We start from the raw sequence: 55,657 nt of genomic DNA on the forward strand, positions 1-55,657 counted from the left end.
TGATGTTCGAGCTTGCCCGCCGCTTCAACCAGCCGGGCGCCGGCCTCGGTGAGCCGCGTGCCTTCCGCGCCTCTTTCCACCAGAACCGTGCCGAGCGCGCGCTCCATCTGCGTGATGCGGCGGGAGACGGTGGAGGTGGAAAGCCCCGCCGCCCGGCCGGCGGCAAGGAAGCTGCCGGAACGGGCCACGGCAAGGAGAAGCGGTAAATCCGCCCAGGGAAGATTTTCACTCATAGAAAGCAGATTTGCATTTCCTTACCTTCCACGCAAAGCCAATTCTCCCAATATCGGCTGCACCGCCTGTGAAGCGGGCGATTGTTGGAAAGAGGAGCAGCACGATGGACGTGAAAAACTATGCAAAAGCGGCGCAGACGGCTTTTAACGCGCGGGACCTCGATGCGCTGGCGGCGCTCTGGGCCGAAGACATGACGTATCTTGGCCCGGATGGGGAAATGGTGACCGGCAAAGACCATTCCGTCGAGCGGGAAAAGGCGCTCTGGGCAGGCGTGCCGGATATTCAGGTGGAGCTGACCTGTTTTGCTGCCGATGGCGAGAACGGCGTGTTGCAGGGCCGCATGACGGGCACACATACGGGCACGCTTTCCACAGCCGATGGCACCTTCCCGCCGTCGGGCCGCCCGCTCTCTATCGAGTTTGTCGCACTCTTCACTTTCAAGGACGGGCTCGCCGCGAGCGAGCGTGTTTATTACGACCGCGTGCAGCTTGCCGCCCAGCTCGGAGCGGCGTGATATGAGCGGGCAGGAAGTGGACAAAGAAGTGCCCGCGCGCCGGACCGCCTTTGTGACGGGGGGAACGGGGCTGCTGGGTAATAACCTCGTCCGGGAGTTGCTGGGACGGGGCTATGAGGTGCGGGCGCTGGTGCGCTCTCCCGAAAAAGCCGCGCGCCTTCTGCCCGCTGCGGAAGCGTTGAGTACGGTGAAAGGGGATATGGACGATGTCGCGGGCTTTGCGGCGGCGCTTGAAGGCGCAGATATCGTTTTTCATACCGCCGCTTACTTTCGCGACAGCCTGACGGGCGGCAAACATTGGCCGGCGCTGAAACGCATCAACGTGGAAGGCACGAAAGCGCTTCTGGAAGCAGCTCATGCGGCGGGGGTGCCACGCTTTCTTCATGTCAGCAGCATCGGCACGCTTGAAGACTTTGCGCCGGGCGGGTGCGCCGTCACCGAGACCATGCAGCGCGATCCGGCGGTCACGAAGAACGACTATTACCGCAGCAAGGTGCTGGCGGACCGTGAGGTGGAAAAGGCACTCGCCAAATGGCCGGATTTTTGGGCAGCCTTTATTCTACCGGGTTTCATGCATGGGCCGGGTGACGCGGGCCCGACGGCGGCGGCGCAAACGATCCTCGATTTTGCAAACGGGGATCTACCCGGCGCGGTGGATGCGCATTTTTCTTATGTCGATGCGAGAGATGTCGCCTTTGCCTGTGTGCAGGCGGGGGAAGGCGCGGCGCGGGGCGACCGCTTTCTGGTGGCGGGCAAGCGCGCGCATTTACGCGAATAACTTCAGCTCCTTGAAAAGATCACCGGCAAAAAAGCGCCCGCGCGGCGCATTCCCACCCGCCTTGTCGCGGTGCTTGCTGGGGTGAACGAAATCTGGTCACGCCTATCCGGCAAGCCCGCACTGATTTCCTGGTCGATCTACCGCACCATTCGCGATGAAGGTCCTCATGCCCGCTTCGACAGCGCCCGCGCCCAGCACTATCTCGGCGTCACCTTCCGCCCGCTCGAAGAGACGCTGGCTGATACGGTGACCTGGCTGAAGCAGGCCGGAATGATGAGTTAGGTAAGAGCTAAAAAACACGAGCCCCGGCCATGCCGGGGCTCGCTTTGCTTCGGGGCGCTCTTAAAGGTCTTCGACGCGGGCGGCGCGGATGCCGGGCCATTTGGCGTAGGCGCCGACGATGACTTCTTCCTTGTTTTCGAGATATTTCTCAAAAATCGCCTTGTTGACGAAGAGATAGAGCTTGCCGTCCACGATGTCGGCATAGCGCACATCACCGTCGAGTTTCTTGCCGACATAAATGCCGAAGGCGCAAAACCCGCCGAACTGGGGAAGATACGCTTCAGGGGCCGCATTGAAGCGCTGCTGCGCCTCGCTGGAGGCCAAGTAATAATCGACGCCGTCATGCTGTGAGGTATAGGCGGCATCACCGGTCTGTGGTTCGCTGCCGCCGAACATGGAGACGGGATCGACGCCGTGCATGCCGAGCGGCTGGCCGGCGAGAGTGACGCCGTTGACGACATTATATTCGTCCGCTGCAAAAGCCGGGGAAGAAAGGGCGACGGTGACGGCGGAAACGAGGAGGGAGAGGAAGAGCTTCTTTTTCATAAGAATTATCCTTTGAAGAGGGGAGAGGGGACGCAACAAATGGAAGGGGGTCAGGCGGAGCGGGCGATCCGTTCGACGGCGTCATCCGTCCACCAGAGCCCGTTCGCGACCATGCGGAAATTGATGATGGCGGCGAGGTAACCGTCGCCTTCGGGCACCTTCGCGCCTGCCGTCGCATCGCGCACGACGGCGACTTCAAAGCCGAGCTCGAGCAGCTCATAAAGATGCGCCTGCGTGCACAGGTTCGCCGACATGCCCGCGAGAATGACCTTGTCGATGCCGCGTTTGCGCAGCTGCAGGTTCAAATCGTTCTGCGCGGGGCTATAGACTTTGTGAGGCGAGCAGATAATCGTCTCGCCGTCCTCGATATATTTCTTGTATTGCGGCATCCAGTCGGCGCCGGACCCGTCGAAGCCTTCGAGCGACAAAGGACCCGGCCGGTCGAACATGCCGATCGAATGCATGGTTTTTTCCAGCGTGCCTTCGAACTGCCACTTGTGATCATGCGGATAGTAATAGTGGGGGGAAATGAAGACCGGCATCTTGGCCGCTTTGGCCGCGATGAAAAGCCGCTCGATATTGTCCACCGTGCCTTGCTCGGTGACGCTTTCGCCGACAACGCCCCAGGTCACGCCTTTTTCGGAAAGAAAATCCACCTGCGGGTCGGTGACGACAAGGGCCGTGCGGCCTTTTTCGATCTCCATATCGACTTGCGGCAGGCCGGGCTTTTCGGGATCGGCATATTTCGCGCGCGCTTCATCGGAGGCGGCAAGGGCAGCGCCGCCAGCAAGGCCCGCGGTCCCGGCCGCCACTACGCCGGCCGCGCCGGCAAGGAGCCGCCGGCGGGCCTTGTCCACTTGCTCGTGGCTCGTGCCACAGGTGCAATCATCTTCATCGTCGTAAAAATGTTCCATGGGTCCAATCCTTTGTTTGGGGTGTCGCGCGGCTCCCCGCGCGGGCGAAGGCGGCGATATGTGCGCCGCTCATCTCGTTGGTTTAGGCGTGGAAAGGGTGCGGTCTTGCAGGCGCTTTGGGCGTGCCAAGGGTTGGCAGCCAGATGGTGAGCACCGCGCCTTTGCCGTCCGCGCGGTTATGCGCGTTGAGGCGCCCGCCATGACGCTCGATGATGAGCCGGGTGATCCAGAGGCCGAGGCCATGGGAGGGCATGCCCGTCCCGGCGCACGGCGCAAGAGAGGTGAAAGGCCGGAAGGCGCGGGCGAGATCGGTGGCCGTAAAGCCCGATCCTTCATCGGCGATGCGGATATAAAGACCGCCATCTTCCGCAGGTTCCATCTCGCAGCGCACCGTGCCGCCGTCGCGCGTGTGCTTGACGGCATTCGAGAGCAGATTGTCGAAAGCTTCGAAGAGCAGTTCCTGATCGCCGGAAACCGGCAAGGCCTCACTTGCATGGCAGTCAAAGCCTATGGCGCGGCGACGGGCGAGCGGCTGATTGACGGCGACGGCAAGTTCCAGCACGGGTAGAAGCTGGAATGTGCTGCGATTGCAGGAAAGCGGATCGCGCCCGTGCCGTGCCCGCTGTAAAAGCGCGCCAAGCAGCTTGTTGAGCTGTTGAAGGGTTGCGTCCGCGCGCCGGGCATCGCGGGCAATGCGGGGCTGTGCCTCACCCGCCGCGCTTTCGGCAATATCTTCGATCAGGACCGCAAGATTGGCGAGCGGTCCGCGCAGATCGTGCGCGACGATGGAAAGAGCATGGGTGTAAGCGTCCGGGCCGTTCTCGCCTTCAAGCCCTGCTGCCCCCGCGGGCGCTGCATGAGCGGCCGAATAGGCGCCGCCCGGATTTTCCATATAAAGTAAGTCGATCATCATCTATCCCCAATCTTGTCATTCAGGAGGAGGGGCTAAGTGCCATTCCTCCGTAAGCCGATGATCAAGTAATAAGGGAGAGAGGATTTTTGGTATCGGCCCGCTCTGCCAAAGCTTTGGCAGAACCTGCCATCGCTATGAGGGTAGCGGTTCAGACGTGCACTGCCTGCTCGCGGAACTGCGCCGGCGGCTGGCCGACCCAGCGTTTGAAGGCGCGTGTGAAGGTGCTCTGTTCGGAAAAGCCGGTCAGGAAAGCGATTTCCGCGATGGTACAATCGCTTTGGGAAAGAAGCTCCTGGGCAAGCGCTGTCTGCGCTTCCCGCAAAACATCGCGGTAGGTCAGCCCTTCGTCGGCAAGGCGGCGGTAGAACGTGCGCTCGCTCATCCCCATAGCGCGGGCGATGCTGCCTGCTTGAGGCAGGCCATTGCTGAAAGCGCGGGACAGGCGCAGCAGCAGTGCTTCCTTGAAAGACGCTTCCGTGCAGAGCTTGGCCATTTCCGTGTCGAGATGAGCGGTCAGAAAATCGCAAACCGCGCTGTCGCCAAGCTGGTTCGGTAAATCCAGAACGTGCCGCTGCAGCAGGATCGCATCGCGCGCCTGGCCGAAATGAACGGGGCAGTCGAAAAGCGCGGCATAACGGCCTGGCTCCCCGCGGCAGGCATGGCGGAAGGAAACGGAGGCAAGGCGCAGCGCCGGGCCGGTGAAGCGGCGCATATTGGCGGCGAAGCCTGCCAGCGCGCATTCCGTGCGCAGCTGCAATGCAGGATGCGGTGCTGCCCGGTTTTCGATGGAAAAGACGGCAAGGGCGCCGCTTTCATCCAGCCGGTAAAGCGCCGTGTCGGTGATGAGCTTGTAATAACGGGCGATGCGCCGGAGAGATTCGCGCAGGCTCGGCGCGGTTTTTATCGCAAGGCCGAGCACGCCGAGATCCTCCGGCACGACCGTTTGCGCATAGGCGGCAATGAGCGCGGCCTCATCGGGATGGGTTTTCCGGATCCAGTCAATGAGGCCGAGATGGTCCTCTTCGCTCAGCCGCTCGCCCTCCAGGAGGGGCAGGCGGCGGACGATTTCGCCCGCTGAAAGAAGATCGCCCTCCGCCGTCATTTCGTAGCCTGCCGCGCGGGCCATGGCGCGGGCAAAGGCTGCCGTCACGCTCGTCATGAGAGGGGGCTCCGGATTTTGTTCCGGGGGAAAGCAGGTGGCATGGCATCGCTCCTCTTGGGGAGGGGGCGCCCCGGCCGGTCTTGGGGGAGAGAGGCGGGGTTTGGCCGGGGCGCCGGGGGGTACGTGTCAGGCGGGCCTGAAATCTGTCTTGCTTGGTCTCGTCATTGCCAGCGTTGATCTTATGTAAAGACAGGTCTGTCTATATGTCAAGCGGGAAAATAGCGAAATGCGGAGAAATTAATTTTCGATCCGCTTGAAACAGGCAGTTCATGCCTATAATAACATACAGAACTGTCTGATTAGGAGTGCCCCATGCAATCGCGCCGCGACCACCTTATCGATACTGCCTTGCGGCTTTTTTATACGGGCGGCTTCACCGCGACGGGCATCGATAAAATCCTGGCCGAGGCGGGCGTCGCCAAGATGACGCTTTATAAGCATTTCCGCTCGAAGGACGATCTCATCCTGGCGGTGCTGCAGCGGCGCGACGAACAGTTCCGCGGCTGGCTGACAGGGGAGATGGAAAAAGCTTCCAAGGATCCGGAAGAACGCCTCCTTGCCATGTTCGATGCGCTTGGAGCCTGGTTCGCAGGGCGCGCCTTCAAAGGGCTCGGCTTTTCCGGCTGCGCTTTCATCAATGCCTCGAGTGAGTTTGCCGAGCAGAGCCATCCCGCGCACCGCGCCGCCGCCGAACATAAATTGCGCATCGTGGAATATCTGGAGCGCCTGTGCGCGCAGGCCGGAGCGAAAGAGCCCGGTGCGCTCGCCGAGCAGCTTGCGCTGCTCAAAGAAGGGGCGATCGCAACTGCTCATGTGCGCGGCATGCCGGAGGCGGCGAGCCTCGCAAAAGACATGGCAAGGAACCTCATCGCCGCGGCGACCGCGCGCTGATCTTTTCGTTTCACCTGCTTGTCCGGCTTCGCGTTCTTCGCCATGCTTGAAGGGAATTTCAATGCGCAAGGCGGAACCTTATGAAAGCCATGATGCTGGAAGAAGCGGGCGGGCCCCTTATCCTCCGCGAGCGGGAAGACCCGCTGCCTGGGCCCGGCGAGCTGCGCCTTCAAGTGGAAGCCTGCGCCGTTTGCCGCACCGATCTTCATGTGGTGGACGGTGATCTGAAAGAGCCGAAACTGCCGCTCATTCCCGGCCATGAAATTGTCGGGCGCATCGACAAGGTGGGAGAAGGCGTCAGCGCCGAGCGGCTGGGCAGGCGCGCCGGCGTGCCCTGGCTCGGGCATACATGCGGCAGCTGCTTTTACTGCCGGGGCGAGAGAGAAAATCTCTGCGACCGCCCGCTTTTTACCGGCTATACGCGCGATGGCGGCTTTGCCACCCATGTCATTGCCGATGCGGACTTCACCTTCGATCTCGATGAGGGCGGGGATGCCGCTTCCCTTGCGCCGCTTTTATGCGCGGGGCTCATCGGCTGGCGCTCGCTGAAAAAAGCGGGCGAGGGAAACCGGCTCGGGCTTTACGGCTTCGGTGCCGCCGCGCATATCATCGCGCAAGTCTGCCTCTGGCAGGGGCGGGAGGTTTATGCCTTCACCCGGCCGGGCGATGAAGAGGCCCAGCGCTTCGCCCGCTCCCTCGGCGCGCAGTGGGCGGGCGGTTCGGACGAGCCGCCGCCCGTGCCGCTCGATGCGGCGATCATCTTCGCCCCCGTCGGCGCGCTCGTGCCGGCCGCGCTTAAAGCCGTGCGCAAAGGCGGGCGCGTTGTCTGCGGCGGTATTCATATGAGTGACATCCCCGCCATGCCTTACGCGCTTTTATGGGAGGAGCGCGAACTTCTCTCCGTCGCCAATCTCACCCGCATGGATGCGCAAGAATTCTTCCCCGCAGCGCGCAAAGCCCGCGTCGTCACTCACACAAAACGCTACGCCCTTGAAGATGCCAACACCGCACTCGCCGACCTCAGGGAAGGCCACCTCAGCGGCGCTGCGGTGCTTGTGCCCGGGGAGGCGCCGAAAGAACGCAAGGAATAAGCCTTGCCCCGTTATCCGGCCGCGATGCGCGTGACGGCCTCCACCACATCCTTGTCGAGCTGACGGGCGGGCATGTCGAGCCGGCCTTCCACGCCGCGGAAAAGCGAGAGGCCTTCCATCAGGCTCATGATCAAGACGGCGCGCCGCCGCCGCGCGCCGGGGGCAAGGCCGGGCACGGCTTTTGAGAGCACATATTCGATCTGCTTTTGGTATTGCGCGTAATAGCGCGCCATGACCGCGTTGATCTCTTCGTCCCGCGCGGCGAGCGCCCAGAGCTCCCAGAACATCAGGCAGTACTCCTGCGGCTGCTGCTCATCCAGGATGAAGCGGATCAGGTCTTCCAGGCTGCCCTGTGCCGGGCGGCTTTTGAAAGCGGTGATGGAGCGTTCCAGCGCCCGGTCGAAAAGCGCGCTGAGCAGTTCCCCCGGCCCGCCGAAATAATATTGAACATTGCTGAGCCGCATGGAGAGCGCCTCCGCCACCCGGCGCATGGAAAAGCCGCCATAGCCCTCCTCCACCAGAATCTGCGTTGCGGCGTCGAGAATTTCCTCCGCCCGTTTCTTGCCCTTGGCGCTTTTCATGGTCCCTTCCGTTTCGTGTCCGCGCGTCCCTCCATCTTCTAGGCCAAAAAGGGTCTCTTGACCAATTTCTTGAAAATATGGTCATATGACCTAAATAAAGGTCAGTTGACCGAATCTGGCGGAGGATGCAGTGACACGACAGGCAACCGGCCCCTCGCGGCGGGGCTTTTTGATGCTGGGCGGCGCGGCGGCGGCAAGCGCCGCCGTCATGGGGCTCGCGGGCATTGCCGTGCCGGGGGGCGAGCATTACGGCGCGCTTTTGAACGGGGAGGTGCCGCAGGTTCTCAGCGAAAAGGAACTGGCGGTTTTGAGCGTGGCGGCGGAAACCCTGGTCGGCGTCATTCCGGGCCTGCCCTCCATTTATGAAACGCGCACACCTGCGCGTATCGACCGGGAACTTTCCTTAAGCCGCGGCACGCTACTTTCGGACATGAAAGCCTCGCTGCTTTATCTCGAATATAGCCCGCTCATGAGCATTTCTCTTTCCCGCTTCTCTTCCATGGGCGCGCAAGAGCGCGAGGCGCATCTTCGCGCGCTTTCCCGCTCCGAGGATCCCCTGGAGCGGGCGATCTATAACGGCGTGCGCTTCCTCGTTTTCTTTTTCTATTACACGGACCCGCGCACCTGGGCGCATCTCGGCTATGAGGGTCCGCAAGTGCCTGCGAAATTCTTTCCCGCCGGCAACCGCATTGAAAATCTGGAGGCGCTGTCATGATCCTCGAAGGCCATGAAATAAAGCGCGACCTTCGCGAAGAGGTGGATGTCGTGATCGTCGGCTCGGGCTGCGGCGGCGCGACCGCCGCCAAGCATCTGGCGGAAGGCGGTCTTTCCGTCCTCATTCTGGAGCAGGGCGGCTATTACACTGCCGCGCGCGGCGATTTCGACCAATTGTCGGACAATATGCTCGCCCGCATCGATGGCGGACGCGGCCTTAACACCAGCACCAATGGCGAGCTTGCGCTGATGTATGGCAATTGCGTCGGCGGGGCGAGCGTTCATTATTGGGCCGATAGCTGGCGCCTGCCCGAAGACCGCGCCCGCATCTACGAGGAAAAAGGCGTCAGCGGCCACGAGCATGAGGTGCTCGCGCCGGTCTTCGATGAGATCGAAAAAGACCACAACGTCCACCCCGCCGACCCCATTTACCGCAACCGCATGAACGAGCTTTTCATTGAGGCGGGCGGGCGCCTTGGCTGGCATATCGAAGACGTGCCGCAAGCAAGGCGGGGCTGCGTGGCAAGCGGGCATTGCTATCAGGGCTGTTCTTACGATGCCAAGCAAAGCCAGCTGGTGACATACGTGCCCGCCGCGCTAAAGGCCGGCGCGCGGCTTTATGCCGACTGCGAGGTGACGGCAATTGCCCGCGAGCCCGGCACGGGCCGGGCAAGCGGTGTCTCGGCCCGATTTCTCGACCGCGCCACGGGCCGCCCCGCCGGGCCGAAGCTCGAGGTAAAGGCGCGCGCCGTCGTGCTTGCCGCCGGCGGTTATGCCTCGCCGGTTATTTGGATGCGCTCGGGCTTGCCGAACGGCTCGGGCGAAGTGGGGCGCAATCTCTTCGCCAATCCCAATCCTTATCTTTATGCGCTTTACGATGAGGAGATTTATCTTTGGCATAACATTCCCGCCGCCGTCGGCACCTCGGACTTCCGCCTGCCGCGCTATGAGAACGGGCGCTATGTGGAAGGCGGCTATTTGCTGCATCCGAACCAGATCCAGCCGGAATTTCTGGCCGTCACGCTGCCGGGCTTTGGCGGGGCCCATGCCGAGCTTGTTGCGCAGCTGCCGCGCCTTGGCAGCGCGGTCGCCTGGATCGACGATGAGCATGGTGGCGAAGTAACGCTGCGCGAAGACGGCACGCCCTCTTATCATTACGCGCTGCAGGGCGATGATGTCCTCAAAGCCCGCGACGCGCTGAAAAAACAGGCCCTGCTTCTTTTTGAAAGCGGCGCGCGGGAAATCTTCGTGCCGGACAGTATCGGCACCAGGCTCCAAGGACCGGAGGAGATCGCGCAGCTCGAGACGCTGGAGATTCAAAACGGCGCCATGCTCTTTGCCGCGCCCCATCCGGCCGGCACGTTGCGCATGGGCGATGACCCGTCCCGCGCCGTTGTGGCAAGCACCCATGAAGCGCACGAAGTGCCGGGGCTTTATGTCGCCGATCCGAGCGTCTTTCCCCTGCCGCCCAGCGTCGATCCGTCGCTGACCATCATGGCGTTTTCCGTCATCGCCGCCCGCAACATTCTCTCCCGTCTTGCCTAGGAGGCTCGCGATGAAAAACTGGCCCTTCTTTCTCTGGTGCGCCTTCTTTCTGATCCTGGCGCTCAATTTTGCGAGCACGGTGCTGGCGATCCTGGGCGGGGATTTCGATGGCACGGGCTTGCCGCAGGAAATGACGGTCATGGAAGCGGTGACCAACGGTTTTGCCGCGCTCGGTTGGGCGACGGTGCTGATCAGCGCGTTTTTCAAACGCTATCTTACCGCGGCGCGGCTCGCCGTTTTTCTCGCCGGGTTTTTCTTCTTCGATGTGATCACGACATTCGTGCTGCCCATGCCGCTGCCGCCCTATTTTCTGATATGGGGCAGCGTCGTCGCGGGCCTCATGCTGCTGGGCGCGCGTCATTTGCAAAAGGAGGCGCGCCATGCGTGAGGGAGAAGAAAAACATTACGGCCTTGCCGCGCTCTTTGCCGGGATCGGCCTTATCTTCTGGGCCAATGTGCCCGCGCTTTTTGCCGGTCACTTTGCCGCCACCGGCCTGCCGCCCGCCACCATCCCGCTCCACGCCTTTGCCAACGGGCTGGAAGGCACGGGCTGGTTCGCCGCCGCCTTCCTCACCCTCAAAGGGCGCTATGAGGCGGCCAGCTGGCTCGGCTATTTCTGCGCCGGGCTCTGGGCCTGGGACATGGTGACGACCGCCTATCTCCCCGCCATGCCCGTCCCGCCCCACCAATGGCTCTGGGGCCCCATAAGCGTGCTCCTCATGTGCCTCGCACTGCGGCGATTGCATCTCTTGTCTACCCGACACGCACATGGATGAAAGTCGAAGCGTTCCCTTAAATGGTTGGAATAGCGCCGGTTTTTCGATATGATGGACATCATAAAGAGGAGCCGGCCATGCCCTATACAGCCGAACATAAAGCCCAGACCCGTCAGCGGATTATCGAAAGCGCGGCGCATCAGCTTTGCCAAAAAGGTATAGGCGGGGTCAGCGTTGCCGAGCTGATGAAAGAAGCCGGGCTCACCCATGGCGGGTTTTATGCGCATTTCGGCTCCAAGGCCGCGCTCGTGGCGGAGGCGGCGGCCTATGCGCTGGGCGCTACGACGCAGATGCTGGATGAGGCCGCCGAAGGCGCCCCGCCGAGCCGCCGCTTAAAGGCGCTGGTCGATACCTATGTGAGCCGCCACCATGTCGCCCACCCGGGCGAAGGCTGCGCCATTGCCGCCCTCGGCCCCGAGCTTTCCCGCGAAACGCCGAAGACGCGCAAGGCGTTTGGCCGCGTGCTGGGTAGAATGATTTCCATGGTTGCCTCCCATACCGGCGCGCGCAGCGAAAAGGCGGCGCGGGAACAGGCCATCGCCACGATCGCGACCATGGTCGGCACCATTGTCATGGCGCGGGCGGTGGACGACAAAGACTTTGCCAATGAAATTCTGAAAACGGGCCGGGAGGCGGCGCTGCGCCACTAGGCGCTGCGTCACGAGGCATTGCGCGGCCTCCCGTATTTGCCTGGCCGTTAAATGGCCGGGGCGACTTTGCCCGCGAGCGTGCCGAAGGAAAGACGCGCGCCGTCCGCGCCTTTGGCCGTAGCGCCAATGATCACCTCATCGCCGTCCTGAAGCCAGCCGCGCGCCGTCCCGTCGGGCAGGGCGATTACGTCTTTCCCGCCCTTTGTGGCTTCCAGAAGACAGCCGCAGCCATCTTCATTCGGCCCCGAGACGGTGCCCGAACCGTAAAGATCCCCGGGCCGTGTGGAAGCGCCGTTCGCGGTCAAATGGGCAAGCTGCTGCGCGCCGTCCCAATACATCTCTGCAAAATCCATCCGCGCGATGGTCTGCGCGCCCACCCCGCTTTCCCGCATGGCAGCGGAGCGCAGCGCCACTTCCATATCGAGCTCGTAGGAGAAGGCGCCGTCATGGCGCAGATAATCCAGTGCTTCTTCTTGCGAACGGTTGCGCCGGCGGGAAAGATCGAGCGCTGCCAGCGGCACGACCCAGGCGCCCACCTGCGTGGCGAAAGACTTGGCAAGGAAGGGGCCGAGCGGCGTGCTTTCCCAGCCCTGAAAATCCCGCGCGCTCCAATCGTTCAGCAGCACGAGGCCGAAGACGTGGGTGGCAAAGTCGCTGGCGGCGATGCGCGTACCCTGGTGCGTGTTTCCGCACATAACGAAACCGATTTCCGCTTCGAAATCGAGCGCGCGGGAGGGGGCAAAGCGCGGCGCGCCTTTGGCAAATGATTGCCCATGGGGGCGGATGATCTCCTGCCCGCTCGCGCAGATCGTGCCGGTGCGGCTGTGATAGCCGACGGGCATCTGCGTCCAGTTGGGATGCAGCTCCGCGTCCGGGCGGATCGCTTTCATCGAGCGGGCGGCATGATGATAAGAGGAATAAAAGTCGACAAAGTCGCCGGGCGCGAGCGGGCAAAGCAGATCAAGACCTTCCCGCTCGAGGAGCGCCGCTTCGACAGGTGCGCGCGCCTCTTCATTTTCGCGCGAAAGCAGAAATTGCAGCCGCGCCCGCAAAGCCGCGTGGTCTTTGGGGCCGTAACGCAAAAGCCCGTTGAGCGAGCTGTCTTCCCATATCGCGGAGTCGAACTTTAAATCGTCCAAGAGCCCGGTGCCCGCAAGCGCATGAAGATCGAGCGCCTGGGGGCCGATGGCCACCACGAGATGCGTGCCGCCGCTTTTCGCCGCGGCGACACCGTATGGCAAATTGGCAAGGGAAAAGCCGGAGCCATCCGCGCCGGGCACGAAGGACCCGGCGCGAAGGCATGTTTCCGGCGCTGCGCTGCCTCGAGGCCCCGCCATCAGGAACCGGCCTTGGCTTGAGCGGGGGCTTTGCCGTCCCCGGCTTTCGGCGCAGCGGCTTTTTCCGCTTCCGCCTTAGGAGCGGGTTTCTTCGCCGCGCCGGGGAGCGGCGGGGCATCGACCAGAGCGCCTGCCTTGTAAAAGGCTTCGATCTCCGTGTCCTTGTAGCCGAGCGAGGCGAAGATCGAGCGGTTATGCTCGCCTTGCAGCGCAGGGGCGCCCGTCTCCGGCAGCTCTTCATCGGAGAAGTGCCAGGGATGGCCCGGAATGCGGTAGGTGCCGCCATGCCGGTCGGGCACTTCGCGCACCGCGCCCCAATACTCCGCCCATTCACTGTCCGCCAGCTCGCGCATGCTGCGCACCTCGCCCATGGCGATCTTGGCTTCGTCGAGCTGCGCGTCGAGGCTTTCCATATCCGGGAAGGTGAGGATCCAGGTCTGGATAATCTCATGCAGCGCGGCGTAGTTCTGCTGGCGGGCTTCGGCCGTGGCAAAGCGCGGGTCCTTGGCAAGGTCCGGGCGGCGCATGGCCGAGAGGTAGAAGCGGAACGTCAAGGAGCCGATCATGCTGGTGGCGACGGTGAAGGTTTCCCCGTTCGGCCCTTCGAAGAAGGGACAGTCCGTTGCGCCCAGCACCGCAGGTTCGGGCCCGAGGTCGATATCCGTCAGGTCCACATGCGCCCGCTCGTTGATGGCGAGCAAGGTGGCGGCCATGGCGACATCGATATATTGCCCGCGTCCCGTTTCTTTGCGCTTGTGAAGCGCGGCGAGAATGGCAACCGTCGCTTGCAGGCCGGAATAAACGTCGGCATGGGAAAGGCTGTCCGTCTTCAGCCCGCTCAGCGCCTCGCCGTAATGGGCAAGGCTGTTGGCGGTAAAGCCGGCCTCCGCCTGCACGGTCGGGGCATAGGCCATGCGCCCGCGCCAGGGCCCGTGCTGGCCGTAGCCCGTGATGGAGGCGTAGATGATGCGCGGGTTGCGCGCGGCGACGGTCTCATAATCGAGCCCGAAAAAGCCAAGCGTACCGGCGCGGAAATTTTCCACGATGATATCGGCATCGTCGCAAAGCCGCAGCGCGAGCTGGCGGCCTTCATCGACGTTCAGGTCGATGCTGACATTGCGTTTGCCCGCATTCTGCTGGGCGTAATAGCCGGACATATCGCCATGGGTCGGCATGGCAAAGCGCGTCACATCCGGGCGGGGCGGTTCGACCTTGATTACTTCCGCGCCGAGGTCCATCAGGGTGCGCGCGCAAAACGGCCCTGCCAGAACGCGGGAGAAATCGACGACTTTCAATCCTGCAAGCGGTCCACTCATTGATCAACGCCCCTCGAAACGTGCGGCGCCCGGCCCGTTTTTACGGAATGCCTTGAGCCCGATTTTCAGATCTTCCGATTTCCAGATCGGTTTCTGGATGTCCGTCATCGCCTCGTCCGCGGCCCGCACGCCTTCATTGGCGGCGATATAGGCAAGCTTCTTCGTGGCGGCATGGGCAACCGTCGGCCCATGGGCGAATTCTTCGGCGATGGTCCAGGTCACCGATTCCAGCTTGTCGTCCGGCACGGAAAGGTTGATGAGGCCCCAGCGCTCCAGCGTTGCGGCATCGTAGCGCCGGCCCAGCATCGACATTTCCTTGGCGCGGGCAACGCCGATGCGCTGCACCTGGCGCTGAATGGCGCCCATCAAGGGGTGAAGGCCGAGCGTCACTTCCACCGAGCCGATCTTGGTTGAGGAAGCGGCGATGATGTAATCGCAGGCAAGCGCCAGCTCCAGCCCGCCGCCGAGGCAGACCCCGTGCAGGCTGGCGATGATCGGGATGGGCAGCGTTTCAAGGCGCTGCAAAAAGTCGATCGTATAAGTATTGGCACGGTTGGCCTGCTTGGCATCTTTGTCGCCATCGGCAGGGGGTGTGCCCACGCGGGTTTCGAAATATTCCAGATCTGCGCCGGCGGAGAAATGCCGCAGCCCGCTGCGCAGGATGATGGCGCGCGCACCGGCTTCTTCCGCCACTTTCAGCTCGTCCAGCAGCGCATCCATCAGCTTCGTGCCGATCAGATTGTAAGGCCGGTAGAGCATGGTCAAAATCGTGATCGACCCGCGCACTTCCCGCGCGATAAGGGGTTCGGAACTCATAAGCGTTTCTCCGTTTATTATGGGCTTCAAGCGGCAAGCAGCTCTTGAAGCGTTCTGGATAGAAGGATGCCGAGGCGCGTGCGCCGGTAGTCGGCTGAGGCATAGTGATCACCCCGGAAGGTGAGCCCCTGAAGCGCCTCCTCGATGGCGGCGCGAAGGCGTTCCGCGTCATAAGGTCCGGCGGTGAGAGCGGTTTCGAGTGCGGGCAGGCGCTGCGGATGGGACGGCGCGCCGCTCACCGCGATGCGCGCTTTCCGGCAGGTGCCGCCTCCACCGGGTTCCAGGTTGATCGCGGCGCTGGCAATGCTCCAGCCCACGGCATTGTGTTTCACCTTGCGGTAAGTGCTGCGGCTGTCTTCTTTTTGATAAGGCAGATGTACAGCCGTCACGATCTCGCCTTGCAGGCTGCCTGCCGGTTTGATGCCGGTCACGAAGTCGGCTGCGGGCATACGCCGGGTGCCGTCCTTACCGTAAATCTCCACCTCTGCCTCAAGGGCAAGGGCTGCCGCTACCCAGTCGCCGCCGGGCTCGGCCTCGCAAAGCGCCCCGGCCAGCGTGCCGAGACGGCGGATCATCGGATCTCCCGCCGCTGCGCCCGTCTCGCACAATAGAGGCAAGCGCTTTTGCACGGTCGCATCGCGCAGGAGCTCGGCCTGGCGCACCATGGCGCCGATGCGCACCCCGTCCGGCCCGTGCTCGATGGCCGACAGCTCGGTAATGGCGTTGAGGTCGATCACAGCGCGCGGGCTCGCCCGGCGCTGTTTGAGTTCCGTGATGAGGCTCTGCCCGCCGGCCAGAAGCGCCGCGCCGCCTTCTTGGGACAGAAGGGACGCTGCTTCTTCAAGGGTTGCCGGGCGGGCGTAATCGAAAGCTGCCGGGATCATGCCTCTGTCTCCTTATTGGCCGCGTTGCGGATGGACGTCAAAACCCGTTCGGGCGTTAGCGGCATGTCGAGCGCGCGCACGCCAAGCCCCCAAAGCGCATCGATGGCGGCATTGACGATGGCAGGCGGCGCGCCGATGGCGCCGGCCTCGCCAAGGCCTTTGGCGCCCAGCGGATTGGTCGGGGTGGGAGTGACGGTATGGTCCGTTTCGAAACGCGGCAGCATGTCGAAGCGGGGAATGGATGGTTCGAGCGCCGGGCGGCCTTGCGCATCGAAGCCCGCATCCTCGTAAAGCGCCTGGCCGATGCCTTGCGCAAGCCCGCCATGCACCTGGCCGCGGGCAAGCAGCGGGTTGATGATGACGCCGCAATCATCGACCGCGATATAGCGCTTCAGTTCCACCTCGCCCGTTTCAGGATCGACTTCCACAAGCGCGATATGCGCGCCGTAAGGCGAGGACATGGATTGCGGGTGGAAGAATTCGGTTTCTTCAAGCCCGATGCCAAGCTCATAAGGAATGTCGTGGCCGGTCCAGGCCGCATGGGCGACCCGTTCGATCGTCACCGTGCCATTGCCCTCTGCGGCTTTGAAAATACCGTCCTCGACCAACACGTTGTCGGGTTCGCATTGCAGAAGGTGAGCTGCAATGCGCCGCATCTTTGCGGCAACGCGGCCTGCGGCGACTTTGACCGCGCTCCCGCCCACGGGCACGGAGCGGGAATTGAACGTGCCGATACCGAAGGGGATCATGTCCGTGTCCCCCTGCAGCACTTCGATCTGTTCCGGCGCAATGCCAAGCTCGTCCGCCGCGATCTGGGCGAAGGTCGTCACATGACCCTGGCCGTGGCTGTGCGAGCCGGAAAGAACGGTGGCCCGCCCGTCCGGGTGCACGCGCACGACGGCGCTTTCATAGCCGCCGCGATCGAAGCCCACGAACTGCAGAATGAAGCCATTCCCCATGCCGCAGGTTTCGGTGTAGTTGGAAAAGCCGATGCCGAGATAGCGGCCCTTTTCGCGCGCCTCTTCCTGCTCTTTGCGCAGGCCCTCATAGCCCGCGTTCTTCAGCGCAAGATCGAGCGTCATCGCATATTCGCCGGTGTCGAGCGTCGTGCCCGTCGGCTGCGCATAAGGCATCTGGTCGGGCTGAACGAAATTGCGTTTGCGCGTTTCGGCTGGGTCAAGCCCCAACTCCAGCGCCACGCGGTCCATCACCCGCTCGATCATGTAAGCCGCTTCCGGGCGGCCCGCGCCGCGGTACGCATCGACCGGCGTCGTGTTGGTATAAGCGCAGGTGATCGTCACGTCGGAATGGGGAATGGCGTAAACCCCGAGCGCGAAGAGGGCCACATTGATTGTCGGCACGCCTGTGCCCATGGAAGAAAGATAGGCACCGACATTGGCCTTGGAGTCGAGTTTGAGGCCCAGCACCTTGCCGTCCTTCTGCACGGCAACGCGCACCTCCATCTCATGGTCGCGCCCATGGGTGGTTGCCGCCACGTTTTCGCTGCGCCGTTCGGTCCATTTCACGGGCCGCTTCAGCAGGCAGGAAAGCCGCGCCAGCGTCAGCTCTTCGGGATAGAAGTGCATTTTGGGACCGAAACCGCCGCCGACATCCGGCGAGATGACACGCAGCTTGTGTTCGGGAAAGCCGAGCGCCCCGGCCAGCATCCGCCGCAGCATATGCGGGATCTGATGGGCGGTATAAAAAGTCAGCCGCTCCGTTGCCGGGTCGAAATCCGCATTCACCGCCCGCCCTTCGATGGGAAAGGGAACGAGGCGCTGATTGCGCAGGTTGAAAGCGATTTCCCGGTCGGCTTTTTCAAGCGCTTCGTCATACCCGCCATTGCCGGTCTTGAACGTGGTGGCGAGGTTGTCCGGCAGATCGCCATGCACTTTATGGGCGCCTTCTTGCAAGGCGTCGGAGGCGCTGAAGACAGTAGGGAGCGGGTCGTAGGCGACATCGACAAGGACGCCCGCATCGGCCGCCGCTTCCGGGCTTTCAGCCAGCACCACGGCAACACATTCGCCGACATGGCGCACAATCTCCCGGGCGAGCGCCGGGCGGCCTTTGACCTGTGAACCGGGTAACACCCAGTTGGGCGGCACATCGCGCGTGCCTTGCAGATCGTTGGCGCAGTAAACCCCTTTGACGCCGGAAACGGCAAGGGCGGCTTCTGTATTCACTTTCAAAATGCGCGCATGGGCATGGGGCGAGCGGACGAAATGCGCATAAAGCTGGCGGGGCAGCGTGATGTCGCCGACATAGCGCCCGCGTCCGGTCAAAAAGCGCGTGTCTTCCATCCGGCGCATGGCTTTGCCGGTATGTTTACCCGTCTCGGCGTGCTGTTGGGTATTCAGATCGGGAGCATTCATTCCGCAGCTCCTTTCACGGCGCTAGCGCCGCTGCCAAGGGTTTCGGCGGCGCTCAAAACCGCATCGACAATGTGCTGATAGCCCGTGCAGCGGCACAGATTGCCGCGCAGCGCCTGGCGAACGTCGTTTTCATCGGGATTAGGATTGGTTTTAAGCAGGTCCATGGCGGCGCAGAGCATGCCGGGCGTGCAATAGCCGCATTGCAGCGCGTGATGCTCGTGAAACGCCTGCTGCAGGGGGTGAAGCGTGCCGTCTTCTGCGGCAAGGCCGGCGGCAGTGGTGATCTCTGCGCCATCTGCTTGAGCTGCCAGCATCATGCAGGATTTCACCGCCTCGCCGTTTACCAGCACCGTGCAGGCACCGCAGCGCCCGCTTTCACAGCCGATATGCGGGCCCGTGACACCCAGTTTCTCTCGCAATACCTGGATGAGCAGGCCGCGCGGCTCGACCGTGGCGCGCTCTTTCGCGCCGTCCACCGTCAGCATGATATCGAGTTCGCTTTTCAAGATGGCATCCCCTGACTGTTACGTGTTGACCGTTAAGTGTTGCTGCCGCGGATTGCCCCGCGTGGGGCGGCGGCAATTCTAAATATGATAATCATAATATATAAACTGGGGATGGAAGCCCTCCCTGTCAACTCGCATTTGCGTAAGGAAGATTTGATGGTTGGAAACGGCCGGGAGAGCTGACGGGAGAGCAGGCAGGGTAAACTGGAGATTTACCTTTTCCGTCTCCCGGTTCGGGAAGCGGATGAACCAAAGCAAGGCGGAAGGAACGGATACAGATGGCAGTCGTTTAAAAGACAGTGGTGCGCATTGTACGTTTCAATCACTGACCTGCAGCTGAGTTTTCTATGGAACGCATTGCAAATTTTCTTTCCGATCCTTTTACGCTGATTGCCTGGGCGGCGCTCATGCTGCCCTGTCTGATCTGGGTGATTTACGATTTGCGCACGCGCAATGCCCATCTCATGCCGCTGATGAAAGTGGTTTGGGCACTGACGATTGTCTATTCCGGGCCGCTCGGCCTTGCGGTTTATTATCTAACGGGACGTAAGGAAATTGCCCGTGACACGCTGTGGCGCCGCTCTTTCCGCTCCGTCGCCCATTGTTATTCAGGCTGCGGCATGGGCGAGATAGCCGGTATTACGATTGCGGCGGGCGTGCTCGCACTGTCCAATTACTGGGTTGCGGGGATTACTTTCTGCCTGGCTTACATGGCTGGCTATGCGTTAACGGTCGGGCCCCTTATGCAGGAGGGCGTCTCTTTCAAGACCGCGCTTTGGGACGCTTTTCTTGCCGAAACGCCGAGCATTGCGGTGATGGAAATCGTGGCCATCGGCGCCGATCTCTATTTGGCCGGCTCGGCCACCATGGCGGAGCCGCTTTTCTGGTCCTCGCTCATTACGTCTTTGACGCTCGGGCTGCTCGCCGCTTATCCGGTCAATGTGCTGCTCATTCATTACGGGGTGAAAGAAGGCATGATGGACCCGCGCAATACGGAGCATGATCACGGCTAGAAACCGCCTTTTTCGGGTTTCCTTTTCGGGGCCTCAGAGGGCGCGCCAATTTGCGCCATTGGCTCTCCTGTGTGGCGGCTCTATATAAAGATATCAGATACATCTTTGGGCCAAAGCCATGCACCTCACCCGCCACACCGATTATGCGCTGCGTCTTCTCATGCTGCTTGCCGTGGAGCCGGAGGCGCTTCACACGATCGAGGAAGTGTCCCGCCGCTATGAGATTTCACGCAACCACATGATGAAGGTGGCGCAGACCCTGGCGCAGAACGGTTTCGTGGAAAGCTTGCGCGGGCGGGGCGGCGGCTTGCGGCTGGGGCAGGCGCCGGAGGAGATTTCTCTCGGCGCGGTGGTGCGGGCCTGCGAGGACAATTTTGCGCTGGTGGAATGTTTCGATCCGGCCAGGAACACCTGCCGTATCGCCCCCGCTTGCGGTCTTAAAGGCCCGCTCGAGGAGGCTTTGGGCGCCTTCCTGGCGGTGCTCGATGAGTACACGCTGGCCGACCTCGTCAAGAAACCGGGAAGTTTCGGGCGTATCCGGCGGCTTATCCCCGCCTGAAGTGGCATCTTCTCAGTTGCCGATTTCGCTGAGGAATTTTTCGACATTCGCCGACAGCGTTTCCGCCTCGCTGGCAAGCGCGCTGCATTCGCCTGACATCTCGCCCGCCGCTTCCGCAGAACGCTCCACACTTTCATTGATGCTGTGAAGATTGCCTGTCACCTGCGTTACAGAAAGCGCCGTCTGCTGCATGGTTGCGGCGATCTCATTCGTCGTGGAGGTCTGTTCTTCCAGTGCCGCATCGATGGTTTGAGAGGCCGCCGAGATTTCTTCGATGGAGCGCGTCGTCTCGCCCATGGCGGCCAGCATTTCCCGTGTCGCACCGTTCATTTCCCGCACGATGAGTGAAATCGCCTCGACCGAGGCTTCCGTCTGACCGGAAAGCTCCTTGACCTCATTGGCAACGACGCTGAAACCCTGCCCGTGAACACCGGCCCGCGCCGCCTCGATCCGGGCATTCATGGAAAGAAGTTTTACTTTGCCGGAAATGGCGGTGATTTCCTCAAGCGCCCCTTCCACCTTTGCCGTGGCACTGTTCAAGGTCTGCGCCCTGTTCGAGGCTTCGAGCACCTTGTCCGCACAGTGCAGGATCAGCGAGGTGCTGCGCTGCACCTGACCGGCAATCTCGTTGATGCTGGCGGACATTTCCTCGACGGCGCTTGCCACGGTCTGCACGCTTTGCGCGGTTTCCTCCGAGCCTGCAGCTGCCTCACGGGCATTTTCCTGCGACGTGCCGAGGCTGTTGCAGAGCATACGGGCGTTTTCCTCAAGCGCCTTGATATAATGCTCCGTCTTTTCGACGGCGCCTTTCACGCTTCCCTCGAAGGAGCGGGCAATCTCCCCCAGCCGGTCCTGATGCGCCATCCGGGTCAGGATCGTGCTTAGCTGATTGCCGACAAACCGCATGATCTCGAGCGTGGTGCTGTCCAGCGTTGCAGGATCGCGGCTGAAAAATTCCAGAACGATGCGCGGGCGGTTCTGGAAAAGAACGGGAAAAGCGAAACATCCTTTCACGCCGTTCTGGCGCGCCGGCGCGGCGCGCATGAAACTGTCAAGAACCGTGACGTCTTCGATGGTGACGGCTTCTTTCGTCGCCATCACCTTTCCGATCAGTCCCTTGCCGGGCTGAAACACCGTCCCCTCGGAAATCGACACGAACTCGGCGATGCGGGTTTTGTCGATGCTGCGGTCGAGCGACCAGAGCTGCGAGGAACGGGCTTCCGCCTCGCCGCCAAGAGTGGTGACATGATAGGCATGGCCGATGGGCCAGCCGGTATAAAGGCACACTTCTTTCAGCGTGAGGGAAATAGCCTCGTCGATGTCTTCGGCGCTTTGGGCGATATGAGAGACGGTATTAAGCAGCGCAAAAAGCGAGGTGATGTTTTCCCCGCTTTCCTTCGCCGGCGCGCGGCGTGCGGAGATGCCGGCAGCTTCTGCATTGCCTCGTGCCCACATGTCAAAACCTCGTCTGGTTGAAATGTTTCCAGGCCTGATGTGCCAGAACGATCATGAGCATGCCCGTTGCCGTCGGCGCGATAAGCGCAGTCCAGTCATAAGTGCCGCTGGCGGCGATGGCCGCCGCCGCGCCCGCCGGCGGGTTTTGCACGCGCAGCAGCGTCATCAACAAAATCGCGCTGGAACAGGCAAGAACGATGGCGGCAGGCTGGCCGGGCATGAAATACGCGGCGGCCAGCCCGCAGCAAAAGGAAACGAGTACGCCGCCAAGGAGCGCGCGCGGCTCTGCAAACCGGCTTTCGGGTTCCGCGATGACAAGCGTGATGGCGGCACCGAAAAACCCCAGAAGCCAAAGGTCGGGTGTCAGAAAGACGGAATGGACAAGCGCCACGGCGGAAAAAACCAGGAAGCCGAAGCCCGCCTTTTTTGCCGCTTCCATAAATACACCGCCGGTTGACATGCGCCCCTCACTCGCCCCTCAATGCCGAATTCCTGTTTCCGGTTTAAAGGGCGGGGTGATTAAAAACCGTTAGGTCTCTTCATCACATTCAAGTGAGAGACTCAGCACGCAGTTTCTAAGGCAATTTCCGTCTTAAGGCTGGATGAGACCGAGCACCACGGCTTTATAAACGGCATGGCTTTTATTGGCGGCTTTCAGCTTGCGCTGCGCCCGGAAGAGGCAGTTCTCGACGGTGCGGTGCGAGAGGCTGAGTTTGAAGGCGATGCGTTTGGAGGAAAGACCCGCTGCCGACCATAAAAGGCATTCTTCCTCGCGCGGCGTCAGGCCCACAAGCGGGGCATAGCGTTCTTCATCCGCCTCGATGGCATGATGGATGAGTTTGAAGCACTCGGTCACTTCCCGTGCATGGGTTCTCAGAAGAAGGTCGAATTCCCGGTCGCTCACATTCGGGGCGTGAAGGCCGATCATGGATTTTTTGTTGCGCCCTTCCACCGGCACGGCAAAACCATTGTGAAGACCGAGGTCGTGATTGACCGCCAGAAGCGCGCGGCCATATTCATGCTCCAGCGTCTTGGACTGCAAGTCGCGCCAGGAAACGGGCTCTCCCGTCGTCAGGCAGTGAGGCAGGATAGGGTCCGCTTCCCAGAGCGGTTTCTCGTGCTGCACATAGGTCAGGTAATCGTCCGGAAAGTCGCAGTAATTATGCATCTGCGGCAAAAACCGGCTTTCCTCATGGTTCGGCAGAACCAGCACACCGTAATAGCCGGTGCCGAAGCCGAAATAGGCTTCCATATGCTCGCGGAAGGTTTGCCAGAGCGCTTGGAACCCGCTTTGGGAATGCAGCTTTTCAAGCAGGGCAAAAGTACCGGTGTCTTGAAACATCAAGCCCTCGCGCCTCAGGCAGCAAACAGACATGCGCATTGCTCGCTCGTGCGTGAAAGTTTAGCGGGAAAAGGCAGGAAAAGCCACGTTGTTCCCGGTTCTTCAGGGATGAAGAACCGGGAACCTGGGCCTGCCTTTTGGGCGGAGTGCCGGTTAACGGGTGCTCCGGGCCGGGGCAGGCTCGGCGGCGCGCGGCGCGATCTGGAGCATGGGGGCAGGCTCCGTCTGCCGCGCGGGGGCTGCGCGGGTGGGCGCGCGTTCCGCAGGGGCGGTTTCCATCCGGGCGGGTGCCGCGCGAGCCGGTTTTTCCTCGCCGCGCTGCGCGGCGGAAGGGGCAACCTTTTTCAGGCTGGGCGCTACAGGCTGTGCCTGAATGGTCAAGCCGCCGGCATTGTTGCCGCCTTGGCCGCCCTGACCATTGTCGAAGCTCACGCCGCCCGGCTGACCGCCGATGCCGACACTGACCTGCGGGGTGCAGCGGCGCTTCCAGTCCTTGGTGGCGAAGGTCTGGTAGTGGGTTTCGTATGTATCGGCCTTCTCATCCTTCCACGTGATGGCGAGGCGGAATTGGTGGTTGATGGTTTTGTTGAGCACGTCCTGGCCGGAGAAGGGAACTTCATAGAAGAAATTCGTATCCGTGCCGCCCTCGGGCGCATTGAAGATGCGCGGGCCCGATTCGTAGATTTGCGTCAGGTTCTCGGTCAGCCAGCTTTCATCCGACTTGCCGTGCACGCGGAATTTGACGTGCCCCTTGCCCTGACCTTTGATCTGCACTCGGAACTTGAGGTTGGCCGGGCATTTGCCGACGTAAGAGGGGGCGTAAGGCGTGATCGCCGCATAGGTGATCTTCAACGGCTGGTAGCCGGCATTGACCTGATTGTTCCCGCCCGGAGTGACGGCAACGATGGCAGGCTCGAGAAGATTTGGATTACCCTTGTATTTGATCTTCATGGTGATGGGCTCGACATCGGTACCGTAGCCGAGCTTCGTTACCTCAAGCTGTCCGTTCAGCTTTCTGCAGCCCGTATAAATACTGAGGAAACGTTCGACTTCGATCACGCGGTCCTGCTTGAGGAAATCCAGCTTCGTGCCGCCATTGTCGATGAACTTCTGCATCTCGGCATTGAAGATTTTGAGCGCATCGAACTCATAGTCGGGTTTTCCCGCATTTTTCAGGCTGTTCAGCGGCACTTCCCAATTTTGCACAGCCGCCGGATCGTTGACCCATTCGTTCTGCGAATTGTTGTAATATTTCACCCCGATATCGAACTCCGCCTTATGAACCACGCCGGCATCGCCGAAAGTGGGGTTAAAGGCGCCAAAACCGATATCCGCGCCCAAGGGGGCGTTCGGGCGAATGCCCGTAATCTTCTCACATACCAGCATGCCGCTGGCACGGAAGGTGACTTTGTCGGTCAGAACCTGAACGTTTGCGGCATTGAGGTTGCTGCCGCCCGACATTTCTTTCAGCTCGACCGTGTAAACCGATTGGGCCGGCGTCAGGTCTGCCGATTGGACCCCGTCCTGCACGATCATGTTGCCCGCGGCGGCAGGCGAGACGCCGGCCGTGAAGGCGATGGAAGCAGCGAGTACTGCATGCGTGAACTTAGACATTCTCTGTCTCCCTAATGCGCCCGGAGGCGGGCGTTGATCCGTGTTCAGGGGCTAAGTCGCGCCGCCGGACCCAGGGGTTCAAAATTTTCTTCGCTTAGGGATACTCCCTCCGGCCCCGCGCGCCGATAGAGTAGTTTTGCTCCATTCACCTTTCGGCCCTTGTGAACGACAAACGAACCGAGCGCGTAGCAGGGGGTGAGCGGACTTGTGAGTGAGGTAACTGATCGCAAGGGACGAAAAGGGCTGAAATCCCGGAAAAACCGTGCCAAGGCGGTGCTGGTAGGCGCGTCCCTTCTCTTCTTTTCGGGTGCGGCCATGGCGGGCGGAGCAGAGCTTGCCCCGCCGCAAACAGGCGCGGTCTATGCGCCGGACGAGCCGCTGCGCTTTGCGCTCTCCGCCGAAATTATTTCCAATTTCCAAGGCCGCTTCGCGCTGGAGATCGACCGGGTGGATGTTTCCGACCTTCTCTCGATCTCCGGCAGCGGTCTTGTTTACGCGCCCGTCTCACCGCTTCTTTCCGGCACCCATAAATTACGGCTCTATGAGCTGCGCGCGGATGAGCCGCCGCTGCTTCTGGGGGAGTGGGATGTGGATGTCGGCGGATCGGGCGAGAGTGAGGGCTCTCCCCTCGATCTCACCCTTGTCGGGCAACTGGACCTGGAAGCGCGCCGCCGCCTTGCCAGCAACAATCTGGCCCGTTCCTCCGATCCGAATGCGCTCTCAGGCGCCGCGCAACTGGCGCTTGAAGCGCAGCAGGGCCGGGTTTCGGTCAGCTTTGCGGGCAATGCCTTTCTGGAATCGGAAAGAGCGCTCTCGCTGACAGGCAATGTGCTCGATGCGGGCGAGTATCTTGCCGATATCGTCGTCGGCGATGAGGACGAGGCGGGCGGTCTGAAGGCGGGCCTGCGCCTCGGTCATCATGGCCCCGCCACGGGCTCGCTCATCATGTCGAACTATTTCCGCCGCGGTGTTTCGGCCTGGGTCTCGGGGTTCGATGGCGGGCTTGAAGCCTCCGCTTTTTCCGTGGCAGATGAAGCGCTGGTCGGCGGGAGCGATCCCTTGGGCCAGCAATCGCGCTCGGGCTATTTACGCGGCTTTACGCTCGGCACCGGCGCGCTCGATTTCGGCCCCGGCACGGTGAAGCTTTCCGGCATCTATTATACGGGCGAGGAAGCGCAGGATTTTTCCGTCACCCCGCTTGGCGAAGGGGAAGAGGCTTTGAGTACGGCCGGTGAAGGGGACGGCTGGTCTGGCCGTCTTGAAACCCGCTGGCTGGACGGGCGCTTGATGCTGGCGGGCGAACATGCCCGCTCCAATCTCGATGAGGACGGCCAGGGCGCGCTGGCCGAAGAAAGCGCCTCGGCGACGCTACTAAGCGCTTCTTATGATGTGCTGCGCGATACCACCTGGGGCGATGATCCCGTCTCGCTCATCATCGGCGCGGACTGGTACGAGATCGACACGTTTTTCGGCAGCCTCGGCAATCCGGGTGTGGCGGCGGACAAAGAAGGGGCGAGCACCTTTGCTCAGCTTCAATCGGGCGGCATGTCGCTCAACTTTTCCGCCCGCGATGAAACCAACAATGTGGACGGGCTGGCGGGCCTGCCGACCGAGCGGCTGCGTTTTCTCTCTTTAAGCGGCACCTATTATCCGCAGATCGAGCAAGAGAACGCGGAGGAGCTTGCCTGGCTCGGCCAGCCTTATCTGACATTCGGCGCCTCGGGCGGGCGCATCGACCGCGACAAGACCCCGATCGGCTATCAAGGCCCCGACACGGATAACGACACCTGGACCGTTTATGGCGGGATCGGCTCTTACTACGGGCCTTGGAGCTGGGGGCTGACCCAGACCCGCAGCGTTTATGAAGACCGCACCGATGCGCTTTCCGACACGCGCAACGATCTGACCGATATTTCCGCTTCCTGGGCAGTGAGTGACCGGTTGAACCTGACAAGCGGGCTGCAATTCGGCATCTATGAAGAACGGCAGATTGCCCGCACCAGCCGCCAGGTGAACTGGCTGGCGAATATCGATGCGGAAATTATTCCGGGCACGCTTAACGGCGCGCTGAACTATAATTTGAACCTTCTGACCGGCGGCGGCGACACACCTGACAGAAACGTTCTGTCCGGCGAGCTGGAATGGATCCTGGAAGAGGCGAGCGAGACGCGGCCTCGTCTGTCCCTTGCTCTGCGCGGCGCGGTGGAGACGAATAATGGCTATGCAGCACCAACTGACAATGAATCGCGGTATGAAACCTATGCGGTCTTCCGCATCCAGGCCCCTGTCCGTTACCGCTAAGGTGGGCGGCTTTGTGCTGCGCGCGCTTTTGGGCGCGCTCTTCGTATTGGCGCTGCTCGGCACGCGCGCTGAAGCGGAAGTGACAAGCGTGAGCGCCGCGGCGCTTCCTGCCGCCGTGCCCGCAACGGGCGGCGGCGCGGTGAGCGTCAACTGGACGGTGCAGCGCCTTGGCCCTCGCACCGGCGGCCAGCCGAGCACGGTGCGTTCCGCCCAGGCGGAGATTTGGGCGAACGGTAATCGCATCGCGACACTGCCCGGCATTCTTCAGCAAGTCTCCAATCCGCCCGTCGGCACGCCGGAAACCTTGAGCTTCAGCGAAACATTGATGATCACCCCGGCAATCGCCCGGCAGATTGCGCGGGCAAGCGGGCCGGCCTTGATCGTGCGGGAATTTACCGATGTAGGCACGGCGCCGGGTACCGGCGTTTTCGGCTCGGCGGCAAGCGGCAATGCCGCGCTTAGCGTCAGCGGCAATGCGCAGGGCGCGCTTTCGCTCCGGCGCATAGAGCTTTCCTTCGAAGATGGCAGCCGCACGGGTATTTTCAACACGGGCGCAGGTCCGCGCGTCGTGGCTGAGATCGCCTATACCTCGTCCGGCATTCTGGAAGCGGAGTGGCGCGCGGCGCGGGTCGAAGGCAGCGGTAATTTCGAGCGCAGCCTTGGCATCGTGCGCCAGCAGCTTTCAAGCGCAGGGCGCGGCCAGGTGCGCCTTGTCAGCCCGAAACTTCCCGATGAAATGGCCGGTCTTTATGAAGTGCGCCTTGTGGTGCGCCGCCCGGTGCTGAATTTCGATCTGCCGCGCCTGCGCTATTACATCTCGCCGGAAGAAGGCGGACGGACGCTGGATGAGATTTCACTGATCGGGCCGGATGAAGGCACGCGCGTGACGCCCGCCACGATCTTCGCCTGGGAAACTGCGGCAGGAGCCGAAGCTTATCAGGTGGAAATCTTCCCCATCGCTGCGGATGGCGCAAGCGCGGGCACTCGGGCACCGGCTTCTGCAGAGCTCCTGCTCGGCGCCTTCGATCTCGACACGCCGCTTGTCGCCGGCAAGCTCGTGCCGGGCGCAGCCAGCCGCACGAAGCTTTCCGATATCAGCTTTGCCCGCCTTGAGCCCGGTGAAACCTACCGCTGGCGCGTGCGGGCCATCGACGGCGGGGGCCGCGTCATCGCCCGCTCGCCGCTGCGCTTTTTCAAGGCGCCTTGATCGGCGCTGCCGAGGCGTCTGCGCCGGGGAGGGCATATGTCCCAAAGCGAGGAAGATCGCCAGCGTTTTCTCATCGCCCGGATTGCCGCGGGCGATGAGAAGGCGTTTGCCGCCCTTTACGAGACGTTCGAGAAACGTCTTTTCGCTTTTATCCGCTCCAAATTGAACGATCCGCACGAAGCAGCCGACATACTCCACGAGATCTTCATGGATGTATGGCGCAAGGCCGGTAAATTCGAAGGACGATCGAAAGTGAGCACCTGGTTGATGAGCATCGCGTTTCACAAAACCGTGGACCGGCTTCGCAAGAAGAAGGGCACGCATGTGGCACTTGATGACGAAGCTTTCGAGATTGCCGATGAGGGGCCGGGCGCAGCGGATATTCTCCAAAGCGCGCAGGAAGCGGCCCATGTGAAAACCTGTCTCGACAAATTGCCGGATGTGCAGCGCCTCGTGCTGCATATGGCGTTTTTCGAGGAGCTTTCCTACGCCCGGATCGGCGAGGTGATGGACCGCCCGGAAGGCACCATCAAGACCCGCGTCTATCATGCCAAGCAGGCCATGAAGAAATGCCTTGGCTTGCTATTGGGAGAAGCGGCATGACACGGGACCTGACACGCGAAGAAGAAGAATGGCTCACTGCCGCCGTAATCGGCACGGCGAGCGAGGAAGAGAAGGCGGCGGCAGCGGCGCTACTGGCGGATGAAGAAACGCGTGAAGCCGCTAGGGCCGAAGAAGCGTTTCTCACAGCCCTCAAAAGCGGGGTGAGAGAGGGCGCGGAAGATTTCGCGAGCCCCGGCGCCATGGGCCTGCAGCGGCTTCTGCGCGATATCCGCGCTGAGCAGAATACCGGCGGCGGTTTTTCCCTTGCCGCTTTGCCCAAAGCCGGGCGCGCCTTTGCGGTGGCCGCTTCTTTGGCGCTTGCCGTTATCACCGGCTTTACCGCCGCGCGGATAACGGGAGAGGAAGGAAGTTACCGGACGGCGGGCCTCAGCGAAGCGGGCACGCTGCAAGTCATCTTTGAGCCGGGTGCCACGGAAGGCGAGATCCGCGCGCTGCTTCTCTCTCACAGTCTTGAAATCGTGGAAGGCCCCTCGGCGCTCGGTGTTTACCGGCTGGTAAAACGCGGCGCGGACGCCCATGCGCTTGAAGATCTGCGCGCCGTTCTTGCCGCAGAGAGTGCGCTCGTGCAGTCGGTGGAAATCGAATGAGACGGTCTTTTTCCATAGCGGCTTTGGCGCTGATCACGCTGCTTTCAGGGGCAGGGTTCCTTGGCGCGCAGGAACCGCTTCGCCCAGGCACGCCCGCGCCGGGACGTGAGGGAGCAGCATCTTCTTTGCCCGGCACGCCTGCACCGCAGCGGGGCGGGCTCAGCCCCGCCGCCCCGCCGCCCGTCTCTCAATCACCGGGATCCCAGCCCTCTTCTCCTTCGATGCCTGCCCCTCAGCCCGGCCGGCCTTCCGTGAGCGGCTGCGCGGCGCCGGGACAAATCCTTACCCTCACAGGCGCACCCTTACAGGGCGCATCGACGCGGGACCGGGCGCTTATGATGTGGGATGGCAGCGCGCTTTTGCCGCTCGATGAGCTCAGCCGTCAGGACGGGCAGGCCCTGGTGCGCATTCCTGCCGATGCGGCGCTTACGCCCGGTGCGAATTATGAAATTCTGCTGCTCAAAGCCCGCAGCGGTCTTTTGAGCGCGCCTTCCCAAGCATCTGCGCATGTTCAGGGCGCGCAATCTGTCGCCCGGATAACCGCTTGCGCGCGGGCGGCATCCATAAGCGGGCAAGAAGGTGCAGCCCGCGATCTCATTTTGATGGCGGGAGAAGAGGAAAGCGCGCGCATAGAAGCCCGGCTTATCGCCGAGGGCTTTGAGGTGCGCGAGCGTATCCTGCTGCCGTCTCTTGGCCGCGTGCTGTTCGTCATCCTGCCGAAGGAAGGCGCCTCGCTCGCAGAAGCGCGGGAAGAATTGCGCCGCACCTTCCCGGAAGCTCAAACCGACTTCAATCATCTCTATGGTCTTTCCGCGGGCCCCAAACTTTTTGCCCCCGGCCTGATCGGCTGGGAAAGCCCGGCCTGTCCGAAATCCGCGGGTGCTCAAGGGGATGCTGCTTTCGGCATAATCGATGACGGCGTGAACGGTGCTCATCCGGCGTTGAGCGGGGCGGCGGGCCTCACCCTTGGCGACTTTTCCGGCGAAGGCGACGGACGGGGCAGCGATCATGGCACCGGCATCGCCGCGCTTCTCATCGGTGAAGGAAAATCGGAGACGGGATTTCAGGGGCTTCTGCCGGGCGCGCGGCTTTATGCGGCGGATATTTTCAGCGGCCCGCCGGAGGCGGCAGAGGCAAGCGCGGCAAGGTTTCTGACCGCGCTCGACTGGCTGATGGCGCGCCAGGTGCGTTATGTGAATCTTTCCCTTGCCGGGCCGCCCAACAGGCTGCTTGAAGAAGGGCTTTCTTATAGCGCGCGCCAAGGCGTGCTTTTTGTTGCAGCGGCGGGCAATGAAGGGCCGGGAGCGCCAGTTGCTTATCCGGCCGCCTATGACAGCGTCATCGCGGTGACGGCCATCGATGCGGCGCGGCGGATTTATGTGAAAGCCAATCAGGGCGCTTATGTCGATTTTGCCGCGCCCGGCGTCGATATCTGGCTGGCAAAAGCGCAAGGGGGAGGCAGCTATCGCTCGGGCACGTCTTATGCCGCGCCTTTCGTGCTCGCCCTTAGCGCGGCGCTTATGACCGCTGCCCCGGCGGAGGCTAGAGCCGATCCGCTTACCCATGTCCGCGCTCAGCTAAAAGCCCATGCGGAAGATCTGGGCGCGCCGGGATATGACCCGGTCTTCGGCTTTGGGTTGGTGCGGGCGTCAGAGGCCTGTTTTTAAAAGTTCAGCCGAAAACGGCAACTGACTGCCAGCCTGCGGCGGCAATCTTTCCTTCACTGTTCCAGAAACGGCTTTCCTGCGTGACATAGCCATTGGCCGCATGGAGCACGCGGGCATGGGTTAGCCACCATTGATCGTCGGTTTCAAAGGAAGGATCGAGAATATTGAGCTGCCAGGTCAGCGTGGAAAGCGGAGCGGGCTTGCTCAGCATGGAAATGGCCGAAGGCGGCAAGGCATCCGCCATGGCGATGAAGGCGCTTTCCTTCACGTCAGACACATCGTCCTTGTGGCGGACCCAAACGAGGTTGTCGCCTTTCTCCGCGCCCTGCACCGGAAAAGCGCCATGCGACCAATGCATATCGAAATGCCGCGCGAAGGAAGGTGACATGCCTTCGAAAAAGGGAAGCGGGTCGCTTTCTTCCGGCGGGCGCGGGGCGGGCATCGGCATTTCATTGCCGCTGAGCGCGGAAGGAAAGTCCTTGGCAAAGCAGAAATTGGCGGCGGTGGCGATCGCGCCGTTCTGGCGCAGTTCCGCGCTTGCCTGCGTCACGTTGCGCCCTTCGCGCAATACGCGCGGGGTAATCTCGAACGGCGCGTCCGGGGAGACGGGCGCGATATAGGAAACCGTCATGGAGCGTAGCGGGCGCTCCTCACCCGTCAGCTTGCGTGCCGTGTGCAGGCAAAGCGCCGCGCCCATGCCGCCGAAAAGCGTGCGCCCCTGCAGCCAGTCGGGCGTGATCGTGCCTTCAAAGGCCTCTTGAGCGGGGTTAAGGCTGCTGAGAACGCTGGCAAAAGGCTGCATGAAAGGTGCTTTCCGGTGGAATGAGGATGGCGCGTTTATAAGCGCCGGACATTTTCCCGGCAAGCAGGCGCGCCGTCACCTTTGAGACGAAAGCCCCATGAAAAAAGCGGCCCCCCGATCGAGAGGCCGCTTTCCCCGGCGTTAAGAAACTGAATTTGAAAAACAGTTTGCAGAAATTTATGCCGCTTTGACGCCCTGCAGGAAATCCTCAACGGCTTTGCTGAGAAGGCGCGACTGTTCGGACAGGCTGCGGGCGGAGCTGTTGACCTGATTGGCCGCAGATCCCGTTTCCCCGGCTGCCTGGGTCACGCCGACAATATTGACGGAAACTTCCTGCGTGCCTTTGGCGGCTTCCTGCACGTTACGGGAAATTTCCCGTGTCGCCGCTTCCTGTTCTTCCACGGCAGCGGCGATCGTCGAGGAGATCGAATTGATCTCGCCGATGGTCGTGCCGATCTTCTGGATCGCGCTTACCGCTTCACCCGTTGCACCCTGCACATTGCCGATCTGCTGGGCGATTTCCTCGGTGGCTTTGGCCGTTTGCGTTGCCAGGGTTTTGACCTCTGAGGCAACCACGGCAAAGCCTTTTCCGGCTTCCCCGGCACGGGCTGCCTCGATCGTTGCGTTGAGAGCAAGAAGGTTGGTCTGTGCGGCAATGTCCTGGATGAGGCTGATGACATCGCCGATCTTCTGGGCCGCGGTCATGAGGCCGCTCACCTGGGTGTTGGTGCGGTCCGCTTCCTCGCTTGCAGACATGGCGACCTTCGCGGATTGGCTGACCTGGCGGCTGATCTCCTCGATGGATGTCGAGAGTTCTTCGGAAGCCGAAGCAACCGTTTGCACGTTCGCGGACGCCTGCTCGCTGGCTGCTGCCACGGTGGTGGCCTGCTGGTTGGTTTCTTCTGCAGTCGCCGACATGGCGGTGGCGGTAGACTGCATTTGTGCCGTTGCCGCGCCGACCTGCGTCAGAACGCCGGTGACGGTTTCATCGAAATCCTTCGTGAGTTTTTCGATGAGAGCGGCGCGTTTTTCCCGGCCCTCCCGCTCTTTCTTCTGCTCGGCGGCGAGCTGATCCGCCTTTATCATATTGGCTTTGAAGACGTGAACGGCCTGGGCCATGGCGCCGATTTCGTCCTTTCGGCTGCGCGAAGGAATGTCGGCGGATTTATCGCCTTCGGCAAGCTGGTTCATCGCTTCGGTCATATGAGAGATGGGCGCGGAAATGCTGCGGCCGATGAAGAAGGCGGCCAGGGCTCCGAAAATGAGCGCGGCAAGCGAGGCGCTTGCACCGATCAGAAGCGCATTGCTTGCCGTTGCGCTTGCTTCGGCGCCAAGGGCACGCTGCTCTACCTCATTTTCATCTTTCAGCTTTTCCAGCTCTGCGGTGATTTTGGGGCCAATGACGTCCAGGGCACCCGTCACAACAGTATTGCGCTGAGAAAAAAGCGCGGCTGCGCTGCTGAAATGTTTTTCATAGTTGCGGGCGAGTTCGCTGATTTCCCGGATCTCCGCCCGCGCGGAGGTGTCGTTCATCATTTTCTCAAGAGTGTTCAAATGGGCTTCGAGCTTGGCAAGGCTTTGGCGTGATCGCTCTTCGAAGCTCTTGTTGTCTTGAGCAAAGAAAAGATTGGCATTGAGATTGGCGGTTAGAAAACTGCGCAGCGCCATGCCCGCTTCATGGACGGCGCCGGGAAGGCCCGCATTGCGCGCCTGCCCCATCTCGGCGATCAATTTTTGCTCTATCGCTTCGCTATCTGCGGCCATTTGCGCTACATCTTTTTCCCGTTCCTCTTGCAGGGATACGACCTTGCGAAGGTTTGTCTGGTATTGGCCGGTCAGCGCTGCATTGTCTTCCATGCGGGCCAGCACGCTGGCGTCTTCATACAAAGGAAGAGAATCATTTAGCGCCTTTACCGTCGCTTCAATGCGCGCGTTGGCATCGTCTGCGCTGGCATTGTTTCCGCTTAGCAGATAGTCCTTCATATGAAGACGGGCTGAAAGCAGCTGACTCTGCGCGGTGGAGGCGGCATTTGTCTGCTGGGCGAATAACCGGTAGTCGGAAAGGCTCCCGCGCAGCGCATTCAGCCCGATCAAGGAAACGGCACTTGCGATGATCAGAAGGGCAAGGATCGAACCGGAGTTTATGGCGATTTTGAAAGGTATTTTCAGGTTGTCGAGATAGGTCATTGGATCATTCCCAATAGGCATGGACCCTCCTCCAGAGCCGGTCCAGGCAGATTGACGGTGCCGGTCCATACGCAATATGGCCGGCTGAGAGTGTGGCGCTTGGGAACGATGGAAGTTGGCTCTGTTGGGGAGCGCTTACCTTCTTGATGCGGCAAAATCATCCCGCCGCTGGGGTCGTTCTGAGGCGGTGCTCCGTCTGCGGAGCACAACCTCAACTACTAGGACTAAATTCTAAACACTTCCTTAGAAATGGCACAGCACGTGTCTATTCCCCTGCTGCGTGTGCGGGTACCGGCTGACTTTCTCTTTCGCGCGCCAGGATGCTGATAACGGAGGTGAGTACCGAGGCGAGATAAGGCAGCGACTGGACGGCCAGCACCGCGATCCAGAGACGCGAGAGCGAGTCCTGGAACATCGGGTGGAAAAGGAAAGCGATGCCGAGGCCCCAAAGCACGGCGAGCATGATCGCTTCATCGCGCACCTGAATGAAGATGGCGGAGAAGGCGGCGCGGTCTTCGCATTTGGGCGTGCGCACGAAAGGCCGCCCGCTCGTGAAAATACCGATCGCTACGGCCTTGGCGACCGTGTGCGTGAGCGCCAGGGCGGCAAGCGCCGCGCCGAGGCTTTGTCCAAGCCCGCAGCGCACCCGCTGCAGATAAAGCCAGAGCGAACGGATGACCTTGAACAGGAAACTGCCGATGGTCGGCACCATGAAGGCGGCGACGGGCAGCGGCATGGCTTCCGGCGACCAGAGTGCCCAGGCGGAAACCGCAATGCTCGCCGCGGTGAAGGCAAGCGCCAGCGCGTCGGCGAACCAGGGCAGCCAGCCGGCAAAGAAGTAATATTTCTGCGCGGCATTAAGCCCCGAGCCGCTGCCCGGCAGGAAGGCGCGCAAATGGTGCTTCATGATCTGCACGGCGCCATAAGCCCAGCGGAAGCGCTGGGTCATATAAGCGCCGAGCGTGTCCGGCGTCAGGCCTTTGCCGAAAGAGCGGTTGACGTAAACCGAGCCATAGCCGGCACGGTATAGTTTGAGGCCGAGTTCGGCATCCTCGCAAATGCACCATTCCGCCCAGCCGCCCACTTCATCGAGCGCGGTTTTGCGCACCATGGTCATGGTGCCGTGCTGGATGACGGCGTTATAGCGGTCGCGCAGCACCATGCCGATATGGAAAAAGCCGGCATATTCCCAATAGGTCATGGTCTTGAAAAGCGACTGGCCCGCATCGCGGTAATCCTGCGGGGCCTGCACGAAGCCGACATCGGGATCGGCAAAATGCGGGCAAAGCGTTTTCAGCCAGTCGGGCGAGACCTGATAGTCGCTGTCGATAACGGCAATGACGTCCGCGTCTTCCGCCGTCTGGCTGCGCGCGAAATTAAGAGCGCCAGCCTTGTAACCCGGCCAGGGGTCGAGATGGAAAAAGCGGAACCGCTCGCCAAGGCGCGCACATTCGGCCTCCACCGGCTTCCAAACCTCCGGGTCTTTCGTGTTGTTGTCGATCACCAGAACTTCGAAATCGGGATAATCGAGCCGGGCGAGGGCGGCCAGCGTCTCGCGCACCATATGCGGCGGCTCGTTATGGATCGGCACATGGATGGAGACTTTCGGCAAATGGTCGGCGGCGCTGCCGAGATGGGCGATCAGTTCCTCATGCCGTTTGCCGGTGCGGCCCCAGAGCGCTTCGACAAGCTCGACGGCCTCGGTGATCAGCACGACAAGCAGGAGCCCTTGCGCGGCAAAAAGCACCGACCAGGCAATCGTCTGGCCGGGGGTGAGATAAATGCCGCTGAAACTGAGCGCCGACCAGGCAATGGCCGCGCCGCCAAGCTGCACGAGGGCGGCAAAGAAAATCTGCCCGGCCGGGTGCATATGCCGCCGCCCGAGCAGCAAAAGTACGGCGGGGATGAGCGAGAGCCCGGCGGCAATGGCCGCCCAGAAACGCCAATCCGTATATTCGACGACGCCGCCCGACATGGGGAATTTCGGCGCGCGCATCACATCGTAAATGCCCCAATAGCCGCCTGCCGCGCCTTCTTCATTCGCCTTCCAAGGCTGGTCGAAGGCTTCCATCACATAATAAGTGATCTCCGCATCCTTCGCCCGGTTGAGGAAGGTGCGCATGAACTTGGCTTGATTGACGAGGGAAGGAACGGCTTCTTCTTCCAGCGTCTCCTCGCTGATGCCGGCAAAACTCCGGCGCGGAATGATGCGCCCGCGGCTCGGCCAGCCGACTTCCGTCACCACGATGGGTTTGCCGGGATAGGCTTTTCTCAGATCGCCGATCCGGTCGAACACATAATCGACGGCTTTATCCACGCTCACCCCTTCCCAGTAGGGAAGGATATGGACGGCCAGATAATCAACTTCCTTGACGAGCTCGGGATGATCGAGCCAGACATGCCAGGGCTCGGCGGTACTGACCGGCTTCCACACGGTCTTTTTGACGCGGCGGATATAGCTAATGAGCTCGTCCACCGTTACGTCGCGGCGGAGCAAGGCTTCGTTGCCCACCACCACGCGCACCACATTGCGCCGGAAAGCGGTGGGGGTCAGGCGGGCGATTTCCTGTTCGTTGCGCGCTTCGTTGCGCCCGATCCAGGCGCCGAGGGCAACGGAAAGATCGAACTCGGCGGCGATTTCGGGAATTTTGTCGAAGCCATAGCCCGTTTCATAAGTACGGATCGCCTGCGCCTTGGGGCCGAGCACTTGCAAGTCGCGCCGGATTTCCTCCGCGCTTGGATAGAGCAGATCTTCCGGGTTCTGCCCGGCCTGAAAAGGGCTGAAGGCGAAGCCGACAATTTCGCCTGTCCAGCCTTGCGTGCTGCGCGGCTGATGGATGGCGCTCCAGACCGCGATATTGGCCGCGATCATGAGCGGCAGAACGATAAGCAGGAAAATGCCGATGCGAAGGGCGCTGGGCAGGCGGCGGGCGATGGTCTTGGGGCTCATGTCACAAGCTTCATTGCGGCAGGCCCAAATCGGGCCGCGACGGGCGCGCACTCAACGCGCAGATTATGGCGAATTTAGGTTATCCCGATCCGCGCGGAAAGAGACCATGTGAAAAACGGAAGGAAGCAGTGTTTGTTCCCGGAAATGAGGCGTTTTGGGCGGCTTGCCTAAGAGCACTCAGGCCACGGCCGCGCCGCTGCCGGAATTGTCTTCCGCCTCGCCGCGGGCCGGGCTTGGCAGTGTGATGAGGAAACGGGTGCCGATACCGCGCGCGCTTTCCACTTCAATCGTTCCGCCAAGGCCGCCGGTGACGATATTATAAACGATATGAAGACCAAGGCCCGAGGAGCCGCGGCCCCGCTTCGTCGTGAAGAACGGATCGAAAATGCGCTGGCGGTCCGAAGGCTCGATCCCCGCGCCATTGTCCATATAGGCAAGGCAGATACCGTTCTGGGTTTGCTCGGCGCCGATCTTGATCTCGCCGCCTGTGCGCCCCTCGAAGCCGTGCGTGAGTGAATTGGTGACGAGATTGGTGAGGATCTGCGACAAGGCGCCCGGGTCCGTCACGAGGCCTGTTTCTTCCTCGCAATCGACGCGGGCCGTGGCGCGCGCCAGTTTGATGTGCGGGGAAAGAGAGAGCAGCACTTCTTCGAGATAAGGTTTGAGGCGGATATAGCGGCGGCGGTTTTCGCTTTGATCGGCCGCCACGCTTTTGAACGAGCGCATAAGATCGCCGGCGCGGGTGATGTTGCGCAAAGCAAGGTCCGCGGATTCCCGGCTGGCGCTCAGCGCTTTGAGCATGCCGCTATGGGTGAGCGTGCCCTCAGCCACCTGGGTCTCAAGGTCCTTCAGCACCTCTTCCAGGTTGGAGGCGGAGGTGCGGGCAATGCCGAGCGGCGTGTTGACCTCATGAGAAAGCCCGGCAACAAGGCCGCCCAGCGAGGCGAGCCGTTCTTTTTCCACGAGTTCGCGCTGTGCCTGGCGCAGATCGTTCAGCGCGCTTTTCAGCCGGTTGGAACGCTCCCCAAGCGCGCCGAGCAGCGAGGAAAGCCCGCGTGCCAGCGTGCCGAATTCATCGCGCCTTCCTTGCAAGGGAATGGTGGCATTCTCTTCGTGCTTTTCGATCCGTTCCATGGCGGCGCCGATTTGCGTCAGGGGACGCACAATGACGCGGGAGAGATAGGCCCAGGCCGCAATGGCAAAAATAAGCGCAAAGATAGCACCGCTGAGAACCAGCATCTCCGTGGAAGAAAGCGCGCCCAAAGCCTTATCGAGCGCGTGCAGCACCGTTTGCCGTTCGATCTCCCTGAGCCGGCCAACCGCCCGTTCCGTCGCAGCGATGAATTGCGTGCCCCGGCCCAGCGCCTCGAAGGCTTTGGCGGTGTCGGCGGTCCAGGGATTGCGCATCAGCGCGATCTGCACTTCGGCGGTATCCTTGCGCCAGGTTTTGACGACCGCATCCAGTTTGGCGAGTTCCTCGGCCATGGAGCCGGGCAAGGCGCGCGCGGCTAATCTCTCCCGCGTTTCGTTGAAACGGGAGACGGCGGTCCAGAAGCGCAGAACGTTTTCCCGCTCACCTGTGAGCAGCAGGCTGCGGATGGCGGAGATTTGGCCGAGCGAGGCCTGCGCCATCTCGTCAATGTCTTGGGAGATTTCCACGATCTGGGCGACATCGGCCATGCTCTCGCGCAGATGCGCGAAGGTGTAGAGCGTGGCGGCAAGGCTGGCGCAGATCACGCCTGCCAGCACCGTGAAAGCCAGCAGCAATCTGCGCGGTACGGTCCATCGCCAGTTGGCCAAGAAAGAACCCATTTCCGTCCCTTGTTGTTGCCATTAGCTTAGCCGGGCAGCCTTTGCGCAAGGTAAACGGACGGGCTTGACCTGCAGTCCGGGGTTCAGGGGCGGAGATTTCGTTTCATTCGGTTAAAAAGTTAGGCAGCGCTCGTTTTTCAACCCAGAAACCAATCGAGAATCCGGCTGTTTGCCTCGCGCGGATAGGTATGGGAGAGATCCTCGATCTCATCGAGAAGGACGCTCGCCCCGGCGCGGGCAAGGGCGGTTTCCGCCTCCTGCGCCATGGGCACGGGGAACATCCAGTCGAGACTGCCATGGGTGAGGCGGATGGGCAGGCCGGCAAGCCGCTCGGGGCTTGCCGCCTCCGCCAGAAGCGGATGAAAGGCGGCGGAGACGGGCGCCAGATGCGTAAAGGGCGAGCCTTCCAGAAGCCCGCTCACATAGCAGAAGGTGCCGCCGTCGCTCATGCCAGTCAGCAGCATCTTTTCCTCATCAATGGGCCAGCGGGCTTTCACGAAATCCAGAAAACGCATGATATTGGGCGTGTCGATGTCATCGCCCGTCAGCGCCCAGGTATCGGTGCGGGCGGTGGGGGCAAGCACCATGAGCCCGCGCGCGCGGGCATGAAAGAGCCAGCTCCAGACAAAATCGCGCCCATGGCCGCTGCCGCCATGCAGCGCCACGACGAGCGGGTATTTTTTCTCAGGCGAAAAATCTTCGGGCACATAAAGCGAAAACCCGCCGCGCTGGTGCTTTTCGTTTTCCCCGTGCAAAAGCCCGACATTGTCCCGCAGCGCGGGAGGGCCGGAAAGGGCGGCGGAGCGTTTTTCATCGCCCCGGTGTTCCTCATCGAGGAAGAAGCGGCTGACCGGCGGCAGGATCGCGGCCACCGGATAAAGCGCCTCGAAGGCGCGGCTCATATAGCGCAGGGCCCGGTAGGTGGAAAAAACCGCATCGGGAGCGCCTTTACGCGCGTTTTCCGCGGCGCCATGCAGCCCGTCGAACGCCTTGAGAGTCGTTTCGGCGGCAAGCGCCACTTGCTCGGCAAAGCGGGTGAGGTGTTCCGGCCAGTTTTGCGCCTGGAATGCGGCAAGCCCTTCGCGCACCGGCGCATCCACCGGGCCGACCGCGTCGATCAGTTCTGCCAGTTTCGGCGGATGGAGGCGGCGGGTGATAAAGGAAAGCGCGTCCATGGCATTGAGAAGCGGGGGCACGAGCGCGGTGATCGCCTCCAGCATCTCCTCTTCGCTGCCTGTGTTGTCGCTCATAGTGACCTCCCCGCGCACAGCCCGCGCCTTTTTCTGGCTACTCGCCCTTGAAGGAAGCAAAGAGCGATCTGAGGCAGGATAACCCATCCGTGCGCAGGTCGAAGCGCTCCGGGTCTTCCAGCCATTCGCGCACCATCCCTTGCATCATGGTGGAGGCGGCGTAAGCGGCAAGGCGCGGCGTCCAATTGCCCGCCAGCGGCGTTTGAGTGTGCGCCACTTCAAAGGCGCGGGTAAAGGTCTGCCGCATCGTGCGGTTATAGGCGACGCGGCGCTCAAGCGCATCGCCGAGCGCTTCCATGCGCAAGAGAACGATGGTCTGCACCCGCTGGCGCTGCGGATCGTCGATGATGAGATTGAGGGAATCGAAACAGGCCTTTTCGATGGCCTCGAGGGCCAGGGCCGCATCCTCGCCGTCGCCCTCGGCAATCCGGGCGATCGTGTCTTGCTGGGGAAAGCGGGTGCGCTCGATCAGCGCGTCGATAATGTCCGCCTTGTTGGCGAAGTGCCAATAGACCGCGCCCCGCGTGACGCCCGCTTCCCGGGCAATCTCTTCCAGCGAGGTGGAGGCCGCGCCCTTTTCCAGGAAAACGGTTTCCGCCGCATCCAGGATTTCGGTTCGGGTCTTTTCGGCCTCTGCTTTGGTTTTTCGGACCATCTCGCGCTTTTTAGGACAAAATATTCTATGGACTTGACAGGTGGGAGTTAAAAACATACATACATGTATGTTTGTATAAGTCAACGGGACTCCTGAGGCGTCTCACGGTTACGTTGCGTCACGAACGGATCGTGTTCTCCCCCAAACCCCAACGCGTCAGGAGTCCCACACCTTATGGCTCCCCATCAGAATATGTGCATACGGACGAAATTCGCGGCGCTGCTTCTGGCCCTCCCCTTGCTCGCCGCCTGCGAGGAGAGTGCCGATCAGGCAAAAGGCCCGCCCATGCCGCATGTGGATGTAGAGGCGGTCAAGGCGCTCTCGCGCCCGCTTGTCATGGAATATCCCGGCCGCGTCGCAGGCTATAAATCCGTTGAGGTGCGCGCGCGTGTCGAGGGCATTTTGCTGTCGCGCGAATATCAGGAAGGCAGCGTGGTCAAGGAAGGCGATGTGCTCTTCCTCATCGATCCCGCCCCTTACGAATCGGAGCTGGAAAGCGCCAAGGCCCGGCTCGGCCAGGAAAAAGCCAATCTGAAACGCGCCGAGCGGAGCTGGGAGCGCATCCGCTCGCTCCATAAGCAAGGCACGGTGAGCGCGCAGCGCCGGGACGAGGCGCTGGCGGATCTGGAAACCGCGCGCAGCCTGGTGCAGGACGCGGCCGCGAAACTGGAAACCGCGGAACTCAACTTAAGTTACACGACCGTGCGCGCGCCGATCACCGGCGCAACGGGCCGGGAGGAAGTCTCCGAAGGCAGCCTGATCGGCACCGGGCCTGACCGCTCGCTTTTGACGACGATGACGCAGCTCGACCCGGTCTATGTAAACTTTTCTTATGCGGCGACGGAAGCGGCCTCCTTGCGCCAGCAAATCGTTTCGGGCCGTATCGAAGAACCGGAAAACGAGCGCTACTCGGTGCGCGTGCGTTTCGGCAGCGGCGAATATTATGCCGGGGAAGGCTATGTGGACTTCACCGATAATACGGTCGACACCTCCACGGGCACGATCCGCGCCCGCGCCATTCTCGGCAATCCGGACGGAGTGCTGGTGCCGGGCCAGTTCGTCACGCTGCTTGTCTCGGGTCTGACCATCAAGGACGCCATCGCCATTCCCAAGCGCGCGCTGATGCAGGCCGCCGACGGCGCTTATGTTTATGTCATCGGCGAGGACGATAAAGCCATCCGCCGCTCCGTGACGCTGGGTGAGGAACTGGATGATCTTTGGGTGATCAAGGCGGGCCTTAAAGCGGGCGAGCGCATCGTTACAGAGGGTGTGGTGAAAGTGCATCCGGGCACGCAGGTCGTCATCGACAATGGGCCGGGCGCGGACGCGCCCGAGGATAATTTGGCAAAAGAAGGCGCAGGCGCAGAAAAGAAAGTGGCTGAAGAGGAAAACGGAACGGCCGTGCAATGATCGCCAGATTTTTTATCGACCGTCCCGTTTTTGCTTCTGTCCTGTCCATCATCATCGTGCTGGTCGGGCTTCTGGCGATGCGCGTGCTTCCCATCGAGCAATATCCGAATATCGTGCCGCCGCAGATTGTGGTTTCTGCAAGCTATCCGGGCGCAAGCGCCGGCGTCATTGCCGAAACCGTGGCCGCGCCCCTCGAACAGCAGATTAACGGCGTCGAGGGCATGCTTTATATGTCCTCGACAAGTTCGAGCGCGGGCAATCTTTCCATCACCATCACGTTCGAAGTCGGAACCGATCCCGATCAGGCGACCATCGATGTGAATAACCGCGTGCAGCGCGCGCTCACGACGCTGCCCGAAGAAGTGCGCCGCCAGGCGGTGCGCGTCGATAAACGCTCGAGCTCCATTCTGGAAGTGATCACCATGTCCTCCTCGAATGAGGGGCATGACCCGATCTTTATTTCCAACTATGCGCTGCTGAATGTGGTGGACGATTTGAAGCGCGTGCCGGGGGTGGGGGATGTGCGCCTTTTCGGCGCCAAGGATTACTCGATGCGTATCTGGTTGCGCCCGGACATTCTGGCGCGCTTCGAGTTGACGCCGACAGACGTTGCCGCCGCTATCCGCGAACAGAATGCGCAATTTGCCGCCGGGCGCTTCGGCGCCGAACCCGTATCGAGCGAGATCGAGTTCACCTATTCTGTCATCACGCCCTCGCGCCTCAATACGCCCGAAGCTTTCGGCAATATCATTCTGCGGTCCGATGAGACGGGCGCTGCGCTGCGCCTTAAAGACGTCGCCCGCATCGAGCTTGGCGCGCAGGATTATTCTTTTCAGGCGACCTATAACGGCAAGCCTTCCGTCGCCATCGGCATTTTCATGCAGCCGGGCGCCAATGCGCTCGATGTGGCAGGTGCCGTCAATGCGCGCATGGAGATGCTGTCGGCCAATTTCCCCGAAGGGCTTTCTTTTGCCGTACCCTTCGATACGACGAAATTCGTGGAAGTTTCCATCCAGGAAGTGATCATGACGCTGATCGAGGCCATCGTCCTCGTCATTGCGGTGGTCTTTCTATTCCTGCAGAGCGTGCGCGCGACGATCATTCCGCTTCTGGCCATTCCCGTTTCCATCATCGGCACCTTTGCGGGCATGTATCTCCTCGGCTTTTCCATCAACTTGCTAACGCTATTCGGCATGGTGCTGGCCATCGGCATCGTGGTGGACGATGCGATCGTGGTGCTGGAAAATTTCGAGCGTATTCTGCGCACCGAAAAACTGACCCCGCGTGAGGCGGCGATCAAGGCGATGAAAGAGGTGTCGGGCCCCGTCATCGCCATCGTGCTCGTGCTTTGCGCGGTTTTCGTGCCGGTCGGTTTCATGGGCGGGCTGACGGGGGGCATGTATCAGCAATTCGCGATCACCATTGCCGTCTCCGTCGCGATTTCCGGCTTCGTCGCGCTGACTTTGACGCCAACGCTCTGCGCGTTGCTGGCGGCGGATGAAACGGCGGGCCATCCGCTTTTTCACAAGTTCAACGAGGCCTTCGACCGGCTGACGGAGGCTTATACGCGCGGTGTCGCCTGGCTTCTGAACCGCCAGGTGATTGCGGCCATTGGCTTTTGCGTCGTGGCGGGGCTGACGCTCGCGCTTTTCTGGCGCGTGCCCGGCAGTCTCGTTCCCAATGAAGATCAAGGCTATGTCTTCGTGCTGGGCTCGCTGCCGCCCGCCGCCTCGCTCGACCGCACGATCAAGGTGGCCGATAGCGCGACGGAGCGGCTTCTGGCGCAGCGGGAAATCGATGAAGTCACCACCTTTGCCGGTTTCGATGTGACGGCAGGCGGGCAGAAGACCGACAGTCTCGTTTCCTTCGTGACGTTGAAAGACTGGTCCGAGCGCACGGGCGCCGGTGAGGGGGCGGAAGAACTGGCCCCCCGTCTCGTCGGGCTGATGGGCGACATCAAAGATGCCTCGATTTTCGCGCTCAACCCGCCGCCCATTCGCGGCATGAGCACGACGGGTGGCTTCGAGCTTTATGTGCAGGACCGCTCGGGCGGCGGCCTCGACCGGCTGCAGGAAATGGCGAACCGCTTCGTCGAAAAGGCGAATGAGCGCCCGGAGCTTGCCAAGGTTGCGACGACCTTCTCCGCCGATGTGCCGCAATACCGGCTCGATGTCGACCGTGAGAAAGCAAAAGCGCTCGGCGTGCCGCTGACGCTGATCTTCGAGACGCTGCAAAGCACCGTGGGCTCGCTCTATGTGAATGACTTCACGCTTTACGGGCGCACCTTCAAGGTCAATCTGCAATCTGAAACGGCCTTCCGTCAGCGCGCCGAAGATCTGAAGCAGGTTTTCGTGCGCTCGGGAAGCGGCGAGATGATCCCGGTCAACGAGCTCGTCAAAGCCGAACGCATTGCCGGCGTCTCGCAGCTCGACCGTTTCAACATCTTCCCGGCCGCCAAAGTGCTGGGCTCGCCCGCCCCGGGCTATTCTTCCGGCGAAGCGCTGGCGGCCATCGATGAAGTGGCGGCGGAAGTCATCACGGGCAATTTCTCCATCGCCTGGACGGGCTCGGCTTACCAGGAAAAGATGGTGGGCTCTTCCTCTTTCCTTGCCTTCGCCATGGGCCTTGTCATGGTCTTTCTCATTCTGGCCGCGCTTTATGAACGCTGGTCGCTGCCGCTTGCCGTCGTGCTGGCCGTGCCGTTTGCGATTTTCGGTGCTATTCTTGCGGTCTGGCTGCGCGGGTTGAACAATGACGTCTATTTCCAGATCGGCCTGGTGACGCTGATCGGCCTGTCGGCGAAGAACGCCATTCTGATCGTCGAATTCGCGTACATGAAATCGAAAGAAGGGATGGACCTTGCCGAAGCGGCCATTGAAGGCGCGCGTCTGCGTTTCCGGCCCATCGTCATGACCTCGCTTGCCTTCGTACTGGGCGTGGTGCCGCTTGCCATATCGAGCGGGGCAGGCGCCGCGAGCCGTCATTCCATCGGCACGGGCGTCATCGGCGGCATGCTTGCTTCGACCTTTATCGCGACGCTCTTCGTGCCCTGGCTCTTCACGCTGGTCAGCCGCAGGCGGGCGAAAGAAACTATCTGACTTTCCAGATATCGAGGAAGAAGGCGACGCATTGGCGTACGTGCTTGTTCACTTCCCGCTTGCTCGGCGGCTTGGCGAGACCGAATAGCGGTTTGAACATCAGCTTGCCCTTGGTCATCTGCAAGAGCGTATAGGTCGCCCAGGCCGGATCTTCGATGCGCAATTGCCCCGCCTTGGCCTGTTTGGCCAGATAACTCTCGATCCAGACTTCCACGGAATTTTCCGCCTTGGCGAGATAGGCCTTGGCAAGTTCCGGGTCGCGCGCGCCTTCCACGGCGAGCATGCGGTAAATGCCGATCGTTTCCTCGCGCGAGAGCACATCCGCCATCACCTCGATAATGGCGGTCACGACCTTCTCCGGGCTTTCGCCTTTGATTTCAAGCTGGCTGAAATAGGTCGTCATTTCTTCCGTGCGCGCCTGAAGCAAGGCTTCGAGCACATCGCGCTTGCCTTCGAAATGACTATAGACCGTGGGCTTTGCTACCTTGGCGAGGCGGGCGATTTCCTCCACGCTCGTGCCGGAATAGCCCTGCGTTGCAAAGAGATGCGCGGCGGCGTCCAGGATTTGCGTTCTTTTCTTTTTAATCGGACCGGCGGGACTCATGGCAACTCTCGTTTTTCAGGTGCCCGATAGTGGCAACTATCTTCCCGAAAGAAAAGGCCGGAAAGGCGCGCAAAAATGCAATCATCACCGCCTCTGGACGTGAAGGCGGGGACACCTAACTTGTGTGAGGGTGTGACGCAGCGCCTGCCTTGCGCGAGCGGCGGAATAGGCGGCGGCAAGAAAGGAACGGAAGGCATGAACACGGCGGAAAAGACGGCGCGCAGAGAGTTGAGCCTCGCGCAGAGCCTGGCGGGCTGTGCGGTTTTCCTCGCCTCCGTTGTGCTGGTCTCCCTTCTGGGCGGCATGATGACGGCTTCGAGTGTCTCGAGCTGGTATCAGACGCTCGTCAAACCTTCTTTCAATCCGCCGGATTGGGTTTTCGCGCCGGTCTGGTCGGCGCTTTATCTGATGATGGCGCTTGCCGCCTGGCGCGTCTGGCGGATGGAGGCGGCAGGGCGCGGGGCGGCGCTTGCCCTTTTCTACGGGCAGCTTGCCGCTAATCTCGGCTGGAGCGCGCTTTTCTTCGGTCTGCGCTCTCCCAGCTGGGCGCTTGCCGAGATCGCCCTTTTGCTGGTGCTCATTGTGCTGACCATGCGCGCCTTCTGGCGGATCGACACGGTCGCCGGCGCGCTCTTCCTGCCGTATCTGCTTTGGACGGCCTATGCTACACTGCTCAATGCCTCGATTGTGTTTTTGAATTGAAGCGGCAAGTCTCTATCTCTCGGACAGAGCCTGAAGAAGGCGGGACTTGCAGCGGCCATACCGGATAAAGCAATAATGGCCGCAAGGCCTCACAAGTGATTCGCTTTTGTCAAAAGCGGCACGGGATGAGGCCGGAGTGAGGAAACAATGGATCTACGGCAAGATGAAACGCGCTCCGGAGAGCGGGAGCCTCTGCGCCAGGCAGGGGCGGTGCCCTATGCGGTGCGCGAAGGCCATGTGCTCTTCTTGCTGATTACCAGCTCGAGCGGGCGCTGGATTTTCCCGAAAGGTCATATCGAAGAGGGCGAGCGCAGTGCGCAGGCCGCTTCGCGCGAAGCGTTCGAAGAGGCGGGTGTCGTCGGCGAGGTGCTGGATAAAGCGCTGATCTGCTTCGATGTCTCGCTGGAGCGCAAGGGGGGGCGCCGCGACGGCGAGCTTTGCCTTTACCCGATGCGCGTTGCTTATCAGGAAGATAAATGGCCGGACCGGGGCGGGCGGCATCGCCACTGGGTCACGCTGAACGAGCTTGCCGAGCTTGTCGATGACGAGCGCTATGTCGAAGCGGCGCGCGCCATCGTGGCGGCGGAAGAGGTGACCGCAGGTCAGTCTTAAAACAAACTGGGCGCAGGGGCGATTGCCCCGATTGCGCGCGTCTTATTCGAAGACCAGGCGGAAGCAGAGATAGATGCCGCCTGCCAGAAGGCCGGCTGCCGGCACCGTAATTACCCAGGCAGCGGCAATCCCGTACATATGACGCCGGCGTACAAGGCGGCGCTTTTCTCTTTTGCGCGCGCGTTTGAGCGCCTGCTCGGGCGTCTTGTTGAGCTTGCCGGGCCAGTTTGCCGGTTTCGGCTCCTTATTGCCGATGACCGTCGAGCGCTTGATATTGCGGTTGATCAGAAACTCGCGCAAAAACCCGACGCCGAAAATCCCGCCGATTGCAATATGCGTGGAGCTCACCGGCAGGCCGAGCGCAGAGGCGATGAGCACGGTAATGCCCGCGGCAAGCGCCACGCAGTACGCGCGCACCATGTCCATGCGGGTAATTTTCTTGCCCACGGTCTGGATGAGGCGCGGCCCGAAAAGAGCAAGGCCCGCGGCAATGCCGGTCGAGCCGATGAGCAGCACCCAGAAGGGAATGCCGACTTCCGTTGCAACGCCGCCCAAAGCGCCCGGCGTTGCGACGGAAACGATGGCGGCAAGCGGCCCGACGGCGTTAGCGACGTCATTTGCCCCATGGGCAAAGGAGAGAAGACCGGCGCTCAAGATCAACGGCAGATCGAAAAGGCTTGTGACCTGCTTGCGCTTGTTCTCGATCTGGCGCGCGCGCATACGGATCCAGGGAATGGAAATCGCCCAAGCGGCAAAGAAACTGGCGACGGAGACGGCAGCAACGGTCGCCCCCGAGGGATGCCATATCCGCTTAAAACCTTTTTGCGACATATAAGCGGCGAAAACACCCACCATGATGGCGATGAAGAAGGGCACCCAGCGCCGCGCCGCCTCCACGCGGTCCTCGCGGAAAAGCACCGTCCATTTGATAAGCCCCAGCATGCTGGCCGCAATGACCCCGCCCAGTACCGGCGAGACGACCCAGCTTGCGGCAATGGCGCTCATCGTGCCCCAATTGACGATCTGAAAACCTGCCGCCGTGACACCTGCGCCGAGCACGCCGCCCACAATGGAGTGCGTGGTGGAGACAGGGGCGTTGAAGAAAGTGGCAAGGTGGATCCACATGGCCGCCGAAAGCAGCGCAGCCATCATCATCAAAACGAAGTCGAGCGTGTTGTCCGCCTGAGGCGGCGCGATAATGCCCTTGGAAATGGTGGAAACGACGTCGCCGCCCGCGAGCACCGCGCCGGCCGCTTCGCATATAGCGGCAATGATAAGCGCCGCCGTCATGGTCAGCGCCCGCCCGCCGACCGCCGGTCCCATATTGTTGGCGACGTCGTTCGCGCCGATATTCAGCGCCATATAGCCACCGATAACGCCGGCCGCGATGACGAAGAAACGCAGCGGAATGTCGTCCTGCACCACGGCATTGGCAAAGAGCACGACGGCGACGAGAAAGAGAAGGGCAAGGCCGGGGGCCGCGAATTTGCGCGCGCGCGCATCCAATGCCTCGTCCAGCGGCGTGAGCATGCGGTCGAGGTCTTTGTTCAGGCGGTCATCGGTCACAAGATGGTCCCTTGTCAGAATTTCGGCCGGCCTTTTCTCGCCTAAGGCCTTCTCCCCCAAAGTCCGGGCTCCCGGAGCCCGGCCCCTCGTTTCGGCGCCCTTTATAACGTGACTGCCGGTCCCATCCCAGCCCCTTCAAGATGAGGCCAGCCCCTTCAAGATGAGGAAGGTATAGGCCGCCTGCCGCAAGGGAAGCGGCGCTTTTACTCGCGGATACGCAGGATGACGGACTGACTGGCGCTTGCCATCAGCGTACCGTCTTCGGCGAAGATATGCATGCGCCCATGGGCAAAACCGCCATGCACGCCGTGAATGCGGATATCGCAGAGCACCCAGTCCGTCGGCACCACTTCGCGGATGCGGATCGTGTTGTCGAGACTGTTGCCGCCTGCATCTTTGCCGATTGCATTGCCGATGGCGGAAGGCACGAAATCGGCGATCACCGCGAGCGCGCTTGAATTGATCGGCAGGCCTTCGCGCATCTTCGCCCAGAGCACCACATGCCCGTCTTCGGAAAAGCCGCCTTCCTTGCGCGCCGCACCGTAGCGGCCTTTGACGACGCGCACGTCGATGCGCCCGTGAAGGTCGGCGCGGTCTTCCTGCCAATGATCGACCGGCGGGCAGTCTTCGGGCCGGGCAACCTCGGGCTTCGTGGCCCATTGCGCGGAAATCTCACTCGGGCGTGCGCCGAGCGCTGCGTTGACCGTGAAGATTTCCCGGTCGCCCACATGGCCGACGACGCGGGCCTGGGTGTTGTATTTACCGTGCACGGGCACCAGCACATCGAGATCGACAATCTCGCCCGGCCTTGCATAGGAAAGATATTGCGCCGTCGCCCAGATGGTGGGCCGCCCGGTCGTGCGCTCCATCGCCGTGATGGAGGAGGCAAGGCCCACACCGCCGAAGAGAAAAAGATTCCCGGGCGGGCCGACGCTCAGCTTTTCTTCCACGGGCAGGAAATGCCGGTGCGGGTTATGGGTCGATTGCAGCTCGAAAAGGTGCTCGGCGTTACTCATGGCGGCCTATCTGTGCAGCTTGTCAGTTGGGTCGATGGGATTGGGCGTCTAGCTATACATCTTTGCCGCCGCCCGCAAGTTGCAGCCCGTACAAAGCGGCAGAGCCATTGCCCCGCCCGGCAAAGCGCCTATGCTGAAATCCGGGTTTATGGGGAGAAAACGAGATATGTCGATAAAACGGAAATTTTTGGGATGCTTGGCCGCCGGGCTGCTTGCTGCTCTAGCGGGCCAGGAGGCGGGTCAGGCAAAGGCGGCGGAGATCGATCTTGCGAAGGCAAAGCTCGTCGATCTCACCCACACGTATGATGAAAGCACGATCTATTGGCCGAACGCGCCCACCCGCTTTCAACACAAAGTTCTTAGTTTCGGCCATACGGAAGGAGGCTGGTTTTATTCCGCTTACAGTTTCTGCTCGCCCGAACATGGCGGCACACATCTCGATGCGCCCATTCATTTCGATGAGAAGGGGGAAAGCGTCGATGAAGTGGCGCCGGAAAAACTCATCGGCCCTGCGGTGGTGATCGATATTTCTGAAAAGGCGGCGGGCAATCCCGACTACCGTTTGACGGTGGAAGATGTGACGGGTTTCGAGGCGGCGCATGGTGCAATCGAAGAGAACGCCATCGTACTGCTGCGCACCGGTTGGAGCCAGCGCTGGCCGGATGTGAAAGCCTATCTCGGCGATGACAGGCCGGGGCGCACGGATGCGCTGCATTTTCCAAGTTTCGGGGAAGCGGCCGCCCGGCTCCTGCTTGAAGAGCGCGGCGCGAAGATGATCGGGGTGGATACCGCCTCCATCGATTACGGCCAGTCGAGGAATTTCATCGTCCACCAGATTGCCGGGGCGCATAATATTTCCGGCCTGGAAAATCTCACCAATCTGGACCGTCTGCCGCCGAAAGGCGCGGTGGTGATGGCGTTGCCGATGAAGATCGGCAAAGGTTCCGGCGGGCCCGTGCGGGTGATTGCGATGATCCCGGAAGAAGCGGCGCAATAAGGCCGCGAGAGGACAGAGAATGGACTTCATTGCCGAGCTGAGCGGGGAGCTCGAAACGCTGTACCGGCTGGCATTTGGTTTAGCGCTCGGTCTTCTCATCGGCGCCGAGCGCGGCTGGGAAAGGCGCGAGGCGGCGGAAGGGCGGCGTGTCGCGGGTTTCAGAACCCATGGGCTCCTCGCGCTCGCGGGCGGTATTACCGCGCTGCTGGCCGAGCGGTTCGGTGCTTGGGGCGCCGTTTCTTTTGGTCTCGCGCTATTCGGCATCATGATCGTGCTCACGGCGGGGTATCGGGCGGAGACGCGCCGCCTTGAAGATGTGGGCATCACCTCGCTCGTTGCGGGTATTCTCAGTTTCCTGTTCGGTGCGCTTGCCGGTATCGGCGAGGCCGCGATCGCGGCGCCCGCCGCCGTGCTGACCGCCCTGGTGCTCAGTTTCAAACCGGCGCTCCATAGGGGCCTGGCGGCGGTCAGCGAGAAGGAAATGAAGGCCGGGCTCGTTCTTCTCCTCATGACGGTGGTGCTCCTGCCCATCTTGCCGAATGAAGGCTATGGGCCTTACGGCGCGCTCAACCCGTTCGAGATTTGGTGGATGATAATCCTCATCTCGTTGATTTCCTTCGCAGGCTATCTCGCCATGAAGCTTGCGGGTGCGCGCGCCGGGGCCATGCTGACGGGGCTCTTTGCGGGGCTTGCCTCATCGACGGCGCTGACGCTGCATTTCTCCCGCGCCGCGCGGGCCCGCGAAGCGCCGCCGAAAATTCTAGGCAGCGGCATCCTGCTTGCCTGCGGAACCATGTTTCCGCGCATGCTTGCGGTGGCCACGCTTCTCAATCCGGCGCTGCTTTCAAAATTACTGCCGCCCGCGCTCATTATGGGCGGTGTGGTGTTCGGCTTTGCCGCTTATCACTGGGTCATGTTGGAAAACCGGGAAGGCCGGCAAAGCGCGGTGGTAGGTAATCCGCTTGAGCTTAAATCGGCGCTCGGCTTCGGGCTCCTGCTTGCTCTGGTCATGCTGGGCAGCGAGGCGCTGCAGGATCTGGCAGGTAATGCCGGGGTGCTCATTCTCGCAGCCGCTTCCGGCATCATGGATGTCGATGCGATCACGCTTTCTCTCGCCCGCCAGGACGGCGCCCAGATGACGCTGGAACTTGCCGCTGCGGGGATCGTGCTCGCCGCGAGCGTTAATACGGCGGTGAAAGGGGCGGGTGCCGCGCTGATCGGCGGGCGCGCGCTTGTTGCGCCTGTCGCCGTGCCGCTCTGGATCGCGGCCTTGCTCGGCTTGCTTTATGTCTGGTGGCAGACGGGTACGGCGCTCTAAGGGGTCGTTTGGAAGGGCAGCGCTGCGATTGAGCCCGTGTGGCCGGCGACATCGCGCTTGGCAAAATAATGCGCGGGAATGGGGTCGGATTTCGTGAAATCACCGAAGCCCGCATTCAGATAAACCACATGCTCGCCGCTTGCGGGCAGATAAGCGCGCAGATCGTCCGCTTTGTCCCCGTCCATATCGGTGAGGGACACATGGGCAAGCTGCTTGGCGCCGGTTTCCAGGAGCGCCGGATCGCGCAGCTGGGCGGGCAGCGCGTCGGTTGCATCGTAAAAGACACCCGAACCATCGTTCACGAACAAACGCACGATGCTTTCATCTTCCAGATAATCGACCATCTGTGCCTGGGTGCCGACAAGCACATCCATATCGCCGTCCGCGTCGATATCGCCGGTCGTCATGCCCCAAACCTGCCAGCGCGGGTTTTGCCAGGCGGCATGGTCGGGCACCCCTTCTTCGGTCGCCTCATGAAAGCGTCCGTCCTTGCCGGAGAGCCAGAGCATCAGCGCTTCGCCTTCGGTAGCGCCCGAGCCCATGAGAATGTCGTCGCGCCCATCCATGTTGAAATCGGCAATACGCACGAAAGCGGGCACTTTCAGCATTTTACTTGCGGCGATGAGCGCGCGCGGCTGCAGCGAGCCATGCCCGTCGCCCGCATAGATGGTGGGCAGGCGGTCGGCATAAGGGTGCTTGCTGTTGCTGTCGCGCCAGAAGACCAGCCGGTCCTTGTTACCATCGCCGGTGAAATCGCCTTCATATGCGGCGGCAGGGGCAAGGGCGCTGTGCGGCGCGGGCGGCAGATCGTTGAGAAGCCGCGTGCTCGTCTCCGGCGTGCTCAGCGCGGCAAGCAGAGCGGCGGGGCGCGGGGCCTTCGGTTTGGCGGCAGGTTCGGCGTCAAGCACTATGCTGGGCGCGCCTTCAATGGCGGCGGCTTTGACCGGCACAGATTCTTCCTGCGGGGCAGGTGCGGTTTTGCTTTCGGCAAGGGCAGCGGCCTGCGGGCCAGGTTCCGCCGCAGTGTCGGCCTTGGCTGTATGAGTGGCCGGGGGCGCGCTCACTTCTTCCTTCGCCGCAACTTCTACGGCGGGGGTTTCTGCTCCAGCGCTTTCCGTTTCGACCGGATCTTCAGCGGGGGCGGGTGTTTCAGCTGCCGCAAGGATGGGCGCGGCAGGTTCTGCCGTTTCCGGTTCCGCGTTCTCTTCCGGTTTTGTCAGGAAGCCGGCAATGGCCAGCGCGTCTTCCGGCGTCCAGCCCGGCGCGGCTTTTTCCGCTTTCGGTGCGGGCCGGCTTTCCGGTTCCGGCGTTTCGATGGCCGCTTCGGCCAAGGCGGTGGCAGTGGGGGGTTCGGCTTGCGCTGGGGCAGGGTCCTGAGCAGGCGCGGCTTCGGCCTTCAGGGCAGGCTCCGCCGACTCGGGTTCTTCGGCCACATCCAGCGGGGCGGGAGCGGCTTCGGCAATGCGTTTAGGCGCAGGCGCTTCCGCCACTTGCGCGGCGGGCTCTTCAGCGGGCGCGTCTTCAGCGGGCGTCTCGACGGGTGCGATTTCGGCGGTTTTCACCGGCAGCGCGGGAACCGGTTCCAGCGGCGCGGGGGCCGGTGCTTCGGCTGTTTCCTGGACCTCTGCTTTTTTCAGAGGCGCTTCTTCGGCGCGCGCGAGCTGAGGAGCAGGAGCGCTGCCGGGCAGGCGCACTTCATCGAGACCGCTGGCGGGCCGGCTGGGGCCGCTTGCCTGCAAGGCAAGCTCGTCCATCAGGCTGAGCGTTTTGCCGGCCGCAACGGGAGCAGAGGCAGTTACTTTCCAGCGGTCGGCAGCTTCCGCTTCTTCCGCGCTCGGGGCATCGGGCGCAATGGCGGGAACGGCGGCTTGCTTAGGCTTGCCCGCCGCTTCTTTTACATCCGCGTCCTTGGGCTCCGATGAGTTGCGGTCCAGAAAGGCGGAGGAGAATACGCGCGCCAGCGCATCGCTTGTCTCGCGCGGTTCGTCTTCGGCAAGGCCGATGCGGGGTTTGAGAGAAACCCGGGCCCGTTTTTCTTCTGCCGTTTCGCTGGGAGCAGCATCGGCGATGTCCTGAGTGCCGGAAACTTCAGGCTCGGCCTCTACAGGAGCGGCAGCCACAGGTTCGGTAGCAAGAGGCGCAGCGGCGGCATAGCCCGACGGCGCGCGCACGCTGTCTCCGCCCGGAAGCTGTACGAGCTCCCCGGCATGGGCCGGCGCCAGAATTGTCAGGGCGAGCCAAGAGGCTGAAACCGCCAATCGAGAGTACCTGCGCATCGCGGGCCTCGCTAAACCGAAATCTAGCTTTAATCTTGCGCCTTATTTGCTAATGGCCGGTAAATAAAGGATTTTTGCAAATTGGGAGGGGTGTGAGGGCTTGGCTGGCAAGGGCAAAAGGTTAACGCTGAGATAACGCTCAGGGCTTGCAAAGCGCATTTCTGTGCCCAAATAAATTGCGTTGCCGGAGCGCCGCCCTGCGGGCTTTGGCTAACTGGCCTGAGGCGCCGTTTTTGCGGGCCTGGGCACGAGCCGCTTAGAAGGGCCAAAAGCTAATTGGCTCAAGGGCTTGTGGAGAAAGGACAGAAGTAATGACGCGTGTGGCGCAGTTTGGAAGCCCTTTCATGCTGGGCTTTGACGAGGTCGAGCGGATGCTCGACCGGGTAACCAAGAATTCCGGCGACGGCTATCCCCCTTACAATGTCGAGCAGCTCGGCACGGAAGATGGTCTTGATCTGTGCATCACCCTGGCTGTGGCCGGGTTTTCCGCCGATGAGCTTTCCATCACCTTGGAGGACAAGCAGCTCGTTATTCGCGGGCGTCAGGAAGACGATGGCAGCCGGGCCTTTTTGCACCGGGGCATTGCCGCGCGCCAGTTCCAGCGCGCCTTCGTCCTCGCCGATGGGGTGGAAGTGACAGGGGCGGAGCTTGCCAACGGACTGCTCTCGATACGCCTGCACCGGCCCGAACCCAGCAAAGTCGTGAAACAAATAGAAATTGCCGTGCGTTGATTGAGTAAGGCGCGGCGATCCCGGAACTGCGCGCAAGGCCCAAAACTGCGCATGAGGCGAGCGGCGGCCGGCGGGTTCCATTCGATGACGCCCATAGGGGTCATCCGTGAAAGGAGTAAGTCATGTTTGATGTCGGTAAAAACGGAAAGACACAAGAAAAGCAGGTCTGGCAGACCTTGCCGAAAGACGATTTCGCCAATATCGGCATGCCCTCGCTGGTTTATGTGAAACCGGTCAAGGCAGCGGAACTCGCGGGCGATCTCGGCGGGGATGTCGAGATCGATGTCGCGCCGGACAGCACGCTTTACGCCGTGCATGCGGCAAACGGCTCGCGCATGGCTGTGCTCGATAGCCGCGAGGCTGCCTTTGCCGGCGCTGTGCAATACGACCTCGTGCCGCTGAGCGTGCACTGACGGGCTCAAAGCGATTAAAGCAAAAGAAAACGGGCGCAAGCGGAAGCTGCGCCCGTTCTTTTAAGCG

The 55,657-nt window shown here is 61.7% G+C and carries 51 protein-coding genes (1 of these 51 running past the window's edge); 25 read left to right on the top strand and 26 right to left on the bottom strand.

Features of this window, described 5'->3' with window-relative positions:
* Positions 1–233 carry the 5' portion of a LysR family transcriptional regulator gene (locus ACOQOT_RS01240; protein WP_420560575.1) on the bottom strand. 679 nt of this gene lie to the left of the window's left edge, so the window shows 233 of its 912 coding nt (coding positions 1–233); the start codon lies at positions 231–233; the stop codon falls past the left edge of the window.
* 104 nt (positions 234–337) lie between these two features.
* Here ACOQOT_RS01240 and ACOQOT_RS01245 point away from each other — a divergent pair, with 104 nt between their 5' ends.
* From ACOQOT_RS01245 to ACOQOT_RS01255, 3 genes are all read left to right on the top strand, one after another.
* Positions 338–748 (top strand): ester cyclase, encoded by a 411-nt coding sequence (locus ACOQOT_RS01245; protein WP_420560576.1) that lies wholly within the window; start codon positions 338–340, stop codon positions 746–748.
* A 1-nt stretch (position 749) separates the two neighbouring features.
* Entirely contained in the window at positions 750–1,526 is a 777-nt protein-coding gene (locus tag ACOQOT_RS01250; RefSeq protein ID WP_420560577.1) for an NAD-dependent epimerase/dehydratase family protein, read from the top strand.
* An 81-nt stretch (positions 1,527–1,607) separates the two neighbouring features.
* Positions 1,608–1,808 (top strand): hypothetical protein, encoded by a 201-nt coding sequence (locus ACOQOT_RS01255; RefSeq protein ID WP_420560578.1) that lies wholly within the window; start codon positions 1,608–1,610, stop codon positions 1,806–1,808.
* A gap of 60 nt (positions 1,809–1,868) precedes the next feature.
* On the opposite strand, the gene ACOQOT_RS01260 is transcribed toward ACOQOT_RS01255, so the two are convergent.
* The 4 genes from ACOQOT_RS01260 to ACOQOT_RS01275 all read right to left on the bottom strand — a co-directional run bounded on the left by ACOQOT_RS01260 (position 1,869) and on the right by ACOQOT_RS01275 (position 5,340).
* A complete protein-coding gene (locus ACOQOT_RS01260) occupies positions 1,869–2,354 on the bottom strand; it encodes a YHS domain-containing (seleno)protein (RefSeq protein WP_420560579.1) in 486 nt (161 codons plus the stop codon).
* A 50-nt stretch (positions 2,355–2,404) separates the two neighbouring features.
* Complete coding sequence (locus tag ACOQOT_RS01265; RefSeq protein WP_420560580.1) at positions 2,405–3,268, bottom strand: cysteine hydrolase; 864 nt, start codon at positions 3,266–3,268, stop codon at positions 2,405–2,407.
* Positions 3,269–3,350: 82 nt separating this feature from the next.
* Positions 3,351–4,181, bottom strand: coding sequence for a sensor histidine kinase (locus ACOQOT_RS01270; RefSeq protein ID WP_420560581.1), 831 nt, complete (start codon positions 4,179–4,181; stop codon positions 3,351–3,353).
* Between the two features lie 148 nt (positions 4,182–4,329).
* Positions 4,330–5,340 carry an AraC family transcriptional regulator ligand-binding domain-containing protein gene (locus ACOQOT_RS01275; RefSeq protein ID WP_420560582.1) on the bottom strand — a complete coding sequence of 337 codons (1,011 nt, stop codon included), beginning with the start codon at positions 5,338–5,340 and terminating at the stop codon, positions 4,330–4,332.
* Positions 5,341–5,655: 315 nt separating this feature from the next.
* Between ACOQOT_RS01275 and ACOQOT_RS01280 the strand changes: the two genes are divergently transcribed.
* Both ACOQOT_RS01280 and ACOQOT_RS01285 read left to right on the top strand, forming a co-directional pair.
* Entirely contained in the window at positions 5,656–6,234 is a 579-nt protein-coding gene (locus ACOQOT_RS01280; RefSeq protein ID WP_420560583.1) for a TetR/AcrR family transcriptional regulator, read from the top strand.
* An 80-nt stretch (positions 6,235–6,314) separates the two neighbouring features.
* On the top strand, positions 6,315–7,325 hold the full coding sequence (locus ACOQOT_RS01285; RefSeq protein WP_420560584.1) for a zinc-dependent alcohol dehydrogenase family protein: 1,011 nt from the start codon (positions 6,315–6,317) through the stop codon (positions 7,323–7,325).
* 11 nt (positions 7,326–7,336) lie between these two features.
* Here the strand turns inward: ACOQOT_RS01285 and ACOQOT_RS01290 are convergent, their stop codons facing one another.
* Positions 7,337–7,906: a TetR/AcrR family transcriptional regulator gene (locus tag ACOQOT_RS01290; RefSeq protein ID WP_420560585.1), complete on the bottom strand. Its 570-nt coding sequence runs from the start codon at positions 7,904–7,906 to the stop codon at positions 7,337–7,339.
* 130 nt (positions 7,907–8,036) lie between these two features.
* Between ACOQOT_RS01290 and ACOQOT_RS01295 the strand changes: the two genes are divergently transcribed.
* From ACOQOT_RS01295 to ACOQOT_RS01315, 5 genes are all read left to right on the top strand, one after another.
* A complete protein-coding gene (locus ACOQOT_RS01295; protein WP_420560586.1) occupies positions 8,037–8,621 on the top strand; it encodes a hypothetical protein in 585 nt (194 codons plus the stop codon).
* Positions 8,618–10,165, top strand: coding sequence for a GMC family oxidoreductase N-terminal domain-containing protein (locus tag ACOQOT_RS01300; protein ID WP_420560587.1), 1,548 nt, complete (start codon positions 8,618–8,620; stop codon positions 10,163–10,165). The genes ACOQOT_RS01295 and ACOQOT_RS01300 overlap by 4 nt, the downstream gene beginning before the upstream one ends.
* Positions 10,166–10,175: 10 nt before the next feature.
* A complete protein-coding gene (locus tag ACOQOT_RS01305) occupies positions 10,176–10,553 on the top strand; it encodes a hypothetical protein (RefSeq protein ID WP_420560588.1) in 378 nt (125 codons plus the stop codon).
* Positions 10,546–10,941 carry a hypothetical protein gene (locus ACOQOT_RS01310; protein ID WP_420560589.1) on the top strand — a complete coding sequence of 132 codons (396 nt, stop codon included), beginning with the start codon at positions 10,546–10,548 and terminating at the stop codon, positions 10,939–10,941. The genes ACOQOT_RS01305 and ACOQOT_RS01310 overlap by 8 nt, the downstream gene beginning before the upstream one ends.
* A 77-nt stretch (positions 10,942–11,018) precedes the next feature.
* Positions 11,019–11,591: a TetR/AcrR family transcriptional regulator gene (locus tag ACOQOT_RS01315; RefSeq protein WP_420560590.1), complete on the top strand. Its 573-nt coding sequence runs from the start codon at positions 11,019–11,021 to the stop codon at positions 11,589–11,591.
* Between the two features lie 47 nt (positions 11,592–11,638).
* On the opposite strand, the gene ACOQOT_RS01320 is transcribed toward ACOQOT_RS01315, so the two are convergent.
* Genes ACOQOT_RS01320 through ACOQOT_RS01345 form a run of 6 tightly spaced genes read right to left on the bottom strand, consistent with a single transcriptional unit; the run spans position 11,639 to position 18,822 of the window.
* Entirely contained in the window at positions 11,639–12,928 is a 1,290-nt protein-coding gene (locus tag ACOQOT_RS01320; protein ID WP_420560591.1) for a fumarylacetoacetate hydrolase family protein, read from the bottom strand.
* Entirely contained in the window at positions 12,928–14,244 is a 1,317-nt protein-coding gene (locus ACOQOT_RS01325; RefSeq protein ID WP_420560592.1) for a CaiB/BaiF CoA transferase family protein, read from the bottom strand. The genes ACOQOT_RS01320 and ACOQOT_RS01325 overlap by 1 nt, the downstream gene beginning before the upstream one ends.
* A gap of 3 nt (positions 14,245–14,247) precedes the next feature.
* Positions 14,248–15,060 carry an enoyl-CoA hydratase/isomerase family protein gene (locus tag ACOQOT_RS01330; RefSeq protein WP_420560593.1) on the bottom strand — a complete coding sequence of 271 codons (813 nt, stop codon included), beginning with the start codon at positions 15,058–15,060 and terminating at the stop codon, positions 14,248–14,250.
* Between the two features lie 26 nt (positions 15,061–15,086).
* The gene (locus tag ACOQOT_RS01335) at positions 15,087–15,944 is read right to left on the bottom strand and encodes an FAD binding domain-containing protein (protein ID WP_420560594.1); all 858 of its coding nucleotides are present in this window, start codon (positions 15,942–15,944) and stop codon (positions 15,087–15,089) included.
* Positions 15,941–18,316 (bottom strand): xanthine dehydrogenase family protein molybdopterin-binding subunit, encoded by a 2,376-nt coding sequence (locus ACOQOT_RS01340; protein ID WP_420560595.1) that lies wholly within the window; start codon positions 18,314–18,316, stop codon positions 15,941–15,943. Before ACOQOT_RS01340 ends, ACOQOT_RS01335 begins: the two co-directional genes overlap by 4 nt.
* Positions 18,313–18,822 carry a (2Fe-2S)-binding protein gene (locus tag ACOQOT_RS01345; protein WP_420560596.1) on the bottom strand — a complete coding sequence of 170 codons (510 nt, stop codon included), beginning with the start codon at positions 18,820–18,822 and terminating at the stop codon, positions 18,313–18,315. The genes ACOQOT_RS01340 and ACOQOT_RS01345 overlap by 4 nt, the downstream gene beginning before the upstream one ends.
* Positions 18,823–19,169: 347 nt before the next feature.
* Here ACOQOT_RS01345 and ACOQOT_RS01350 point away from each other — a divergent pair, with 347 nt between their 5' ends.
* Both ACOQOT_RS01350 and ACOQOT_RS01355 read left to right on the top strand, forming a co-directional pair.
* Positions 19,170–19,835 carry a DUF4396 domain-containing protein gene (locus tag ACOQOT_RS01350; RefSeq protein ID WP_420560597.1) on the top strand — a complete coding sequence of 222 codons (666 nt, stop codon included), beginning with the start codon at positions 19,170–19,172 and terminating at the stop codon, positions 19,833–19,835.
* A 118-nt stretch (positions 19,836–19,953) separates the two neighbouring features.
* A complete protein-coding gene (locus ACOQOT_RS01355; RefSeq protein WP_420560598.1) occupies positions 19,954–20,394 on the top strand; it encodes an Rrf2 family transcriptional regulator in 441 nt (146 codons plus the stop codon).
* A gap of 12 nt (positions 20,395–20,406) precedes the next feature.
* On the opposite strand, the gene ACOQOT_RS01360 is transcribed toward ACOQOT_RS01355, so the two are convergent.
* The 4 genes from ACOQOT_RS01360 to ACOQOT_RS01375 all read right to left on the bottom strand — a co-directional run bounded on the left by ACOQOT_RS01360 (position 20,407) and on the right by ACOQOT_RS01375 (position 24,805).
* Positions 20,407–21,849 (bottom strand): methyl-accepting chemotaxis protein, encoded by a 1,443-nt coding sequence (locus ACOQOT_RS01360; RefSeq protein WP_420560599.1) that lies wholly within the window; start codon positions 21,847–21,849, stop codon positions 20,407–20,409.
* A gap of 1 nt (position 21,850) precedes the next feature.
* A complete protein-coding gene (locus ACOQOT_RS01365) occupies positions 21,851–22,309 on the bottom strand; it encodes an HPP family protein (RefSeq protein WP_420560600.1) in 459 nt (152 codons plus the stop codon).
* 132 nt (positions 22,310–22,441) lie between these two features.
* Complete coding sequence (locus ACOQOT_RS01370; RefSeq protein ID WP_420560601.1) at positions 22,442–23,191, bottom strand: LuxR C-terminal-related transcriptional regulator; 750 nt, start codon at positions 23,189–23,191, stop codon at positions 22,442–22,444.
* 153 nt (positions 23,192–23,344) lie between these two features.
* Positions 23,345–24,805 (bottom strand): hypothetical protein, encoded by a 1,461-nt coding sequence (locus tag ACOQOT_RS01375; RefSeq protein WP_420560602.1) that lies wholly within the window; start codon positions 24,803–24,805, stop codon positions 23,345–23,347.
* A 207-nt stretch (positions 24,806–25,012) separates the two neighbouring features.
* On the opposite strand from ACOQOT_RS01375, the gene ACOQOT_RS01380 reads away from it, so the two are divergent.
* The 5 genes from ACOQOT_RS01380 (at position 25,013) to ACOQOT_RS01400 (ending at position 31,191) form a co-directional block, all read left to right on the top strand.
* Positions 25,013–27,106: a hypothetical protein gene (locus ACOQOT_RS01380; protein ID WP_420560603.1), complete on the top strand. Its 2,094-nt coding sequence runs from the start codon at positions 25,013–25,015 to the stop codon at positions 27,104–27,106.
* Positions 27,066–28,313 (top strand): hypothetical protein, encoded by a 1,248-nt coding sequence (locus ACOQOT_RS01385; protein WP_420560604.1) that lies wholly within the window; start codon positions 27,066–27,068, stop codon positions 28,311–28,313. Before ACOQOT_RS01380 ends, ACOQOT_RS01385 begins: the two co-directional genes overlap by 41 nt.
* A gap of 36 nt (positions 28,314–28,349) precedes the next feature.
* Complete coding sequence (locus tag ACOQOT_RS01390; RefSeq protein WP_420560605.1) at positions 28,350–28,916, top strand: RNA polymerase sigma factor; 567 nt, start codon at positions 28,350–28,352, stop codon at positions 28,914–28,916.
* On the top strand, positions 28,913–29,524 hold the full coding sequence (locus ACOQOT_RS01395) for a hypothetical protein (protein ID WP_420560606.1): 612 nt from the start codon (positions 28,913–28,915) through the stop codon (positions 29,522–29,524). The genes ACOQOT_RS01390 and ACOQOT_RS01395 overlap by 4 nt, the downstream gene beginning before the upstream one ends.
* 335 nt (positions 29,525–29,859) lie before the next feature.
* A complete protein-coding gene (locus tag ACOQOT_RS01400) occupies positions 29,860–31,191 on the top strand; it encodes a S8 family serine peptidase (protein ID WP_420560607.1) in 1,332 nt (443 codons plus the stop codon).
* 4 nt (positions 31,192–31,195) lie between these two features.
* Here the strand turns inward: ACOQOT_RS01400 and ACOQOT_RS01405 are convergent, their stop codons facing one another.
* The 6 genes from ACOQOT_RS01405 to ACOQOT_RS01430 form a co-directional block, all read right to left on the bottom strand.
* Positions 31,196–31,993: an acyl-CoA thioesterase gene (locus ACOQOT_RS01405; protein WP_420560608.1), complete on the bottom strand. Its 798-nt coding sequence runs from the start codon at positions 31,991–31,993 to the stop codon at positions 31,196–31,198.
* A gap of 177 nt (positions 31,994–32,170) precedes the next feature.
* Complete coding sequence (locus tag ACOQOT_RS01410) at positions 32,171–34,201, bottom strand: methyl-accepting chemotaxis protein (RefSeq protein WP_420560609.1); 2,031 nt, start codon at positions 34,199–34,201, stop codon at positions 32,171–32,173.
* A gap of 244 nt (positions 34,202–34,445) precedes the next feature.
* Positions 34,446–37,130 (bottom strand): glycosyltransferase family 2 protein, encoded by a 2,685-nt coding sequence (locus tag ACOQOT_RS01415; RefSeq protein WP_420560610.1) that lies wholly within the window; start codon positions 37,128–37,130, stop codon positions 34,446–34,448.
* Between the two features lie 177 nt (positions 37,131–37,307).
* Positions 37,308–38,942, bottom strand: a complete 1,635-nt coding sequence (locus ACOQOT_RS01420) for an ATP-binding protein (RefSeq protein WP_420560611.1) — start codon at positions 38,940–38,942, stop codon at positions 37,308–37,310.
* 137 nt (positions 38,943–39,079) lie between these two features.
* Positions 39,080–40,192 carry a phospholipase gene (locus tag ACOQOT_RS01425; RefSeq protein WP_420560612.1) on the bottom strand — a complete coding sequence of 371 codons (1,113 nt, stop codon included), beginning with the start codon at positions 40,190–40,192 and terminating at the stop codon, positions 39,080–39,082.
* Positions 40,193–40,229: 37 nt separating this feature from the next.
* Entirely contained in the window at positions 40,230–40,847 is a 618-nt protein-coding gene (locus ACOQOT_RS01430; RefSeq protein ID WP_420560613.1) for a TetR family transcriptional regulator, read from the bottom strand.
* A 174-nt stretch (positions 40,848–41,021) separates the two neighbouring features.
* Between ACOQOT_RS01430 and ACOQOT_RS01435 the strand changes: the two genes are divergently transcribed.
* Both ACOQOT_RS01435 and ACOQOT_RS01440 read left to right on the top strand, forming a co-directional pair.
* Positions 41,022–42,257 (top strand): efflux RND transporter periplasmic adaptor subunit, encoded by a 1,236-nt coding sequence (locus ACOQOT_RS01435; RefSeq protein WP_420560614.1) that lies wholly within the window; start codon positions 41,022–41,024, stop codon positions 42,255–42,257.
* Positions 42,254–45,355 carry an efflux RND transporter permease subunit gene (locus tag ACOQOT_RS01440; protein WP_420560615.1) on the top strand — a complete coding sequence of 1,034 codons (3,102 nt, stop codon included), beginning with the start codon at positions 42,254–42,256 and terminating at the stop codon, positions 45,353–45,355. Before ACOQOT_RS01435 ends, ACOQOT_RS01440 begins: the two co-directional genes overlap by 4 nt.
* Here the strand turns inward: ACOQOT_RS01440 and ACOQOT_RS01445 are convergent.
* On the bottom strand, positions 45,348–45,959 hold the full coding sequence (locus tag ACOQOT_RS01445; RefSeq protein WP_045449373.1) for a TetR/AcrR family transcriptional regulator: 612 nt from the start codon (positions 45,957–45,959) through the stop codon (positions 45,348–45,350). The genes ACOQOT_RS01440 and ACOQOT_RS01445 overlap by 8 nt on opposite strands.
* 195 nt (positions 45,960–46,154) lie before the next feature.
* On the opposite strand from ACOQOT_RS01445, the gene ACOQOT_RS01450 reads away from it, so the two are divergent.
* Both ACOQOT_RS01450 and ACOQOT_RS01455 read left to right on the top strand, forming a co-directional pair.
* Positions 46,155–46,661 (top strand): TspO/MBR family protein, encoded by a 507-nt coding sequence (locus tag ACOQOT_RS01450; RefSeq protein ID WP_420560616.1) that lies wholly within the window; start codon positions 46,155–46,157, stop codon positions 46,659–46,661.
* A gap of 147 nt (positions 46,662–46,808) precedes the next feature.
* Complete coding sequence (locus tag ACOQOT_RS01455) at positions 46,809–47,273, top strand: NUDIX hydrolase (RefSeq protein WP_420560617.1); 465 nt, start codon at positions 46,809–46,811, stop codon at positions 47,271–47,273.
* A 42-nt stretch (positions 47,274–47,315) separates the two neighbouring features.
* On the opposite strand, the gene ACOQOT_RS01460 is transcribed toward ACOQOT_RS01455, so the two are convergent.
* Positions 47,316–48,839 (bottom strand): inorganic phosphate transporter, encoded by a 1,524-nt coding sequence (locus ACOQOT_RS01460; RefSeq protein WP_420560618.1) that lies wholly within the window; start codon positions 48,837–48,839, stop codon positions 47,316–47,318.
* 203 nt (positions 48,840–49,042) lie between these two features.
* Complete coding sequence (locus ACOQOT_RS01465) at positions 49,043–49,855, bottom strand: acyl-CoA thioesterase (protein WP_420560619.1); 813 nt, start codon at positions 49,853–49,855, stop codon at positions 49,043–49,045.
* A gap of 166 nt (positions 49,856–50,021) precedes the next feature.
* Between ACOQOT_RS01465 and ACOQOT_RS01470 the strand changes: the two genes are divergently transcribed.
* Together ACOQOT_RS01470 and ACOQOT_RS01475 are read left to right on the top strand one after the other, a co-directional pair.
* Positions 50,022–50,852: a cyclase family protein gene (locus tag ACOQOT_RS01470; RefSeq protein ID WP_420560620.1), complete on the top strand. Its 831-nt coding sequence runs from the start codon at positions 50,022–50,024 to the stop codon at positions 50,850–50,852.
* Between the two features lie 19 nt (positions 50,853–50,871).
* Positions 50,872–52,170 carry an MgtC/SapB family protein gene (locus tag ACOQOT_RS01475; RefSeq protein WP_420560621.1) on the top strand — a complete coding sequence of 433 codons (1,299 nt, stop codon included), beginning with the start codon at positions 50,872–50,874 and terminating at the stop codon, positions 52,168–52,170.
* Here the strand turns inward: ACOQOT_RS01475 and ACOQOT_RS01480 are convergent.
* Positions 52,167–54,428 carry an FG-GAP-like repeat-containing protein gene (locus ACOQOT_RS01480; protein ID WP_420560622.1) on the bottom strand — a complete coding sequence of 754 codons (2,262 nt, stop codon included), beginning with the start codon at positions 54,426–54,428 and terminating at the stop codon, positions 52,167–52,169. The genes ACOQOT_RS01475 and ACOQOT_RS01480 overlap by 4 nt on opposite strands.
* A 329-nt stretch (positions 54,429–54,757) precedes the next feature.
* On the opposite strand from ACOQOT_RS01480, the gene ACOQOT_RS01485 reads away from it, so the two are divergent.
* Both ACOQOT_RS01485 and ACOQOT_RS01490 read left to right on the top strand, forming a co-directional pair.
* A complete protein-coding gene (locus tag ACOQOT_RS01485) occupies positions 54,758–55,177 on the top strand; it encodes an Hsp20 family protein (protein WP_420560623.1) in 420 nt (139 codons plus the stop codon).
* 122 nt (positions 55,178–55,299) lie between these two features.
* Positions 55,300–55,590 carry a DUF1150 family protein gene (locus tag ACOQOT_RS01490; RefSeq protein WP_420560624.1) on the top strand — a complete coding sequence of 97 codons (291 nt, stop codon included), beginning with the start codon at positions 55,300–55,302 and terminating at the stop codon, positions 55,588–55,590.
* Positions 55,591–55,657 lie beyond the last annotated feature (67 nt).

It is taken from the genome of Tepidicaulis sp. (assembly GCF_965222285.1).
Classification (GTDB): Bacteria; Pseudomonadota; Alphaproteobacteria; order Parvibaculales; family Parvibaculaceae; genus Tepidicaulis.

Excerpts from the sequence above, each read along its gene's own strand:
- ACOQOT_RS01245 (WP_420560576.1), top strand. The coding sequence starts at position 338 with ATGGACGTGAAAAACTATGCAAAAGCGGCGCAGACGGCTTTTAACGCG.
- ACOQOT_RS01250 (WP_420560577.1), top strand. The coding sequence starts at position 750 with ATGAGCGGGCAGGAAGTGGACAAAGAAGTGCCCGCGCGCCGGACCGCC.
- ACOQOT_RS01260 (WP_420560579.1), bottom strand. The coding sequence starts at position 2,354 with ATGAAAAAGAAGCTCTTCCTCTCCCTCCTCGTTTCCGCCGTCACCGTC.
- ACOQOT_RS01265 (WP_420560580.1), bottom strand. The coding sequence starts at position 3,268 with ATGGAACATTTTTACGACGATGAAGATGATTGCACCTGTGGCACGAGC.
- ACOQOT_RS01270 (WP_420560581.1), bottom strand. The coding sequence starts at position 4,181 with ATGATGATCGACTTACTTTATATGGAAAATCCGGGCGGCGCCTATTCG.
- ACOQOT_RS01275 (WP_420560582.1), bottom strand. The coding sequence starts at position 5,340 with ATGACGAGCGTGACGGCAGCCTTTGCCCGCGCCATGGCCCGCGCGGCA.
- ACOQOT_RS01280 (WP_420560583.1), top strand. The coding sequence starts at position 5,656 with ATGCAATCGCGCCGCGACCACCTTATCGATACTGCCTTGCGGCTTTTT.
- ACOQOT_RS01285 (WP_420560584.1), top strand. The coding sequence starts at position 6,315 with ATGAAAGCCATGATGCTGGAAGAAGCGGGCGGGCCCCTTATCCTCCGC.
- ACOQOT_RS01290 (WP_420560585.1), bottom strand. The coding sequence starts at position 7,906 with ATGAAAAGCGCCAAGGGCAAGAAACGGGCGGAGGAAATTCTCGACGCC.
- ACOQOT_RS01300 (WP_420560587.1), top strand. The coding sequence starts at position 8,618 with ATGATCCTCGAAGGCCATGAAATAAAGCGCGACCTTCGCGAAGAGGTG.
- ACOQOT_RS01305 (WP_420560588.1), top strand. The coding sequence starts at position 10,176 with ATGAAAAACTGGCCCTTCTTTCTCTGGTGCGCCTTCTTTCTGATCCTG.
- ACOQOT_RS01310 (WP_420560589.1), top strand. The coding sequence starts at position 10,546 with ATGCGTGAGGGAGAAGAAAAACATTACGGCCTTGCCGCGCTCTTTGCC.
- ACOQOT_RS01315 (WP_420560590.1), top strand. The coding sequence starts at position 11,019 with ATGCCCTATACAGCCGAACATAAAGCCCAGACCCGTCAGCGGATTATC.
- ACOQOT_RS01320 (WP_420560591.1), bottom strand. The coding sequence starts at position 12,928 with ATGGCGGGGCCTCGAGGCAGCGCAGCGCCGGAAACATGCCTTCGCGCC.
- ACOQOT_RS01325 (WP_420560592.1), bottom strand. The coding sequence starts at position 14,244 with ATGAGTGGACCGCTTGCAGGATTGAAAGTCGTCGATTTCTCCCGCGTT.
- ACOQOT_RS01330 (WP_420560593.1), bottom strand. The coding sequence starts at position 15,060 with ATGAGTTCCGAACCCCTTATCGCGCGGGAAGTGCGCGGGTCGATCACG.
- ACOQOT_RS01335 (WP_420560594.1), bottom strand. The coding sequence starts at position 15,944 with ATGATCCCGGCAGCTTTCGATTACGCCCGCCCGGCAACCCTTGAAGAA.
- ACOQOT_RS01340 (WP_420560595.1), bottom strand. The coding sequence starts at position 18,316 with ATGAATGCTCCCGATCTGAATACCCAACAGCACGCCGAGACGGGTAAA.
- ACOQOT_RS01350 (WP_420560597.1), top strand. The coding sequence starts at position 19,170 with ATGGAACGCATTGCAAATTTTCTTTCCGATCCTTTTACGCTGATTGCC.
- ACOQOT_RS01355 (WP_420560598.1), top strand. The coding sequence starts at position 19,954 with ATGCACCTCACCCGCCACACCGATTATGCGCTGCGTCTTCTCATGCTG.
- ACOQOT_RS01360 (WP_420560599.1), bottom strand. The coding sequence starts at position 21,849 with ATGTGGGCACGAGGCAATGCAGAAGCTGCCGGCATCTCCGCACGCCGC.
- ACOQOT_RS01365 (WP_420560600.1), bottom strand. The coding sequence starts at position 22,309 with ATGTCAACCGGCGGTGTATTTATGGAAGCGGCAAAAAAGGCGGGCTTC.
- ACOQOT_RS01370 (WP_420560601.1), bottom strand. The coding sequence starts at position 23,191 with ATGTTTCAAGACACCGGTACTTTTGCCCTGCTTGAAAAGCTGCATTCC.
- ACOQOT_RS01375 (WP_420560602.1), bottom strand. The coding sequence starts at position 24,805 with ATGTCTAAGTTCACGCATGCAGTACTCGCTGCTTCCATCGCCTTCACG.
- ACOQOT_RS01385 (WP_420560604.1), top strand. The coding sequence starts at position 27,066 with ATGCGGTCTTCCGCATCCAGGCCCCTGTCCGTTACCGCTAAGGTGGGC.
- ACOQOT_RS01390 (WP_420560605.1), top strand. The coding sequence starts at position 28,350 with ATGTCCCAAAGCGAGGAAGATCGCCAGCGTTTTCTCATCGCCCGGATT.
- ACOQOT_RS01395 (WP_420560606.1), top strand. The coding sequence starts at position 28,913 with ATGACACGGGACCTGACACGCGAAGAAGAAGAATGGCTCACTGCCGCC.
- ACOQOT_RS01400 (WP_420560607.1), top strand. The coding sequence starts at position 29,860 with ATGATGTGGGATGGCAGCGCGCTTTTGCCGCTCGATGAGCTCAGCCGT.
- ACOQOT_RS01405 (WP_420560608.1), bottom strand. The coding sequence starts at position 31,993 with ATGCAGCCTTTTGCCAGCGTTCTCAGCAGCCTTAACCCCGCTCAAGAG.
- ACOQOT_RS01410 (WP_420560609.1), bottom strand. The coding sequence starts at position 34,201 with ATGCCTATTGGGAATGATCCAATGACCTATCTCGACAACCTGAAAATA.
- ACOQOT_RS01415 (WP_420560610.1), bottom strand. The coding sequence starts at position 37,130 with ATGAGCCCCAAGACCATCGCCCGCCGCCTGCCCAGCGCCCTTCGCATC.
- ACOQOT_RS01420 (WP_420560611.1), bottom strand. The coding sequence starts at position 38,942 with ATGGGTTCTTTCTTGGCCAACTGGCGATGGACCGTACCGCGCAGATTG.
- ACOQOT_RS01425 (WP_420560612.1), bottom strand. The coding sequence starts at position 40,192 with ATGAGCGACAACACAGGCAGCGAAGAGGAGATGCTGGAGGCGATCACC.
- ACOQOT_RS01430 (WP_420560613.1), bottom strand. The coding sequence starts at position 40,847 with ATGGTCCGAAAAACCAAAGCAGAGGCCGAAAAGACCCGAACCGAAATC.
- ACOQOT_RS01435 (WP_420560614.1), top strand. The coding sequence starts at position 41,022 with ATGGCTCCCCATCAGAATATGTGCATACGGACGAAATTCGCGGCGCTG.
- ACOQOT_RS01440 (WP_420560615.1), top strand. The coding sequence starts at position 42,254 with ATGATCGCCAGATTTTTTATCGACCGTCCCGTTTTTGCTTCTGTCCTG.
- ACOQOT_RS01445 (WP_045449373.1), bottom strand. The coding sequence starts at position 45,959 with ATGAGTCCCGCCGGTCCGATTAAAAAGAAAAGAACGCAAATCCTGGAC.
- ACOQOT_RS01450 (WP_420560616.1), top strand. The coding sequence starts at position 46,155 with ATGAACACGGCGGAAAAGACGGCGCGCAGAGAGTTGAGCCTCGCGCAG.
- ACOQOT_RS01455 (WP_420560617.1), top strand. The coding sequence starts at position 46,809 with ATGGATCTACGGCAAGATGAAACGCGCTCCGGAGAGCGGGAGCCTCTG.
- ACOQOT_RS01465 (WP_420560619.1), bottom strand. The coding sequence starts at position 49,855 with ATGAGTAACGCCGAGCACCTTTTCGAGCTGCAATCGACCCATAACCCG.
- ACOQOT_RS01470 (WP_420560620.1), top strand. The coding sequence starts at position 50,022 with ATGTCGATAAAACGGAAATTTTTGGGATGCTTGGCCGCCGGGCTGCTT.
- ACOQOT_RS01475 (WP_420560621.1), top strand. The coding sequence starts at position 50,872 with ATGGACTTCATTGCCGAGCTGAGCGGGGAGCTCGAAACGCTGTACCGG.
- ACOQOT_RS01485 (WP_420560623.1), top strand. The coding sequence starts at position 54,758 with ATGACGCGTGTGGCGCAGTTTGGAAGCCCTTTCATGCTGGGCTTTGAC.
- ACOQOT_RS01490 (WP_420560624.1), top strand. The coding sequence starts at position 55,300 with ATGTTTGATGTCGGTAAAAACGGAAAGACACAAGAAAAGCAGGTCTGG.